This window comes from Corynebacterium sp. HMSC070E08 (assembly GCF_001808895.1).
GTDB classification, from domain to species: Bacteria; Actinomycetota; Actinomycetes; order Mycobacteriales; family Mycobacteriaceae; genus Corynebacterium; species Corynebacterium hiratae.
Window position 1 is genome coordinate 1 of sequence record NZ_KV794739.1, and the last position, 56,496, is coordinate 56,496.

Below are 56,496 nucleotides of genomic sequence, written 5' to 3' on the forward strand. Positions count from 1 at the left end.
TATCAGGTGTCTACCAAACAGGGGTCAGGTCCAAACTAGTTCCCAAGGAAAGACAGCACGGAGGCAGCCCCAGCGCGGGTAGCTGAGCGCATGGTGGGCTCATAGTCCGGGAGGAACGTGGACTGATGGTTGACCGGCGGGTTGCCTAGGAGGTCCTCCGGCGTGGAACCGATGAACCAGAAGTAGTACGGCACGCCCCAGGCCTGCGGGAGGTAGCAGAAATCCTCGGACACGGTGGAGGGCGTGGCAGTGACGGAGAGATCACCGAAGACCGCGTCGAAGGCCGAGCGAACGGTTTCGTGTGCGGCGGCGTCGTTGTCGGTGACTTCGCCGTGGGCGAAATACTCGAAGGTAGGTTCAGCGGGGCATCCGCTTGCTTCACATTCAGCGCGCACCATGCGCTCGAGGGAGGCGTAGACTCGCTTGGCCAACTCCGGCTTGTAGTAACGGGTGTTGAGCACCAGCTCGGCGCTGCCCGGAATGATGTTGTTCTTATCGCCCGAGTGCAGCTCGCCTACCGAGATGACGAAGAAGTCATGGGGAGGTACTTCGCGGCCGACGATGGCTTGCAGGCGGGTTACCACCATGGCGGCCACGTAGGACGGATCGATGGCCTCATGCGGCATGGAGGCGTGCGCGGAGCGCCCCGTGATGCGGATGCGGAGGGAGTCGCAACCGGCCAGGATGGGGCCGGCGGTGGACTGCACTTGGCCGGCGGGGCCGGGCATGACGTGTTGTCCTAGGCAGACATCCGGGGTGGGGACTCGGTCGGTGAGTCCGTCAGCAATCATGTACTTGGCGCCCATGGATGATTCCTCCGCCGGCTGGAATAGTGCTAGGAAGGTGCCGCGCCAGGCCGCACGGTGGGCGTCGAGAATCGCGCACGCACCGAGCAGTGCGGTGGCGTGTACGTCGTGCCCGCACGCGTGCATTGCCCCGTTGGTGGCGGCGAAGGGCACGCCGGTTTCCTCGGCCACGGGGAGGGCATCAAAGTCTGCGCGCATCAGGGCGGTGGGGCCGTCGCCATTGCGGAAGATAGCGACGATGCCGTGGCCGCCGATTCCGGTGACGAGCTCGCAGTCGTAGTTCTCTAGTTGTTCGAGGATGCGCCCGGCGGTGCGTTCCTCTTCGTGGGACAGCTCCGGGTGGGCATGCAGATCTTCGTAAAAGGCGCGTTGCCAGCTGAGATCAACGGCGTCCTCCGAAAGGAGTCCAGTCAGCGTGGAAAGTGTGGGATCTGCCATAGTTACCGTCCTTGAAGTTTGGGTAGGGTTACCTACATGCCAATGATTCACTTTGATGTTCTGGTGCCGGATGCCCAAGCGGAGCGTGTGGCCGAAATCTTTAGCACTGCCACCCGTAAGTTGGTGGAAAACAACTCGCTGGCCTCTGCAGAGGTTACTCGTGTGCCTGAGCCTGTATTCCCAGAGGGGTTGGAAGAACAGCTGCGCCAGACTTACCGTGAGGAACACGAAGAGCGGGACCTGGAGGGGGCAAACGTGTATCGCTACGCCATCGCCGTCGATGGCGTGACGGGGTCCGTTAACCAGCTGACGATGGTCCTCGCGCGCCTGCTGACCCCGCATGCGGTGCTACCGAAGGATCATGTGTTGCTGGAAGATGAGCTCGCCCACGAGCGCCCGGCTATCTTCCCGTGGGCGGTGCAGGTAGCCCCTTAGTCCCACAGAAAGCTCTAATTCTGCAGGAAGTTCAGCACAAGACGCTCGGCCGCGGCGCTCAGTTGCTCGGCCACGCTAGCGTGCGCGTCGCCGTCGAGCTCTTCGAGTAGCGCGCCCTGCGGTGCCGGGGCGGTAGCGGAGCCGGCGATGATGCCGAGAGTGGGCGGTCCAGTGAGCTCGGCCAGCGTGCCTACCACCTTTCCGGTGAGTGATTGTTCGTCGAAGCGGCCTTCGCCGGTCAGGACGAGGTCCGCCTCGGCGATGCGGGCGGGAAGATCGAGGGCCTCAGCTACATAGCGGCCGCCCGGCACGATGCGGCAGTGCTCCGAGGTGCCCCAGAGTGTGCGCGAAAGCCAGCTCAGGGCGATGGGGATACCGCCGGCGGCACCAAAGAACTCGGCCTCCGGATCGGTGTCCGTGACCTCGCACAATCGCAGCATCGCGCCGGCCAGGAGCGCGACCTGGTCGCCCTTGGCCCCCTTCTGCGGCCCATACATTGTTGCGGCCTGGGTGGGCACGGCGCGGGTATCGGTGACCAAAGTGTAGTCCAACATGGCCGCCTTCATGTTTAGTTGCGCCGTGTCGATGTGGTCGAGGTTGACCAGCGGAGCACCCCCTTTGGGGAGGGCATAGCCGCGGGCATCGTGTGCGGCGGCGCCGAGTGCGGCGAGGATGCCGAGCCCGCCGTCGATGCTGGCGCTGCCGCCGAGGCCGAGAACGATGTGCTTGGCGCCGCGCGATTCGGCATCGGCCACCAACACGCCCGTGCCATAGGAATCCGCATGGAGTGGATCGAGGGCGTCGGAAACAGCAGGCAGCCCAGTTGCGGCGGCGACGTCGATGAAGGCTGTATCGCCGACGAGCTGATAGCTGGCCTCGGTGAGGCGTCCAACAGCATCGGTAGTTGGCAGCGTAATGGTCTGGCCCGCAGTGCCGTGGCGAGCCACGGCGGCACTAGCGAGAACCTCCGCGGTTCCCTCGCCACCATCGGCCGTGGGAAGGGCATGTACCTTCGCCGTGTCGGCATACGGGGAGGAGCTCAGCGCGCGGCGCGCGCCGAGTGCAATGGCAGCAGCGGCTTCGGCGGCGGTGGCGGTGCCTTTAAAGGAATCGGGGGCAACAAGAATGCGCATGTTCACGAGTATATGGCAGAGATGTGAGAAAAAATTTTCGCGCTCTGACCAGCCTTTAAGGCGCGCCGCAGTACGGACGTCTTGCAATTTAGGTCAATTGATAGAAAACTATCGTTTGTTCAATGGATGACGCACCGACCGCGAGGCACGGTGTCGAATGAAAGGATAGCCATGTCCATCGACCAGCAAATCTCCGACTATTACAGCAAGCTCCTCAAGCGTAATGCGGGCGAACCGGAATTCCACCAGGCGCTCGCTGAGGTGCTTGACTCCCTGAAGATCGTCCTCAACAAGGACCCGCACTATGCTGATTACGGCCTGGTCGAGCGTCTATGCGAACCCGAGCGCCAGCTCATCTTCCGCGTTCCATGGGTAGATGACAGCGGCCAGATTCAGGTTAACCGTGGCTTCCGCGTGCAGTTTAACTCCGCCCTCGGCCCCTACAAGGGCGGCCTGCGCTTCCACCCGAGTGTGAACTTGGGCATCATCAAGTTCCTCGGCTTCGAGCAGATTTTTAAGAACTCCCTGACCGGCCTGCCTATCGGTGGTGGCAAGGGCGGTTCCGACTTCGACCCGAAGGGTAAGTCCGATGCCGAGGTCATGCGCTTCTGCCAGTCCTTCATGACGGAGCTACACAACCACATCGGCGAATACCGCGATGTCCCGGCCGGCGATATCGGCGTGGGCGGCCGCGAAATCGGTTTCCTGTTCGGGCAGTACCGCCGGCTGGAAGGCAAGCATGAGTCTGGCGTTCTTACCGGCAAGGGTCTGTCCTGGGGTGGCTCCCTCGTGCGTACCGAGGCTACCGGTTACGGCCTGGTGTATCTGACCTCGGAAATGATGAAGACCCATGGTGAGTTCTTCGACGGTGCCAAGGTTATTGTCTCCGGCTCCGGCAACGTCGCCATCTACGCTGCTGAAAAGGTGCAACAGCTCGGCGGTACCGTCGTCGCGATGTCTGACTCCTCCGGCTACATCACCACCCCGAACGGTGTGGACCTGGAGCTGCTCAAGGAGATTAAAGAAGTCCGCCGCGAGCGTATTTCCACCTACGCCGGCGAAGCGGGTGCGGGCGTGGAGTACCACGAAGGCGGCAACGTATGGGAGGTGAGCGCCGACGTTGCCCTGCCGTGCGCTACCCAAAACGAACTTGACGGTGACGATGCCAAGCTTCTGGTGAAGAATCAGGTCCGCTATGTTGCCGAAGGCGCGAACATGCCCTGTACCCCGGAGGCAGCGCACTACTTTGTGGAAAGCGGCATCGCCTTCGCGCCGGGTAAGGCCGCGAATGCGGGCGGCGTGGCGACCTCCGCGCTAGAGATGCAGCAGAATGCGTCCCGTGACTCCTGGTCCTTCGAATACACCGACCAGCGCCTGCACGAGATCATGTCCAACATCTTCCGCAACATTGACAAGACCTCCAAGGAATATGGCTTGGAGGGCGACTACGTTGCCGGCGCCAACATCGCAGGCTTCAAGAAGGTGGCCGACGCCATGCTGGCACAGGGCGTTATCTAGCCCCGCTCCTGTCCTCTATTGCCAGGTTGAGCCTCCCCGCCTAGCGGGGAGGTTTTCGCCGTTTTGCCCGCGTGGGATACGTGGTGGTGCGCTCTTGCTTGGATAGTCTGGTGCCATGTACCGCGTATTTGAGTCCCTCGATGAACTTGTTCGCAACCTGGAACAGGCCTATGCCGTTCCCATGACCTCCAATTGCATGGTTCCGCGCCACGAGATGCTGGCGCTTCTCGACGATCTCCGCAACGCCCTCCCCGTTGAAATGGATGATGCCCAAGATGTTCTGGACAAGCAGGATGAGATCCTGCAGGGTGCCGAGGAACGCGCGAACCAAATCATTTCCGATGCCAACGCAGAAGCCGATGACACGGTTACCCGTGCGCGCGAGGACTCCGACGCCATGCTGGCCGACGCCCAGCACCGCGCCACCACCATGGTGGCCCAGGCAGAAGATGAGGCCACCAACCTCGTAGAAAACGCGCGCTCTGATGCCGAGCGCACCCGCGCCCAGGCAGATGAGGAGTACCAGCGCACCGTTGCTGCGGGCCAAGCTGAGCAGGACCGTTTGGTCTCTGAATCCGAAGTTGTGCGCCGCGCCGACGACGAAGCGCACCGCATCGTGGAATCCGCCCACTCCGAATCCAACCGACTGCGCACCGAGTGCGATGAATTCGTCGACGCCAAGCTGGCGGAATTCGAAACCACCTTGTCGGATCTCCTACGCACCGTCAACAACGATCGCTCTGCCCTGCGGCGAGGCGCCGGTGTGCGCTCCCGCGGGGAGTCCCGCGGCGAGGGGCGCACTAGTGCGCGCGAACACCGCGAGCCGGGGCGCCGTGCCCCTCGCGCGCCCCGCGACTACTAACGTGAACTAACGCGCGTGCCTCCTCCGCGCGGCGGATACGGGCGGCTTCCTTAGCTGACATGGTGCTCAGTGCCGCGGCAAGTCCGGCGGAGATGAGGCCTGGGAGTGCATAGAGCAGCCACATGATGCCGAAATTCGTGTCTACGGCGTGGGGTTCTGAGAGAGGGCCCCAGGCGGCGTCGGCAAGCATCAGCAACACATCCACCGCCTCGACGGTGAGCATCATCAATCCAATCCCCATGCTGGCGGCCGAAAAGGACTCCCGCGCGCCCCACGCGATGAGCGCAGCAAAAAGCGAGAACAGCGCTGAAGAAATAATGACAATTGGCCCAAAGTGCAGGGGGAGAAGAGACACGGCGCCGACGATCACACCTGCGAGGGCACTGGCGAGAGCCACGCGGTGCAAGGAAAGGCCGGCATCGCCAAAGATGCTGGGGCGGTGTCGAGTGATGACGTGGCGGCACGCCACCCCGGCAACGGCCAGTGCTACGGCGGGGACAAGGCACTGCAGCGGAAAGCTGAGTGCGAGGTCGCGTGCCGTGGCGGCCAGAGGCGCCGTGCCCGTAGCGGTGTAGCTCATGGGCCTTTAGGCTAAAAGCCTGAAGCGGAAGAATCGAGGCTTTTGTGCAAGTGCTTAAGTGGCTATGACCCTGCGTTCAGGTCCTTGCCAGTCTAGGGCGCAGGGGGCAGCACAGGGTAAGCTGGTGGGCGCTATGAAATCACCATTGAAGTTCGACGTGACGGAATTGCTCCGCAGCCAAGGAACCGAGGCGCTGCCTGAGCACCGCGTGCAGACCGGACCCGCGCCAGAGCGCATCGGCGTGGAAATGATCGGCATCCCGGAAGGCGCTGAAGTCACGGTGGAAGCCACCTTGACCCCGTTGGGCTCCGGCGTGTTGGTGGACGCTGATGTCACCGGCACCCTCAGCGGCGAATGCGCACGCTGCTTGGCTGAGCTACACCCAGAGATGGATCTCCACGTGTCCCAGGTGTTTTCCGCAGACGAATCCTTCGTCGGCGGGGATGAGATCGAGGAAGAGGATCGCGGTTCGGGCGATGAGGTACCCGAGATTCAGGACGGGATTCTTGACCTCCTGCAGACCGTGATCGATGAGGCAGGGTTGTCCCTTCCGTTTGCCCCAACGTGCGAAGGCGGCTGCGAGGTGGACGTGCCCGAAGGTGTGACCACGGGGGTATCCGGGGAAGAAGAACGCGTTGATCCGCGGTGGTCCGGGCTGGAGAAATTCCTATGAGCAAGAAGAAGAAACTGACCGGTGAGCAGGCCCTTGCCGCAGCATTCGCGGAGGTAGACCACGCCCCGTTGCTGAAAGCACTCGGCGTGGAGCTCAGCGATGAGCTGCTGTGTTTGGCGCTGACACACCGCTCCTTTGCTAATGAGAACGGGCACCTTCCCAACAATGAGCGCTTGGAGTTCCTGGGGGACGCGGTCTTGGGCTTGTCCGTCGCGGCCAAGCTCTACGACAAGTACCCCTCGCGCCCCGAGTCGGATATTTCCAAGATGCGCGCGTCCATCGTGTCGCGCTACGGGTTGTCTGACGTGGCCCGTGAGATTGGCGTGGGCGACCACATCTTGTTGGGCAAAGGCGAGCAAGCCACTGGAGGACGCGACAAGGATTCCATCTTGGCCGATACCACCGAGGCCATCCTGGGCGCTATTTACCGTCAACATGGCTTCGAGGTCGCCCGCGGGGTGGTGCTGAAGCTGTTCGCCGCCAAGATCGACAACGCCGTGGTGTCCGGTCGGCACATGGACTGGAAGACGACCTTGCAGGAGCTGTGCGCTGAGTTGAAGGCCGCGATGCCGGTCTATTCAGCCACGTCGACGGGTCCTGAGCACGATCAAACCTTCAACGCCGTGGCCACCGTGGCCGGTTTGACCGTCGGCCGGGGGACGGGCCACAACAAGAAGCTCGCTGAGCAGCAGGCGGCGGAGGAAGCGTGCCAAACCTTGCGTGAGACGCCGTTGCTGGTGCAGGGCACCGCCGGCAAAGAAAGCTAAAACACGAGGACTCGATGCCAGAACTTCCCGAAGTTGAGTCCGTCCGCCGCGGGCTCGAGCCCTATGTTGTGGGGCGCTCCTTCGCAGCAGTAGAGGTTCACCACCCGCGCGCTAACCGGGGCCAGGAAGTGCCGCTGTCCGCGCTGCTGGTGGGCAGGAAGATTGCCGCGGTGGCGCGCCGCGGCAAGTTCATGTGGCTGGAGTTCGCCGACGAGGACCACACTGACCCGGCACGCGATGTGCTCTTCATCCACCTCGGTATGTCGGGGCAGGTGCGGATCGGTGAGGTAGATTCGCCGCATGTGCGTATCGCCGCCGTGCTTGACGACGCCACCCGCCTCAGCTTCGTGGACCAGCGCACCTTCGGCTATTGGCGTCTCGGGCCGTGGCTGACCATGGCGCATATCGCTCCCGATCCTCTCGAAACAGACTTCGATCTCACAGCGGCAGGGCGGCGCCTGCGCGCGAAACGCACCGCGGTCAAGGTAGCTCTGCTCGACCAAACGGTGCTCAGCGGGGTGGGCAATATCTATGCCGATGAGGCGTTGTGGGCGGCCCAGATTTCTCCGCTCAAGAAGGCTAGCGCCCTGCGGCAGCGCGATGCCGTCGCGGTGATATCCGCGGCCGGTGATGTCATGCGCGCGGCGCTTGCCGTTGGCGGAACTAGCTTTGACGCGTTGTACGTCAACGTCAACGGTGAATCCGGATATTTTGACCGTTCCTTACATGCCTATGGCAGGGGTGGCCAGCCCTGCGATCGCTGCGGTGAGGAAATCGTGAAAACCGTGCTTGGTGGGCGTGGGACCCACTACTGCCCGTCCTGTCAGCGCCGCGGAGAGGGGAGGCTGCCCGCGGCCAACTAGGACGATTCTGGTGTGAGTTATTAATGTGTAACGCATGCAAGAAATCTTCAGCACCGTGATCGGTGTCATTAACGACAGTCTGTGGTCTTATGTCCTGCCATGGCTGCTCATTGCCGCGGGCCTCTTCTTCGGCATCCGCACCGTCTTGGTGCAGATCCGTATGGTGCCGGACATGTTCAAGGCGGTCGTCGAAAAGCCCAAGGGCGTCGGCGCCGATGAGGATGCCGACTATGGCGGAATCTCCGCCTTCAAGGCATTCACCATTTCGGCAGCCTCCCGCGTGGGCACCGGCAACGTCGCGGGCGTGGCCGTGGCCATCTCCGTGGGCGGACCCGGTGCGGTGTTCTGGATGTGGCTCATCGCCATCCTTGGTGGTGCGACTGCATTCGTCGAGTCCACTTTGGCGCAGCTATGGAAGATGCGTGAAGGGGATACCTACCGTGGTGGCCCCGCCTACTACATGTCCCGCGGCTTGGGCTGGAAGCCTCTGGCGACCATCTTCTCCGTCGCCATCGCCATTACTTTTGGCTGGTTCTACAACGCTTTCCAGACCAACGCTATCTCCGATTCCTTGGCGGCCTCCTTCGGGCAGGATTCCAGTGCTTTCAAGGCAGGCGTGGGCATCGCCGTCGTTGCAGTGTCCGGTCTCATCATCATCGGTGGCGTGCAGCGCATCGCCTCGATGACTCAGTTCATCGTGCCCTTCATGGCCGGTGCTTACCTCATCATGGGCATCATCGTAGTGGTCCTGAACTTTGACAAGGTGCCGGACATGCTTGCCTACATCATTGGCTCTGCGTTCGGCTTCCGCGAGGCCGCCGGTGCGACCGTGGGCATGGCGATGCTCAAGGGTATCCAGCGTGGTTTGTTCTCCAACGAAGCGGGTGAAGGTTCTGCACCGAACGCAGCAGCTACCGCGACGGTGTCCCACCCAGTCAAGCAGGGCCTCGTACAGACCCTCGGCGTGTACTTCGACACCCTGGTGGTGTGTACGATTACCGCCTTCATCATCCTGCTGGGTACTGATTTCGAGCGTTTCGGTTCCGATGCGATTGAGGGTGTAACCCTGACCCAGAATGCGCTCTCCGGCGTGGTGGGTGAGTGGGGCATCCACTTCGTCACCTTCATCCTCTTCTTCCTCGCCTTCTCCTCGATTCTGGGCAACTACTACCTTGCCGAGTCCAACGTGGAGTACCTCTCTGAGAAGAAGTCGGTGCTGTGGATCTTCCGTCTCATCGTGTTGGCCTTCGTCTTCTACGGTGCAGTGGCCCCGCTGGGCACCGTGTTCGACCTGGCCGATACCGGCGCTGCCATCATGGTTCTGCTCAACGTGTGCGCCATCGTGCCGCTGTCGGGCGTGGCCATCAAGCTGTTGAAGAACTACAACGAACAGCGCCGCAAGGGCCTGGATCCCGTCTTCCACCGTGATATGCTGCCGGAACTGCAGAACGTCGAGTGCTGGGATGGCACGGATCCGGTAACCCGCCGCAGCGCGGAGGACCGCCGCCGTCTCAAGCACGAGCATGACTTGGGTGACCGCACGAACTTGAGGGAGTACTAGATGACGCAGCGGGCAGCGGCCACAGGGAATGAGCGGCTCACGGCTTTCGTCCATGGCCACGTCCAAGGCGTGGGCTTTCGCTGGTGGACGCGTTCCCGGGCACTCGAACTAGGGCTGGCAGGACACGCGACGAACCTGCAGGATGGCCGCGTCCAGGTGGTTGCTGAAGGGCCGCGTGCTGATTGCGAGAAGCTGCTGGCCTTGCTGCGTGAAGAACCGTCGACCACCCACCGCCCAGGCGTAGTGAACGCCGTGGTGGAGCAGTGGGCCGCACCGCGCGGTGAGTCGGGCTTCATCGAGCGCTAAACTAAACCGAATGCACCTCAAATCGCTCACGCTCAAAGGATTCAAGTCCTTCGCGTCCGCGACGAACCTGAAATTCGAGCCCGGCATCTGCGCCGTGGTGGGCCCAAATGGCTCGGGTAAATCGAACGTCGTCGATGCGCTCGCGTGGGTCATGGGTGAAGGCAGCGCCAAGACGCTGCGCGGCGGCAAGATGCAGGACGTCATCTTTGCCGGCGCCGGGGACCGCAAGGCCCTCGGCCGCGCCGAGGTTACGCTGACGATTGACAATTCCGATGGCGCCTTGCCCATCGAGTATTCGGAGGTCTCCGTCACCCGCCGCATGTTCCGGGATGGCGCGAGCGAATATGAGATCAATGGGGCGAAGGCGCGCCTCATGGATATTCAAGAGCTGCTGTCTGATTCCGGCATTGGCCGCGAGATGCACATCATCGTGGGCCAGGGAAAGCTGGCGGAGATTCTGGAATCCCGCCCGGAGGATCGCCGCGCCTATATCGAAGAAGCCGCGGGCGTGCTGAAACACCGCCGCCGCAAGGAAAAAGCGCAGCGCAAGCTGACCGGCATGCAGGCCAACCTGGATCGCCTGCAGGACTTGACCGATGAGCTGGGCAAACAACTCAAGCCCTTGGCGCGCCAAGCGGAGGCCGCCCAGCGCGCAGCAACCGTGCAGGCGGATTTGCGGGATGCCCGCCTGCGTCTTGCCGGCGACCGCGTGGTGCGGTTGCGCGCGACATTCGACGACGCTGAAAAGCGCGCGGCGGTGCTCGCCGAGCAGGTTGAGGAAGTGACAGCACAGCTGGAAGAGGCGACCGAGATCCAGCTTGAGGTAGAAGCCGAGTTGGGGGATGTCACGCCACGCGCGGAGGCCGCGCAGAAGCTGTGGTTCGAGCTATCGACCCTCAGCGAGCGAATCTCTGCCACGCAGCGCATCGCGGCCGAACGCGCCAACAACGTTGGTTCACAGGTCGCCTACGCGGGCCAGGATCCGGAGGAGCTCGAGGCACGCGCCCAGCGAGCCGATGAGGAGCACGAAGAGTTGCTGGCCGCGGCCGAAGAGGCTGCAGAGTGCTTGGAATCTATCCGGGAGGAAGTAGCCGAGCGCCGGGAAGCCTTCGAGGCTGCTGATAAAGAACACATGGCGCAACTGCGCGCCATTGCGGATCGCCGTGAAGGCGTGGTTCGCCTCATCGCCGCCGAGGAGAACTTGGCGGGTCAGGTCAGCTCCGCGGAGTCCGAGTTGGCGCGACAGGAAGAGACCTTAGCGAATACGAAGGCGCGCACTAGGGGAGCGCAGGCGGAAGCCGATGAGGTGGCGGACAAGCTGGAGCACTTGGCTGCTGAGCGTGAGCCGCTGGAGGAAGCACATGTGCGCGCGGCCAGCGAATCTGCTGCGGCCGATAAACGCTTGGAGCAGCTGCGTGATGCCCAGCGGGAGCACGAGCGAAGCGTGTACAGCTTGCGCGCTCGGATCGACACTCTGGGCCAGACCGTTCCGGAAGCGCTGGATCTCGGTGAGGGCTTTAAACCTCTCGCGGAGTTCATCTCCACGCGTTATGAGACGGCCGTTGCCGCTGCGCTGGGTTCTTTCGCCGAAGCACAAGCCGGCGCGGTGAGCGGGGACATCGTGCGCGACTTGGCGCAGGCGAGCCGCACGCCGCTGATCGACGTCGCCGCGGAACCCACCGGTTCAGCTTGGCGCCTTGACGCGGACTTACCTTCCGGTGCTCGCTGGTTGTTGGACCAGATGGTTTTGGTCCCAGAAGTCTCAGCGGCGGTAACGCGCTTGCTCTCCGACGTCGTTCTCGTAGAAGACTATGCTGCTGCCCGCGAACTCATCGCTGAAGATCCGCGCCTGCGAGCTGTGACCCCTGAGGGCCTGCTCGTAGGCGAAGGTTGGGTAGAGGCCGGAACTGGAGCTGCCTCAACGGTGGAGGTAAGCGGCCAGATCGCGGAAGCCGAGCAACATCTGGAGACCGCCACCCACGAGCTGGAGGAGCTATCGGGCACCCTAGAAGGCGCGAAGCTCGCGGCGGACGATGCGCGCGTGGGTGCGGCGAGCGCCAAGGCCGCACTGCGGGAGCACGATCACGAACTCGAAGCGTGGAAGCGCGATCACCAGCGATTGCTCAAGCAGTACGAGGCAAACAAGGCTGAGCACGAAAAGGCGGCCGCACGCGCTACGGATATCGAAGTGCAATTGGCCCGCCTGCGCGAAGAATTGGCGGAGGCTCGTGACCGCTTGTCTCGCGTGGACGCCGAAGAGCAGGCTGATGAACCCTCCTCGGTGGAACGCGATGCAGCCTCGACGGCCCTCGAACAGGTCAAAGCCATGGAGGTGGAGGCCCAGCTGGCGGCCCGCAGCGCCGAAGAGAAGGTCGGCCAGGCAGCGGGCAGGGGAGAGGCCCTGCGGCGCCAAGCCCAGCACGAGCGCCAAGCCAAGGCCCGCCACGATCAGGCGATGGCCCGCCGGCAGGCACAGGCTCGGTTGGCGGGGGCCGTCGACAAGCATGCCCAAGATTTGGCTGCCCGGACCGCGCAGGCACTCGAGCGAGCGGCCGAGGAACGCGATGAGCTGGTCACCCAGCGCGGTGTGCTGCAGGGCCGCGCGCAGTCGGCGAAGCAAGCGGTCTCCTCGACCCGCCAGCAGCTGGATCTCCTGACCGACTCCGCGCATAACTCCGAGATTGCCCGCAGCCAGGCGCAGGTGCGCGTGGACGAGGCCGAGGAGAAAATCGTGGAGCAGCTCGGCATTGCGATCCCCGACCTGCTCAAGGACTACACCCCGGGTGAGGATTTTGATCGTTCCGCCGAAACCAAGCGGTTGAAGCAGGCGGAGAAGGACCTCAATTCCTTGGGCAAGGTCAACCCGTTGGCCTTGGAGGAGTACAAGGCTCTGGAGGAGCGCTATAGTTTCCTGTCCACGCAATTAGATGATGTCATCCAGGCCCGCAAGGATCTGACTGGCGTTATCGAAGATGTGGATGCGCAAATCTTGCAGCTGTTCACGGATGCCTGGCACGACGTGGAAGCGGAGTTTCCCAAGGTTTTCCAGACGCTGTTTCCGGGTGGCGAGGGGCGTCTCATCCTTACGGAGCCGGATGACATGCTGGCCACCGGCATCGAGGTAGAGGCGCGCCCGCCGGGCAAGAAGGTGAAGCGCTTGTCGCTGCTCTCGGGCGGCGAGAAGTCCTTGACGGCCCTGGCTATGCTCGTGGCGATTTTCCGCGCACGCCCCTCACCGTTCTACGTCATGGATGAGGTGGAAGCCGCGCTTGACGACGTCAACCTGCGCCGCCTCATCGCACTTTTCGAGGAGCTGCGTAAGGATTCTCAGCTCATCGTCATTACCCACCAGAAGCCGACGATGGACGTGGCCAACGTGCTCTATGGCGTGACGATGCGCGGCGATGGCGTGACGCGCGTGATTTCGCAGCGCATGTCCCGCGCCGGTGAGGCGCCGGGCACAGCACAGGCGGCGGAGGATGCGACGCGCCTCGGCGTGGATGCCCCGCGCTAACGGCGGGCACCAGTCCGAGGCTTTTTGGCCTCCTCACCGTGCCGGGCGTGAACAACCCTGGCACTATGGAGGGCATGAATACTACTTTTCTGTGGATTGCGATAGCAGTCATCGTCCTGATTCTGCTGGTGGTCTTGTTCGTTGTTCTGGGCAAGAAGCGCGGCGAATCAAAGAAGGTTTCTTTTGAAAAGCCCGTGGAGGAGCCGAAGGAGCTGACCCAGCAACAGAAGTCCGGCAACTACCAGGCCAAGTCTGGTTTTAATTTTGCCCCTGCTGGCGGCGGCGCTACCAAGGAACCTGTGCCTGCGGCTAAGACTGAGGAGCCCGCACCGGCCGAGCCCAAAGCTCAGCCGCACGCGGAGAAGAAGTCTGAGCAGCGTGATGCCACCGAGTTAGCGAACGCTCAGCTCAAGGATGAAGAGGAGACACCGAAGGCAGCGAAGCCTGCGGCGGAACCGACGCCTGAGGCGGAACCGAAGCCTCAGGCAGAGCCGAAGCCGGAACCCGTCGCAGACGCGAAGCCGGTGAGCACGCCGGAACCGGCTGCGCAGAAGGAACCGGCAAAGGAGGAAGAGGATAAGGCTTCTTCCGCCGGCGTAGCCGCTGCAGGAGCTGTGGGTGCTGCCGCCGCTGGTGCTGCTGTATCCGGTGCCGCTGCTGTTGATAAGGATGAAGCGGACACGGAGGAAGCTGTTCCGGCCAGCGAACCGGAGACTGCTGAACCGGAGCCGGTAGCCGAAGCCCCGAAGGTAGAGGAGGAGCCTTCCGTCCAGTCTGAGGCCGAAGAAGAGGCAGAGGTAGAAGCACGGCTTGAGTCAGAAGCACCGGCCGAGTCAGAGGAGGCAGAGCCAGAGGAAGCCGAAGCAGAGGAGGCCGCCGCGGCGGCGGGGGCACAGGCGGCGTCGGCAAGCGCGGCACTTGAAGCTGAGCCAGAGGAGCTAGAGGTATCCGACGACGCTGAGGTGGTTGAGGCCCCGGCAGCCCAGCCGCAGGAGGATATTGCGCCGGCTGCCGGCCGCTTGGGCAAGCTGCGCGGGCGCCTGTCGCGCTCGCAAAACGCCATCGGCCAAGGCCTCATGGGCATTCTCTCCGCTGGTGACCTGGATGATGATGCCTGGGAGGAAATCGAAGACACCCTCATCATGGCGGACTTGGGTACGAAGTCCACGATGCAGGTTACCGACTCCCTGCGTGAGAAGATTGCGGAGCGCGGAGTGAGCTCTGAGGCCGAAGCCCGCGCCATGCTGCGTGAAGCCCTCATCGAGGTAGGCCACCCGGAGATGGACCGATCCATCAAGGCCATGCCGAACGATGGCAAGCCAGCCGTCATCATGGTCGTCGGCGTCAACGGCACCGGCAAGACCACCACGACCGGCAAGCTGGCCCGCGTGCTCGTGTCCATGGGGCACAACGTCTTGCTCGGCGCGGCGGATACTTTCCGTGCAGCGGCTGCGGACCAGCTGGAGACCTGGGGCCGTCGCGTGGGCGCTACGACTGTCCGCGGCAAGGAAGGCGCGGACCCGGCCTCCGTGGCCTTTGATGCCGTGGCCGCTGGCGTTGACCAGGGCGTCGACGTTGTTCTCGTTGACACCGCTGGCCGTCTGCACACCTCCGTGGACCTTATGGACCAGCTGGGCAAGGTCAAGCGCGTGGTGGAGAAGAAGACCGAGGTTGATGAGGTCCTGCTTGTACTGGATGCGACGGTGGGGCAGAACGGCCTGACCCAGGCCCGTATCTTCCGTGATGTTGTTGATATCACCGGCGTTGTCCTCACGAAGCTGGATGGCACCGCCAAGGGCGGCATCGTCTTCCAGGTGCAGGAGGAACTGGGCGTGCCGGTCAAGCTCGTGGGCCTCGGCGAGGGTGCAGATGACCTCGCGCCGTTTGAGGTTGAAGGATTTGTTGATGCCTTGCTGGGGGAGAAGTAAGTCCTTATAGATCCCTGGGCTAGACCTAAGTTCTTTCGAGACGTAGCGCCTCCTTTGTGGGGCGCTTTCGTCGTCTTCATCCCATTAAAGATGTGCTTTGGGGGAGGTCACAATGATACTCTGGGAAAGTCCTGTCTATGTGAGGCTGATTAAACAGCCCTAACAACGGTTCGTGAGGCTACTCTTCCGTGACACTCCTGTATGTTGTCCTCCTCGCAGCTGTCGCAGTGGCGCTTGCACCAGTAGCCGTCAAGGTTGCTGATCGCGCAGCCGGCTACCCGCTAGCCGGCATTTTTATTGTCGCCGCGGCACTGTTGGCTAAAGAATTTCCGGCGCTTGCCCGTGGCGAAGAACTGACCTATTCCGTGACGTGGGTGCGCGATGTGATCGCGCCCGGTGTTGATGTCAACCTCGCCTTCCGCGGCGATGCACTCGGCATCTTCTTCGCCATGCTGGCTCTCGTCATCGGTGCGGTGGTGTTTACTTATTCTGCGGCTTACTTGCCTAAAGGAAAAGGAAACGTCAGTTTTTATGTCCTGATGACCGCGTTTACGCTGTCGATCCTCCTGCTCGTGCTCGCTAACGACGTCGTGGTGCTCTTCCTTGCCTGGGAGCTGGTATCGCTGGCGTCGTTCATGCTCATTGCGCGCAGCGGTAAGTCAGGTGAGGCGGGTTCGCAGCGCACGTTGATCCTTACCTTCGTTGGCGGCCTCACCTTGCTATCGGGCGTGGCGATTGCTGCAACCGCAGCGGGGACGACGAACCTTGAGGGCATCTTGGCCTCCGACGTGTGGGCGGAGCGCCCAGGCCTGACCGCCGGGGTTGCCGTGCTCATTGCGGTATCGGCATTTACCAAGTCTGCACAGTTCCCCTTCCACTTCTGGCTGCCGGAAGCCATGGCGGCCGCGACGCCGGTCTCGGCCTTCCTGCACGCGGCAGCAGTGGTTAAGGCCGGTGTCTACCTGTTGATTCGTTTCTCCACCATCTTCCACGATGTTGCCGTGTGGAACTGGCTGCTCATCGTCGCCGGTATGGGTACCGCCGTGATGTCGGCGGTCTTCGCCGTGCAGAAGACGGACTTGAAGAAGCTGACCGCGTACTCCACCGTGTCCCACCTGGGATGGATCGTGGCCACGATTGGTGTGGGCACGCCTTTCGCCATTGCGGCGGCGCTCGTGCACACGCTGGCGCACGCGCTGTTTAAGTCCTCCATCTTCATGCTCATTGGTGTCATCGACCACGAGGCCGGTTCCCGCGATATCCGCCGCCTCGGCGTGCTGTGGAACAAGATGCCGTGGACCTTCGGCTCCATGCTCATCGGCGCTGCCTCCATGGCGGCGGTCCCGCCGCTGTTTGGCTTCGTGTCGAAGGAAGGGATGCTTACCGCCTTCGAAGAGGCTCCCATCGGATCGACCGGCCAGGTGCTGTTGCTCATCGTCGCCGGCGTGGGTGCGTTCTTCACGTTTACTTACTCCGCCAAGATCGTCTTCGGTGCCTTTTTCGATGGCCCGCGCAACATGTCGCATGTCCATGAGGCACCGGTTCGGCTGTGGCTGCCCGCGGCTCTGCCGGGCGTGATGTCGGTTCCGATCATCTTCGTTATGGGAGCACTCGATAAGCCGCTCGATAACATCGTGGCGGCCATCGGTATGGAGGGCCATTCCCACCTTGCGCTGTGGCACGGCCTGAACGTCCCGCTGCTTATTTCTGTGATGGTGCTGATCGCTGGCATCATCGCGTTGTTCTTCCGCGGGCCGCTGTGGACCGCGATGGAGGAGCGCCAGCTCCTGCCGCGCACCGGTAACCAGATTCTGAAGTGGATCCAGGATGTGTGCGCAGCCTTCGGCCGTTTCGTTGGCCGCATGTCCGATACCCACAACCCGTCGAAGCTGATCCTGCCGATCATCCTCCTAGTCATCATCCTTGCGGGCTCCACTCTGGTGTCCACGGGTGTCGACGGTGTGGCTCTCAACCCGCGCGTGGACGGCCTTGACAACCCATGGGATCTGCTGCCGCTGGGTATCGTCGCGCTGTCGATGTTTGGCTTGGTGCGCACCCGCAACCGCCTCACCGGTGCGGTCATGATTGGTACCGCGGGAACCGGCGTGACCTTGCAGATGTTCTTGCTCGGCGCACCCGACGTGGCCCTGACGCAGTTCACGGTGGAGGCGCTGTCCGTCATCGTCATGATGATGGTCCTGCGCTATCTGCCGGAGAAATTCCACCCAGTACAAAACAACAACCGCAAGGTGGGTTCCATCGTGGTGGCCGTGCTCGCTGGGCTCACCGCATTCCTGGGCGTGTGGGCGCTGATGGGCCGTCACGAGCGCTCGGATCTGGCCATGTGGTACCTCAACAACGCTCCGGATATTACTGGTGGCGACAATGTGGTGGCCACCATCATCGTGGAGTTCCGTGCACTCGATACCCTGGGCGAGCTTTCGGTGTTGGGCATGGCCGCCGTGGTTATCGCAGCGGTCACCTCGACGCTGCCGCGCTTCCCGTTCACCTCCGGCACACGCCCGGCTCCGTTCGGTCAGTCGCAGCTCAACTCGGTGCCGCTGCGCAAGGGCATTGCCGTGGCCATCCCAATCCTGGTGGTCATGTCCTTCATTGTCTTCTACCGCGGCCACCAGGCTTCCGGCGGCGGCTTCCCAGCGGCGCTCATCATGGGTGCTGCCATCGGCCTGACCTATCTGTCCCGCGGTACCGATGAGATTGTCTTCGGGCGCATGACTCCGATTCACCTCACCGGCGTGGGCATTATCGTGGCGCTGGTGGCAGGCTTCATCGGCTACATCCCGACGTCGCATAGCTCCGGTGGTTTCCTCACCGCCATCCATGGCCACGCCCTGGGGCAGCACTGGACGACGTCGCTCATCTTCGACCTCGGCATTTACCTCGCGGTGTTGGGCATGCTCACCATGGCCATCAACGCCTTGGGTGGCTACCTGCGCCCGGGCACCGAGCGGGACTACTTGCCGTGGGTTCATGACGATGATTCCGCGCTGCCGAATACCCCGCGCGTGGTCATGGAGGATGTCGACGACCCGTATCCCGAGTCCATCAACCCGTCTTCGGACCCAACGGCGTTGCTCAATGACTCCGAGGCACGCCACCGTGCGTCCTCGTCCCACCGAATCTCGGCTCAAGAGGAGAAGAACTCATGATCCTCGCACTGACCATTGCTTTGCTCATCGGTAGCGCCGTCTACCTCATCCAGCAGCGCGGCCTTGTGCACATCGTGCTGGGCATGATGGCCTTCGGCCACGGTGCCAACCTCATGCTCCTGGCCACCGGCGTGTACTCCTACCGCGGGGAGTCCTTTCCATCGCAGGTGGGCATGGACCAGATGGCGGACCCGCTGCCGCAGGCCTTTGTGCTGACCGCCGTGGTGATTTCCATGGCTACCTCGACCATCCTGCTGACCATGGCAGCGATGGGCGCGAACGACGACACGGATGTTGTTGAGCCGGTGGATGACAACACCATTGACCACGCTTTCTCCACGCTGGGACGCGACACCCAGAACCGGGAGATTCTGGAGCGCTCGGCTAACAAGATGGATCGTTTGAAAGAACTCGAACAAGAGGAGGACAACTAGATGTATGACACCGTAAGCGCCCTCCTCCCGCTCTTCCCAGCGGTTCCCCTCGTATCGGCGGCGCTGGCGCTCCTCGCGCCATGGAGCCGCGTGCGCGATGCCATCATGCTCATCGTTCCGGGCGTGGGTATTTTCGCCTCCTTTGCGCTGTTGCTTTACACCATGAGCAACGGAGTGGTGGCGCACAGCGTGGGTAACTACCTGGGCAACGCGGGTATTGCCTTCGCCGCCGATACCTTCTCGGCACTCATGCTCATTACGACGATGATCGTGGCCTTCGGTGCCAACTGGTTTGCCATCGTGGGCGGTGAGACCAAGTCTCGCTACTACCCGTCGCTGACACTAATCCTTATCACTGGTGTGTGCGGCGCCCTGCTGACCGCTGACCTCTTTAACTTCTTCGTGTTCATCGAGGTCATGCTGCTGCCGTCCTATGGCCTCATCACGATGTCCGGTACCTGGTCGCGCTTGGCTGCCGGCCGCGCCTTCGTGCTGGTGAACTTGTTCGCATCTACGCTTTTGGTGGTCGGCGTGGGCTATATCTACTCGGTGACCGGCGTGGTCAACCTGGCGGCGCTCACGGGCGCTGCCGCCGGCAACGGCCCGGTGACGGTGGCCTCGGGCATCATCGTTATCGCCATCGCTGCGAAGGCCGGCGTGTTCCCCGTGCAGTCCTGGCTGCCACGGACCTACCCGGGAACATCGGCTGCGGTCATGGGCTTGTTCTCCGGCCTGCACACCAAGGTGGCGGTGTACATGCTCTACCGCCTGTGGGTGCAGCTCTTTGATATGGACCAGCGGTGGGGGACACTCATCATCGTCATCATGATCATCTCCATGCTGGTTGGCGCTTTCGGCGGCTTGGCTGAGAACTCCATCCGCCGCGTGCTGGGCTATCAGATGCTCAACGGTATGCCCTTCATCCTCGTGATGATGGCCTTCACGACCCACGATGCGCAGCGCGCGTTGGCTGCCGGCATTCTCTACACGATTCACCACATGCTCACGGTGGGCTCCCTCATCCTGGCCTCCGGTGCCATCGAGGAGACGTACGGTACGGGCAGGCTCAACAAGCTTTCTGGCTTGGCGCGCCGTGATCCGATTATCGCGTGGATCTTCGCCGCCGGTGCCTTCTCCGTCGTGGGCTTCCCGCCTTTCTCCGGTATGTGGGGCAAGGTCCTCATCGTCGCGGAAATCGCCCGTACCGGCGGGGGATGGGCCTGGACCGTTATCGCGGTGATTATCATCGCCTCCTTCGCGGCGTTCCTGGCCATGTTGCGCGTGTGGCGCCGAGTCTTCTGGGGCAAGGACCTGCCAAAGGAGAAGGTGCCCGATGAACTTGTGATTCGCAAGAAGCTGATGGCGCCCTCGGCGGCGTTGATCTTGGGCTCGCTGACCATGTTCATCCTGTCCGGGCCGGTCATTAGTGTCACCATGGAGGCATCGGAGGATTTGTTGGACACGGAGGCCTACGCACACGCAGTGCTTGGCGACGACCCCGTAGCCCTACCCGATATCGACTCCCTTCAGGAGGGCCGTTAAATGAAGAGTGCTGTGCATGCAGTTGTCTACGCTCTGTGGCTCATTAAGGAGATCTTCGTCGCGGGCTTTTCGCTCGCCATGGAATCCTTCAAGCCGCATAACAACTATCGCCCAGTGGTGCTTCGGTACCCCTTGCGTGTGACGAGCGCCTGGGAGATCTTCTGGTTCACCTCGTCCATTACCGCAACGCCGGGCACCCTGTCGTTGGGCTTGCGCGAGCCGGTTGCCGAAGGCCTTCCGCGCATCGTGCTGGTCCAAGCCGTGATGGGGGATGACCCGGCTAGTGTCATGGCGGACCTCGCGGACATGGAGGAGCGCCTCGCGCCACGAGTGAAGGGCATCGATTATGGCGTGCCTGGCCAGGGCCCGACGGAGGAGCTCGCCCCGACGTTCTACGAGTATCCGCTGGATACCCTGGGCCGCCATATGCGCGCCCCCGATATCGCGAAGGCGGACGATACCCCGCTGGCCGCGCACGATGTGGAGAAGTACTCCGTGTGGCCCTTGCGCCAGGTTGCACAGAACAAGGATGCCCGAAAGGATGATAAGAAATGATTGATTTTTCCTCGATGAGCGCCTTTCAATGGGTAGTTTTTGTCAGTATTTTCCTCATCGGCGCATCGGTGTGCGCGGCGTTGGTATTGGCGTTGCGCTCCCGTGATGAGCTCACCCGAACCGTGATGAGTGACATGGTCTTTTACGGCATGCTGTGCATGTATATTTCGTGGTCCATGACTAATCACGCGTCCATCGTCTATGACATCGCCATGCTCGCGGCTATTGCGGCCGGCGTGCTGCCGACGTTGTCGATGGCCCGCATCATCTCGAAGGGTAGGAGGTAAGACCATGACTATCGCGGAGATTATCGCCTCGATTCTGTTGGTCGTAGCCACGGTCTTGGTCATTGGGACCGCCATCGCCTTGTGGCGTGCGCCCGATGCCCTGACCCGCGTCAACCTGCTGGGGCCGACGGTCGGTTTGGCCGTTCCGCTGCTGCTTGTGGCGAAGTTGGTCGTGGATTTTGCTGAGAACGGGTTTTCCCTGTGGTCGCTGATCAAGGTCATGATCGCGTGTTTCGGCGTGTGGATCATCGCGTCGGTGGGCTCCTTCTACATGGGCCGTTCCATCTACGGCGTGACCGTCACCGACGTGAAGTATGCCAAGCGTATGCGCGAGCGTGAGCAAACGGTAAAGGCTTCCGAGGACGAGCTCTAGGGCGCGTGCTGGGACAAGCGGCGAGGAGAGTGCTTCCCTCGCCGCTTTTTCGATCTTAAGTGTGATCTGCAGCTCACTTTCCTTCCTAATTCTATAGTGCGATAGGTATATTAAGTCCCGTTACCTATCAAGCTATAGAAACGAGGTTAGTTGACGTATGACTCCTGAAGCATTTTCTTCCGGCGACGCAGCATGGATGCTCATCAGCGCATCCTTGGTGCTGCTCATGACCCCCGGATTGGCGTTGTTCTACGGCGGAATGGCGGGCAACCGTCACGTCCTCAACATGATGATGATGTCCTTCGGCGCACTAGCGCTCGTCCCAGTGCTCTACGTCTTGTGGGGATGGTCAATGTCTTATGCGGGCTCTTCGCTGGCGGGTATCGTGGGTAACCCGTTCGAAGCCTGGGGGCTACGCGGCCACATCACCGGGCCCTCCGCCGAGTACCTTGCCGGCAGTGCTGGTTACCCCAACATCATCGACATCGGTTTTCAAACAACCTTCGCCATTATTTCGACAGCCATCATCTCCGGAGCCCTCGCCGGCCGCGTGAAGTTCTCCGCGTGGCTCACCTTTGCGGGCGTGTGGATCACCTTCGCCTACTTTCCGCTCGCTCACATGGTGTGGGGCGGGGGAGTGCTCTCCCATGCCCCGCGTTCCCTCGCAGCGTGGCTCTTCGGTGTATCAAACGGTGAGGCTCTCATTGCTCCCATCGACTTCGCGGGCGGCACCGTCGTGCACATTTCCGCCGGCGCGGCTGCCCTGGTTCTGGCTATCGTCGTGGGCCCGCGCGCGGGCTTCCCGAAGCACATCGATAGGCCCCACAACCTTCCGATGGTGATGCTGGGCGCTGCGCTTCTGTGGTTCGGCTGGTTCGGCTTTAACGGCGGTTCCGCTTTCGCTGCGGACGGTCTTGCTGGCCTGGCATGGCTCAACACCACTGTTGCGGCGGCCGCAGCGATGCTCGGCTGGATGCTCGTGGAAAGAATCCGGGACCACGCCGCGACTTCTCTCGGCGCTGCATCCGGCGCGATTGCAGGTCTTGTCGCCATCACCCCGGCCGCAGGAGCACTCAGCCCGCTCGGTTCCATCGCCCTCGGGTTCCTCGGCGGCATTATCGCCTGCCTGTGTATCAGTCTGAAGTACCGCTGGGGCTTCGATGACTCCCTGGACGTCGTCGGCGTGCACCTGTGCGCTGGCCTGTGGGGAACCATCGGGTTGGCCTTCTTCGCCACGGATAACGGCATCCTCACCGGTCACCTCTCGGAAGGCTTCAAGCTGCTCGTCGTCCAGGCGGTCATCGCGCTCGTCGCCATGCTGTTCTCCGCTGCCGTTACGCTGGTTGTGGCGCTCCTCATCCGCGCCACCCTGGGGTGGAGGGCCGATGATGAAGACCAAGGCATCGACCTGAGCGAGCACCGCGAGTCCGCCTATGACTTCCGTGAGTCCGTGGCGTCTCACCGTCGCCACACCCACGACGCTAGGATTAACCCTGCACCTACCGTCCAGCCGCGGGTCGACACCGCCGGAGCTAAGGAGTAACAGATGAAGCTCATCACTGCCATCGTCAAACCGTTCACGCTGCCGGACATCCGTGAAGCCCTCGAACAGCACGACGTGCACGGCCTGACCGTGACCGAGACCCAGGGTTTTGGTCAGCAGCGCGGCCACAGCGAGGTCTACCGCGGCGCCGAGTACGCCACCGATTTCGTACCCAAGGTCAAGCTTGAGGTGGTGACGGCCGACGAGCAGGTGGAGGACATCCTCTCCGCTATCGTCGACGCCGCCTACACCGGCAAGATCGGTGACGGCAAGATTTGGATCACGCACGTCGAGGACGTCATCCGCGTACGCACCGGTGAACGCGGCGAGGCCGCTCTCTAAAAGGTGTCTACGGCCGCCCAACTGCGTGAGGACGCCTACGCTTCGGCGCTGCGCCTCACACAGTCCCTGCAGCTTCCGCCCGGCTGTGCGCTTGCCGCCACGGGTTCTTTTGCCCGGCGGGCGATGACCCCTTTTTCGGATCTCGACCTGATTCTCCTCCACCCGGATGACACCGAGCTTCCCGAGGACGTCGTCTCCGAAATCTGGTACCCCATCTGGGACGCCAAATACCGGCTTGACTACGCCGTGCGCACCCCGCGCGAGTTCGGTGCCATCGCCGGATCTGATCCCGCCGCCGGCTTCGCGCAGCTGGATCTGGCTTTCGTCGCCGGCGACAAGCAGCTCGTGGACTCCACCCGCGCCCAGGTCTATGCCTCGTGGCGCCGCCTGTTGCAGAGCAACTTCGATGCTTTCGTCGACCTAGCAATCACCCGCTGGCGCCGGTCCGGGACCCTGGCCACGATGACCCACCCGGATATCAAGAATGGGCGGGGCGGCCTGCGCGACATCCAATTCTTGCGGGCCCTCGCCCTGGGCAACCTCGCCGACGCCCCAGCGCTCGAGGAAGAGCAGGCCCTGCTTCTCGACGTCCGCACGCTCCTCCACGTCACCGCCCGCCGACACCGCGACGTCCTCGATCCCGAATTCGCTGAGGAGATAGCTCACGAGTTGGGTTTTGCCGACCGCTATGACTTGTCTGCGGCCGTCGTGACTGCCGCCGCAGCGGTGGACAAGGCCGTGGAGCGGGCATTGGCAACGGCGCGGGGCGTGGTGGCCAGGCGCAGCCACAACCGCACACGTAAGCCCCTCGATATCGGGGTGGTTGATGTCGGGGGCGAGATCCGCCTCGCTCGCACCGCCGATCTCGACGAGCCGTGGCTGCTCCTGCGCGTGGCCGCCGCTGCGGCGCGCTCGGGCAGAACAGTGCCCTCCCACGTCTGGGAGCAATTGCGCGAGTTGCCGGAACTGCCCGAACGCTGGCCCGCCGCCGCGACGGATGCCTTCTTCAGCCTGTTGTCCTCGCCGCTCAACACTCCGCGCCTCATCCAGGAGATGGACGCTCACGGATTGTGGGAGCGGCTCGTCCCAGAGTGGGAGCACATCCGGGGGCTGTTGCCGCGCGAGCGCACGCACGCTCACACCGTGGACTACCACTCCATCCTTACCGCCGCGCGCTGTGCGGAAGCGCGCACCTCCGTGGCCCGGCCGGACCTGCTGCTCCTGGTGGGGCTCTATCACGACATCGGCAAAGGCTATGGGCGCCCGCACGAGATGGTGGGGGCGGAGATGGTGGCGCGAGCCGCAGCCAAGCTTGGTCTCGACCTGGCGGATCGCTCCCGCGTACAAACCGTGGTCGCTGAGCACACCACGCTGGCGCGCATCGTCTCCCGCACGGACCCTTCATCCGATGAAGCCCGTGACGAGCTCCTCGAAGCCGTGCGCTATGACTACCTCACCTTGGCTCTCCTCGTCGTGCTCGCCCGCGCCGATGCCGAATCCACCGGGCCCGGTGTGTGGAACCGCAGGCTAAATCAGGGCATTGAAGCGGTCAGCGGGCGTGCTTTTGCGCAGTTGGAGGCACTGCGCCCAGTTCGTCCTCTGGTTGCCGCCGACCGCGACATCGGTCTGCGCCACAACCCGGAGGATGACAGCTTTACCGTCCTGTGGCGTGGCAACTACCAAAGGGAGGCCGTGCGCCCCCTGGCCCTGATTGCCGCGTTGGGCTGGAACATTCTTTCCTCGCGCCTCGTGCGCACCGAGGAGGGCTATGCCGGCGAGTTCGACATCCGCGCTCTCCACGGTGCTATCGATCTCGCCACGGTGGAGGAGCGCCTCGTTCAGTCCTATAAATCCGGCACCTATACCGTGCTGCCCGATTTTGTGCCGGGGCCCGCGACCGCGATGTGGAGCAGTGGAGTCTTCGAGGTTCGGATCGATGACTACCCGGGTACCCTCGGCCACGTGCTGGCGCTGCTTCCCGAGTGCGAGTGGGTATCCACCGCCGCGCCGGGCGCCACGATGGTGCTCCACGCCGTGCCGCTTGGCGACGTCCCCCGCGCCGCCCTCGTCCGGAATGTGACCCAAGCACTGGTCAACGGCTAAGCTGGGGAAGTTATAAATTTATCCACGATAGTTGAGGGAGCACTGCACCGTGTTTGAGTCTTTGTCTGACCGCTTGCAATCAGCCCTGTCCGGTCTGCGCGGCAAGGGCAAGCTGACCGAGGCGGACATCAACGCCACAGCGCGCGAAATCCGCCTTGCGTTGTTGGAGGCGGACGTCTCTCTCAACGTCGTGCGCGGCTTTATCAAGCGCATCAAGGAGCGTGCGGCCGGTGCCGAGGTCTCCGAGGCCCTCAACCCGGCGCAGCAGGTAGTCAAAATCGTCAACGAGGAGCTCATCGAGATTCTCGGCGGCGAGACCCGCCGCCTCAACCTAGCCAAGAATCCGCCGACGGTCATCATGCTCGCCGGCCTCCAAGGTGCTGGTAAGACCACTTTGGCGGGCAAGCTTTCCAAGCACCTTGCCTCCAAGGGACATACCCCGATGCTGGTGGCCTGTGACCTCCAGCGCCCGGGCGCGGTGCAGCAGCTCCAAATCGTTGGCGAGCGCGCCGGGGTCGACGTCTACGCGCCGGATCCTGGCACCTCCCTGGACTCCCACGAGCATGAGATGGGTACCTCGCATGGGGATCCGGTGGACGTCGCCAAGCGCGGCATCGAAGAGGCTAAGCGTACGCAGCACGACATCGTCATCATCGATACCGCTGGTCGCCTCGGCATCGATGAGACCCTGATGACGCAGGCGCGCAACATCCGCGATGCCGTCAACCCGGACGAAGTGCTCTTCGTCATTGACTCCATGATCGGCCAAGACGCCGTGCAGACCGCTGAAGCTTTCCGCGATGGCGTGGACTTTACCGGTGTCGTCCTGACCAAGCTGGATGGTGATGCCCGCGGTGGTGCAGCCCTGTCCATCCGTGAGGTCACGGGTAAGCCCATCATGTTCGCCTCCACAGGTGAGAAGCTCGAGGACTTCGACGTCTTCCACCCGGAGCGCATGTCCTCGCGCATCTTGGGTATGGGTGACCTGCTGACACTTATCGAGCAGGCGGAGTCCAAGCTGGATCAGTCCAAGGCGGAGGAAGCCGCCAAGAAGATGGGCTCCGGCGAGATGACGCTCAACGACTTCTTGGACATGATGCTCATGGTGCGCAACCTGGGCCCGATGGGCAACCTGCTCAAGATGATGCCGGGCGGCAACAAGATGAACCAGATCGCCGACATGGTCGATGAGAAACAGCTCGACCGCATCCAGGCCATCATCCGCGGTATGACCCCGGAGGAGCGCGAGAACCCGAAGATTCTCAACGCTTCGCGCCGCAAGCGTATTGCCCTTGGTTCCGGTGTGAGCGTTTCTGACGTCAACCAGCTCATCGAGCGCTTCACCGAAGCCAAGAAGATGATGTCGCAGATGGCCGGTCGTTTTGGTATGCCGGGCATGGGCGGTGGGCGTTCCGCTACCAAGAAGAAGCCGAAGGGCCGCAAGGGCAAGAACGGCAAGCGCAAGCCGCCGAAGCGTCGTGGTGGCGGCGGTATGCCGGGTGGCATGCCGTCGATGCAGGAGCTGCAAAAGATGCAGGAGCAAATGGGCGGCGGCATGCCCGGACTAGGCGATATCAAGATGCCGAAGGGCATGGAAAATATCGACCTCAGCAACCTGGACTTTGGTCAGGGCAAGAAGAAATAACCGAAGAACATAGCCTTCTTCGGTGAGAAAAGGGTCGGCGCTTTGTAGCGCCGACCCTTCTGCGTACTAGATGGCTTCTCCTGCGGGGTAGGCCGGATAGGGGATGGGCTCCGCGGGTGTGGCCGGAGGCGTCTCAGCGGACTGGGGGATCACGGGGCTATCGGCGGGAATCTGCGGGGGCTGCTGTTTGACCTGCTCGCCGTTGAGGATAGGCGCGATTGCTTCACGGATGAGCGGGATGGCGGAGTCGGCGAAGGCCTTGGTGAAGTGGTGCATATCGCGATAGACCATGATATTGCCGATGATGACCGGGCAATCGCCGTCGGCGTTGCAGAACCACTTCGAGGTGTCCACGGCGAGCATGTTGTCGTACTGCGAGAGGACTTCAGCGCCGGGGTCATAGGGCGCGTAGACCTCCTCGAAACGCATGCCACACCCGAGGGAATCCTTGGTGGCCACGTAGCACTCATCAAACTGGCGGCCATTGCCGTGTTCATCGAAGCCCCACGGGTTGTCGCGGAAGCCTACAAAGGGGATATCGTGCTTGGCCAGCTCGTCCCAGAAGGCTATGTAGCCTGGTGGGACAGCATCGGGGCCGTGGCCGAACGGCTGTCCTGGCCGCGTGGAATTGGACACAACCAACGCTGGGTCCGCGTCGATGATGCGCTTGACCACTTCCTTGCTCCATTCGGCGCAAGAGGGCTTCACACTCAGTTCATCGCCCAACTCGATGGGGCAACCCACGCGGGTAAGCGGGACGAGCTTAAAGCCCATCTCGCGGCCCAAGTAATCCAGCGCCGAGGAGAACTGCTCCGCATGCGAGCCACCAACCAAGTAGACCTCGACGTCGGAATCAACGTCACCAAAGATGCACGGCGTCACGCCGTCTTTCTGCGTCTCGATGAAGTAGTCCGTTGGTTCCTGCTCCGGAATGAAGCACCAATTATCAGCGACCGGCGGCTGGATGCCGCGCGCGAGAATCGGGTCAGGCTTGATCTCTACGTTCTCAGGCGGCGTGATGTTCTCAACGAAGGTCGTGGCTCCCGGGTAGAGCCTCGGATCTAGGATTTCGCGGTTGGCCTCCTGCAGGCTACGCAGCCACAGCGGCTGAACGGCCACGAGAGCAATGGTGCAGGCAGCAACGACGACGCCACCGACCCCGCGGAGAGCGCCGGTGCGGGTGCGGAGGTCGGCGAGGCCGCGGTGGACGGGGAGGTCGTCGGCAAGCGGGCGTTTGCGGTGTTGGCGCAGGGGCTTCTCGACGAAACGATGCGTCACGTCCGCCAAGCCCAGCGACACCACGATAATGATGGCACCGAGCCACCACGGAGGGGTTTCCAGGCCGAGGGCGGCGATGGAAATGATGAGCAGAGGCCAGTGCCACAGATAGAGCGGGTAGGCGATATCACCGAGCCAACGAGAAACCCGGGTGGTGAGCACCCGCGAGAAAGACCCGCCGGAACCGATAATGATGAGCACCGCGCCGCCGATCGGCAACAGGGACAGCGGCCCAGGGAATGCCAAGGTATCGGAGATAACCAGACCGGTGCAGGCGAGCGCGGCCAGACCGACGGCGGTGGCGAGGTTGGACAAGTGTTGCGGCATGCGCAGGTGCGAGCCATAGATAACGAGCACCGCGCCCAAAGTCAGCTCCCACGCGCGCGACCATGTGGAGTAGTAGTTCTCCGGGGTGCCAAAGAGCCCGTCGCGGGATGCATAGGCAAAAGAAGCGACGGTAACTACGAGGAGAATCGGGCCAGCGATGGAATTAATGGAAGAGAAGCGCTGTTCTCGCAGGCCCGTGTTCTTGGGGCGCAGGCGCATGAAAGCGGCCAGGCCGAGAGCGAAGAAGATGCCCAGCAGGTAGAACTGGCCCTGGACCGCCATGGACCACATGTGTTGCAGTGGTGATGTGCTTGCGGAGGCAGCGGCGTAGTCAGCGTTCTGCCGCGCTAATTCCCAGTTCTGGTAGTAGAAGACCGTCGCAGTGATCTGCTTGGTGAGCTCCGTGTTCATGAGCTTCGGAGCGAAAAGCCGGACGAGTAGATAGCTCACGCCGATGACGAGCACGAGGGAAGGAACAAGCCGGCGGAGCGTGCGCCAGATGGGCCACCACGGGTTCAGGGAGGCGTTGGGCCGCGCGGCATAGCGCAGCTGCGAGCCCAAGAAGAAGTACCCGGAAAGCAGGAGGAAGACATCGACGCCACCTGAGACACGACCAACGAAGACGTGGTACAGAACAACCAAGGCGATCGCGATGCCGCGGAGGCCGTCGAGGTCGTAACGGTAGCGGAATGTGGAGGGTGCTTGTTTATTCATAAAAGGAGGATTGTGTGGCGGCGAAATAACCGCATTACAGACTACCCCTTTCACGGGGTAAGGCCTAACTATGCAAGAGCTAAAGGGAATTTCCTATCTCGTGTGGGTTCCGCTAAAGTTGTTGAGGTTGTTCACGCACCGCGTGGAGGACACGTAAAACTTCATCTCTGCGTAACGCCGGTACCGCCTACGGACGGCCGGCACGTCACGCGCAGGATAAATCCAAGGGTTGAACCGGCGCGCCAGAAAGCGGCGCGTGTCTGAACTGCCCGGTGACTAGAAAAGGAGCCAATCATGGCCGTTAAGATCAAGCTGCAGCGTATGGGTAAGATCCGCAACGCTGAGTACCGCGTCATCGTCGCTGATGCACGCACCCGCCGCTCCGGCAAGGCTATCGAGAACATCGGTATCTACCAGCCGAAGCAGGAGCCGTCCCTGATCCAGATCGATTCCGAGCGCGCTCAGTACTGGCTGGGTGTCGGTGCGCAGCCGACCGAGCCGGTTCTCGCACTGCTCAAGGTGACCGGTGACTGGCAGAAGTTCAAGGGTCTGCCGGGCGCAGAGGGCACCTTGAAGGTTGCTGAGCCGAAGCCGTCCAAGCTGGATCTCTTCAACGCTGCTCTGGCTGAGGCCAACAACGGCCCGACCATCGAGGCCATCACCGAGAAGAAGCGCAAGGCCAAGGAAGAGGCTGAGGCTAAGGCTGCCGCCGAGAAGGCTGCTGAGGAAGCCGCTGCTGCTGAGGCTGCCAAGGCCGAGGAAGAGGCCGCTAAGGCTGAAGAGGCCGACTCCGCTGAGGCTGAGGAGACCGCAGAGTAATTTCTGCACTCCAAACGTAATATCCCCGCTGACCAGTAGGTCGCGGGGATTATCTAGTTTTTCGGCCGTGGGAGGCGGACCTCCAGAGGGTTTTCGAAGTCCAAGCCGCGGACAGCGGAGGCAATAACTGACTGCGCCATAGCTTCCACCTTTTCCTCCGGTAGCGACCCCAAATGACCGCTGAGGCACAAGACTGTGAAACCGTGCACCGTGGACCATCCGGCTAGGCAATTCTGCATCATGTGCTGCCTCTTGGGTTGCTGGCCGATGGATCGCGCGTACTGCTCCATGTAGCCGTAGAAATTGAACATGGCTTGCACACGTAGGTCTTCGCCGGGCCCCTCAGCCGCGGCTACGAGCCCGGCCGGAATACCAAAGCTGCTCGCGGCCATCATGCACATAAAGAAGTGCGGCTCTTCCAAGGCGTGGTGGAAGTAGGTGAAACCGGCCTCCATCATCTTGTCAATGATGGTGCCCTCCGTCGTTTCGAAGGTATCGCTGAGCTTGTTGATGAGTTCGTAGGTGGCGACGGCCCCGACGGCGTCGAGAAGCGCGGCTTGGTCCTTGAAGTGACGGTAGGCGGCGGTGGGGGAGACGCCCACCGCGCGCGTTGCGGCGCGAATCGTCACCGCCTCCGGTCCACCTTCCCGGCCGAGTTTGATGGCCTCCCGGAGGATCTCTTCATGCAAATTTCCATGGTGATACGGCTTCGAACTACTCACGATCTTAGAATCGTACTAAAAGTCTAGACATTCGCGCCAGTGTTCGGCGTTAACATGGTGAGCAGCATGAGTGCAGGTTCCTCGCTACATGTCACCGCATGCGGCACGTACGCCGGAAGGTGCACTATGCGTCCGGGAGCGAGCACCTCATCTTGTTCCCCGCAACTAAAAATCACCGATCCCTGGAGCACCTGGACGGTGATGGGGTGCGCGGCCTTGTGATCAGGTAGGTCTTGTCCAGGCAGGAAGGAGAAGAGGATGAGGTTTGCGCCGTCGGCACTGAGGACCCTCTTAACGGCTGGTCTGGGGCGTGTGGGGTGTGGCTCGGGGGCCTCATCGAGCAGATTCAGTGTTGTGAGGGCGGCACTGTTGTGGGAGGCGTCGCCAAAGGTGGTTGCGTCATTGATGGGAAGCTCAGTCATGCCGCCCCAGCGTAGCCCGTTAAGCTAGCAGGCATGGAACTACTCATTGGTTGCGTGGTGAAATCCCACGGCATTAAAGGCGAGGTCTCCGTCGAGGTGACCACCGATTCCCCCGAGACCCGATTCGCCGTCGGCGAGGTTCTCCACGGCACACAAGGCACGAAGGAACACGAACTCACCATCGCGGCGGTGCGCGCCCACAAGGGGCGCCTGCTCATCACGTTTAAAGAAATCCCGGATCGCACGGCCGCGGATTCTCTGCGCGGCACCCAGTTCTTCGCTGAGCCTCTCGAAGACCCAGAGGATGACGGCTTCTATGACCACGAGTTGGAAGGCTTGCGCGTCCTCCTCGACGGTGTAGAGGTTGGCGAGGTGACCGGCGTGACCCACGGCCCCACGCAGTCCCTCCTGGAAATCACGCTCACCGATGGCAAAGAGGCGTTGGTCCCCTTTGTTGAGCAGATCGTTCCAGAGATCGATCTGGAGGCGGGGACCTGCACCATCACCCCGCCGGAAGGGTTGCTCGACCTATGAGGATTGACGTTCTCACCATTTTTCCGGAGTATCTCGACCCGCTGCGTCACGCACTGCTGGGCAAGGCCATCGAGCAGGGCAAGCTCGCGGTGGGCGTGCATGACCTGCGCCAGTGGGCCACCGACGTGCACAAATCCGTTGACGATTCCCCCTACGGCGGTGGTCCCGGGATGGTCATGAAGCCGGAGGTGTGGGGGCCGGCGCTTGACGACGTCTCCTCCGGCACCGCCTCGACCCAGGATCTGCAGAGCGCTCTGCCGCACCTGAGCAAGCCGCGCCACGACGATATTCATGGCGTCGAGGCGCGCTCCTATGGCGAAAGCGAGAATTCGGACAAACCGCTCCTTATCGTGCCGACGCCCGCGGGAGAGCCTTTTACTCAGGCCGATGCGCAAGCGTGGTCCGCGGAGGAGCATATTGTGTTTGCGTGCGGGCGCTACGAGGGCATCGACCAGCGCGTCGTCGACGATGCGCAGCACCGCTACCGCGTACGTGAGGTCTCCATCGGTGACTACGTGCTCATCGGAGGTGAGGTGGCCGTGCTGGTCATCGCCGAAGCCGTCGTGCGCCTCATCCCTGGTGTGCTGGGGAACCGGCGCTCGCACGAAGAAGATTCCTTCTCCGATGGCCTGCTGGAGGGGCCCAGCTACACCAAGCCGCGCGAGTGGCGTGGCCTGGCGGTGCCGGACGTGCTGACCTCCGGTGACCACGCCCGTGTGGACCGGTGGCGCCGCGAGCAGTCGCTGGCGCGAACATGGCAGCGCCGCCCAGAGCTGCTCGATGCAGCGGAGTTAAGTGAGGCCGATCGCGCCTACCTGGAAACCTTAAAGGAGGATTGAGATGGACGTCAGCACTGACTTGTCAATACTTATGACTGAGGCTGAATGGAACAAGGTCCTCAAGGCCATGCCGCAGCGCCTGCGCGAAGGAGGCGTCGAACCGCTCGACATCAACGCAGAGATCATCTCCTTTACCTGCGAGCCCGACAATATCTTGGTCAATGAGTACATGGATAAACACGGCCAGCCGCCGGTGAGTGAGCACGTGTGGAGGGTCATCGTCAACGGCACCTCTGACCTGCCGCTGACCAAGGTCACCGCCGCCGTCGCGGAGTGCTTGCCGCCCCACACACTCTGGTACGGAACCTCAGAGATTGGTCACACCGAGTTTGGCCTGGGCACTTCCTGCGCGTGGCAGGGCGGGGTATAGGGTGAGAAGGTCTTAAGTCCCCGACCCAAAAAGAGGTTTTGTGAATATCGCAGCCACCATCGCTGGAGAGCTGGGCGTCAAAGAGCAGTTTGTCGAAGCCGCCCTCAAGCTCATGGCGGAGGGTAACACCGTTCCGTTCATCGCCCGATACCGCAAGGAAGCCACCGGCGGGCTGGATGACTCGCAGCTGCGTATCATCGAGGAACGCTCGACCTACCTTCGGGAACTGGAGGAGCGCAAGGAAACGGTGCTCGCCGCGATTGAGGAGCAGGGCAAGCTGACCGATGAGCTGCGCGCGCTCATCCAGGGCTGCGAGACCAAGGCGCGCTTAGAGGATCTGTACCTGCCGTATAAGAAGCGTCGCAAAACCAAGGCGGATATCGCGCGTGAGGCAGGCTTGGAGCCGCTGACCGATAAGCTTATCGAGAACCCTTCGGCGGACCCGGCCGAGCTGGCCGGGGAGTACCTCACCGAAGGTTTCGAGGAAACGAAGAAGGCCCTCGACGGTGCTCGAGCCATCTTGGTGGACCGTTTTGCGCTGGATGCGGACCTCGTCGGTGAGGTGCGCGAGCGTATGTACACCAGCGGTTCCATGAACGCCGGTGTGGTGGAAGGCAAGGAAGCCGAAGGCGCAAAGTTCAAAGATTACTTCGAGTTCTCCGAGCCTTTCGACAAGCTTCCCTCGCACCGCATCTTGGCGCTGCTGCGCGGTGAGAACGAGGGCGTGCTGCAGCTCAACCTCGATGCCGGCGATGACGCCATCTACGAGGGCATGATCGCAGATCGCTTCGACCTAGACGTTGACACCTCCCGCTGGCTTGCCGACGTCGTCCACTGGGGCTGGCGCACCAAACTCTCCATCTCCTCGGGCCTCGACGTGCGCATGCGCCTGAAAGAGAAGGCGGAGGAAGGCGCGCTCAAGGTTTTCGCGACCAACCTGCGCGATGTTCTGCTGGCGGCCCCGGCGGGCCAGCGCGCGACGCTGGGCTTGGACCCGGGCTACCGCAACGGCGTCAAGTGTGCGGTCGTCGACCCGACGGGCAAGGTCCTTGCCACCACCATCGTCTACCCGCACCAGCCGCAGCAGAAGTGGGCTGAGGCGGTGAGAGAGTTGGCGTCGTTAAGCGCGGCTCATTCGGTGGACCTCATGGCAATTGGTAATGGCACCGCGTCGCGGGAGACGGAGAAGCTTGCCGGTGAAGTCGCGGACCTCATCGCGCAGGCGGGTGGGAAGCGGCCGAGCCCGGTCGTGGTGTCGGAGGCGGGCGCGTCGGTGTATTCGGCTTCGCAGCTGGCGGCCGATGAGTTCCCCGACATGGATGTCTCACTGCGCGGCGCGGTGTCCATCGCGCGCCGCCTGCAGGACCCGCTGGCGGAGCTGGTGAAGATTGACCCGAAGGCCATTGGTGTGGGGCAGTACCAACATGACGTCAACCAGGTCGCACTCGCGCGCACGCTCGATGGCGTGGTGGAAGACGCGGTGAATGGCGTCGGCGTGGACCTGAACACGGCGTCGGCCCCGCTGCTGGAGCGCGTGGCTGGTGTGAACTCCACGATTGCGGCCAACATCGTGGCCTACCGCGATGAGAATGGCACGTTTGCCTCGCGCAAGGAGCTGAAGAAGGTGCCGCGCTTGGGGCCGAAGGCTTTCGAGCAGGCGGCGGGCTTCCTGCGCATCAATGGCGGTAAGGATCCGCTCGATGCCTCGGCCGTGCACCCGGAGGCCTACCCTGTGGTGGCGCGCATTGCGGAGAAGACCGGGCTGGGGGTTTCGGAGCTCATCGGCAATTCGCGCGTGTTGTCGAAGCTGTCGCCGGCAGACTTCGCCGATGACACCTTTGGCGTTCCGACGGTGACGGATATCATCGCGGAGCTGGATAAGCCGGGCCGCGACCCGCGCCCGGAGTTTAAGACCGCGACGTTCAAGGAGGGCGTGGATAAGGTCTCGGACTTGAAACCGGGCATGATTCTGGAGGGCACCGTGACCAACGTTGCGGCCTTCGGTGCGTTCATCGACGTTGGCGTGCACCAAGACGGGCTTGTGCATGTGTCCGCGATGAGCCACAAGTTCGTCTCCGACCCGCACGATGTGGTCCGCTCGGGCCAGGTAGTGAAGGTGAAGGTCATGGAGGTAGACGTGGAGCGCCAGCGCATTGGTTTGTCGCTGCGGCTTGACGACGAACCCGGCCAGCCCGCGCCTAAGCGCCGCAACGACGGTGGGCGTTCCGAGGGGCGCGGCGGCCGCTCCGACCGGCGCAACTCCCGCCGCGACGGTGGGCGTGGCCGCGTGGACCGCGGCGGCGGTGGCTCAATGGCCGACGCTCTCAAGAAGGCCGGCTTCTAACCGTTCAAACGGTCGGAGCTTTGTGTGTTCTCGCCCCAGCGGCGGCTTTAGAGTCCGTCTCCTGAGAATCCGAGATCGTTCAGTGCAGACGGCGGGATGAGACTTAGCTGAGGGATCGCCGAAGGCGCGGAAAGCCTCGCGGTTTTGCGGGGCCTCCGCGTGGAGTAGGCACCATGCTGGGGATGAGCTGCTTTGGCGGCACGGTGCTGGGGTGCGAGCTATCCGGGCGGTGGGCTACCGTTTGGTGGATCCGGCGGTCGGGCGTGGGTTTTGTCGGCGGCGAGCCGTTTGACCGCTTCTTGGTAGGCGGGCTGCCCGGTAATCGGCGTTCCCCAGGGCGGGATGTAGTCAACGGGCCCTTTTAGACGAAAGACATAGCCTCTGCCGGTCGGGCTGGTGGGGTCATCGTCGTTGATGCCGTTGTGGTAGGCGCACAGCATGGTCAGGTTGGGCGGGTTGGTCTCCCCGCCTGCCTGCCAGGGAATGATGTGGTGGACTTGGCAGTAGTCCGCCGGTTTATTGCAGTTCTCGATAGCGCAGGTGGGGTGTTCGGCGCTGGCCATGATGCGCTGCTCGAGGCTGGCAAAGCGCGAAAGTCGGTGCAACCACACCGGCCCGATGGTGGGGTGGACCAATGTGGCGTAGCCAGTTTCGGCGAATTTGTAGGTGAGAAACTCTGCGCCACTCATGCGCCCGCCGTTGGTGAGCTCGAGTTCGATGTCGTCGCCGTCATGGCGGACGACTTTGTCGAGCTCGTCGAGCGTTATCACGACGTTGGTTCCCACCGCCGGCCGCGAGCCCACGCCTTCTTTGAAGAAAACCTGGTGGGTGGCGTCCAGGAGGTCGGCGGGGTTGATGGACTCGAGTGTGCTGCGAATGGTGGATATGTTCAGAGCGGTATCGGTAACCGTGAGCGAGTGCGGGCCATTCTTGCGGTAGGTCAGCCGCACCCCTGGTGAAGGCACGCGTTTGGGCCTGAGCTCCTTCAAGCGCTCCACCGCCACTGAAGCAACCCGTTCTGAAGGCGTGGATGCCAGCGCGACGCGCAAATTCCAGACATCGAGCTGTTTCTTCAACTTGGCGGTGTAGGACTCAATCAGGTTCAACGTGGCCAGGTCGTGGCCCTGGCGTTGGGCCGCCTGACGCGCTGCGCGCTGCTTTCCGGTGAAGCGGGTATCGCCGAAATAAATGGCATGAAGCGACGCCAGCTCCGCGGCATCACCGGCCGAGGCGCCGAGCGCACGTAAGCCTTCGGGTGTGCTGGTTGCTGCTTCCACCAACGCAATCCCCGAATTGCGAAGGCGGATGTAGGTTTCGATATCCCCCATGGGCACAGAGACTAAAACAGGCCTTAATGCCTCGCAACCGGAGGAGAAAACGCCCTGTTCATGTGCCTCATAACTTGGATCTCACGCGGGAATGGCCAGCACCCACACGGCCAAACGCAGCCCCGAGCTCGTAATCCACGCGAAAAACTGGACGGGGCGCAATGGCACGAATGATAATAAGTTTATGTCGTCAACTCCTCCAGTGGTATGTTTGGTGAAACAAACGATCTAGCGGTCTCGCTCATGCTCGCTCTTTCGTCGAATATGCCTGGACAGAGGGTTAGAAGCGGACCTGAGCTATCACTATAAGGAAGCGGGAATGAGCCGTGAGACTGAAGAAGACCGGAAGAATGGTTCTTCGCCTGGTCGGGCGAATGAGGGGAGTGCTGCGACCCGCGACAGCGAAGCCATGGGCTGGCACCGCGTCCTGGATTGGCGCCCCACGAGTACCGTGTCGCGCGTGCTCATCGTTTTTCTTCTCGTTGCACCGCTGATCGTCGCCGGCACCATGATGTGGGCCATGTGGGACCCGTCAAAGTACATGCGCAACATTGACCTGGCGGTGGTGAATGAGGATGCGGGCGTCGAGAAGCAGGGCAAATACACCAATTACGGTGATCAGGTCGTCGAAGGCCTGTTGGAGACGGGGTACCTGAACTTCGCCGAGGTCAGCAAAGACGATGGGGACGAGGGGTTGCTCAAGGGCAAGTACCTCATGGTGGTGACCATCCCGGAGAACTTTTCCGAGCAGGCCGTCACCATCATCAGCGATAAACCAGTCAAACCGGAGATTCATTTCGCCACCAATGATTATTACGGCACGAATGGCTCGGTGATTTCCTCCAGCCTCATCCCGCAGGTCCAGACCAGCGTGGAAAATGCGATTTCCAAGAAATACGCCGACCAGGTCATCGAAGGTCTCAACAAACTCAGCGACGGCCTAGGCACCGCGGCGGAGGGCGCCGGCCGTCTCGATGAGGGTGCGGGCAAATTGCAGGAAGGCGGCGGGCGCGCGGTCGAGGGAATCGCCAAGCTGGACGCCGGCGCGGGCGATCTCAACAACGGTACGGGCCAGCTGCTGGACGGCACGAACCGCCTGAATGACGGAGTAGGACGCCTCAGCGATGGCGCCGCGCAGCTCGATGATGGCGCCGCCCAGCTTGCCGACGGCTCCGACAAACTCCTTGCCGGCACCGGCCGCCTAGCGGATGGCGCGGGTCAGATCGACGGCGGTGTTAACCAGCTCACGGGCATGCTCATCCCGGTGCTCAAGCAGGCGCAGGCCGTGGCCCCGGCACTCCTGCAGCTTGTCGACGTCCTCCGCGGCCTCGGCATGCACCAACAAGCTGAGCAGCTTTATTCACTGGTCTCCAAGCTGGACCCGGCCGCCAGCGGCAACATGGTGGCGCAGTTGGAGAAGCTTTCTGCCGGCACCGGCCAGCTCTACTACAACCTGGCCGATCCCAATTCGGAGTACCTGGGCGGCATGATGGCTCTTAATGACGGTGCGCACCGCTTGTCCGATGGTTCCCAGCAGCTGCGCGCGGGTGTTGGCGAACTGAGCGACGGTGCCGCCCAGCTGCAGGACGGTGCTTCCCGCTTGCACGAGGGCACCGGCACGTTGAAGGATGGCACGAGCCAGCTCGCCGCCGGTGGCACGGAGTTGAAGGATGGCATGGACCAGCTCAAGGCGGGATCCAACGAATTGGCCACCAAGCTTGCCGACGGCGCCGCCAAGGCCCCCTCCATTACCCAGCCGGATACGTCTGCGCAGAACATGGCCGTGCCCATCAACTTCACCTCCTCCAACCTTCACCCAGTGCAGACGGTGGTCGACCCGGTCGATCCGACCCAGAAGAACATCACCGGTGGTGTATCGATGCTCTTCGTGCTCGTCTTCGGCTTCCTCGTCATGCTGCTGGTTGCCATGACACTGCCTTATTATCTGGGGCGCCGGGGCGAGTCGGCCACAAGCCCGGTGCGCGGTATCCTCGCAGCCTTTGGAGTCGTGGCGGGCTTGAATTTCCTCGTCCTAGCCTTCATGGCCTTCATGTCCTCCATGATGGGATGGTCACCGGCGAGCTGGCCGATGATGCTGCTAGTTATCGCCGCCATCGCCGCCGTGGGGGCGGCGACCTACCAGTTCTTCCTGGTCACCTTTGGACGCAAGATCGGCGCCATCTTCGCCGTAGGTGCGTTCGCTCTGGGCATCATGGTCTTCGGCGGTGTATGGCCGGTGGCGGCGATTCCGCGCCCGTTGAGCATGTTGCATCCTTTCCATCCGATGTCCTATGCGAAGAATGCCTTTACCCGCGCCACCGACGGCATCCACGACGGAACTTTCTGGGCCGGTATCGCGGTGTTGTTTATTGTGACAGCCCTCGCACTGGTGGCTTCCTGCGTGGTCTTCCGGGCTCGCCACCATGGCACCGCCCGAATTGTGGACGAGCACCTCTTCCGCGCTCCGGCGTTGGTCGACGCCTAGTAATCGCGAGACGCGAGCCCACCCGGAAGGTTACGCAGCTCGATGCCCATATCCGCCGCCAGATCGGCGTAGCGTAGGACGAAGCCCGCGCTGCGCCCACCGGAGGGGCAGGCCACGTAGACCAGTTCGGAGGAGCACGAAGCGAGCGCTCGGCGCACGGAATCATCATCGGTGACGGTATGCCAGGGCAGTGACACCGTGGCATGCGGAAAATTCGATTCCTCGGAGATATCGAGGAGGGCGGCGTGGCCGTCGCGAAGCTCCGGCGGAAAGCTGCGCTCTCCGGGCAAGGTGCTGACCAGCGGGCGCGCAGGATCCGGGCCGACTGTGAGCGTGCGGAAACTACCGGGCAGCGCCTCATAGGACGTAACACGGCCACGCAGCTCCTCATGGTGCGGAAGCTTCCCCAACCAGCCCAGCGTCGCGGTGGCCATGAGCCCCGCGATGACGGACGTCGTAGCACCCAGGACCCCAGCCGTGGAGCACTCGAGCGCCTCGCCATCTGGCGGAGCGGGGAAGAGATCGCGCAAGCCCACCCCGCGCCCGTCAGCACATGCATTCCCGGAGCGCCACAGTGCGGCCTGCCCGCCGTAGCGCAGCACGGTTCCCCAAGCCAGTGGGGTAGAGGTGAGCTCGCAGGCATCAGCGACGAGGTACTTCGTGTCGAAGGTATCTGAGCCATCGAGGACGAGGTCGGCCTCTGCGCAGAGGTCAAGAACAGAAGAGGAAGTCAGCCGCGCATGGAGCGCGGTGATCTGCAACTCGGGGGCCAGCTCGCGGGCGCGCGCGGCGGCTACCTCGGCCTTGGGCTTGCCGACGTCCCCCGCACCAAACAGCACCTGCCTGTGCAGGTTGCTGATATCGACGGTATCGGAATCAATGAGCGTGATGCGCCCGATGCCTGCCGCCGCGAGCTGCTGGAGGGCCGGGCAGCCCAGTCCGCCGGCGCCGACGACAAGCACGTGTGCGGCATGAAGCCGCTCTTGGGCCGCATCGCCGAAGCCGGGCAGGAGGCGTTGGCGCGCGGTCCGGGCTCGTTCGGTTTTGCTGAGCATGATGTCTGTCCTTTTAAGCAGTGGGCTATAGGACCTGGTCCGCCCAGGAGGCTAGGCCCTCGAAGGTGGAGGATGCCTGGGCATGTTCGCGCTGCGGGATACGACCGGCGCTGCGCGCGAGTCGTCCCGCTTCGACGGCGTGGCGCATGGCGGTGGCCATGGCTTCCGGATCTTGGCAGCGGTTGACTGCGCTGGCGAGCAGCACGCCGGAGCAGCCGAGCTCCATGGCGAGGGTGGCATCGGAGGCGGTGCCGATGCCGGCGTCGACAAGCACAGGCACCGAGGCCCGCGAGCAGATGAGCTCGAGGTTGTGCGGGTTGAGGATGCCCAGCCCGGTGCCGATGGGAGCGCCCAGCGGCATGACGGCTGCTGCTCCGGCATCCTCGAGGCGCTGGGCGGCGACGGGATCGTCGCTGGTGTAGGCCAGCACGGTGAAACCTTCGGCGCTCAGCAGCTCAGTGGCGTCGAGGGTTTCCACGACATCGGGCAGGAGCGTGTGCGCGTCGGCGATGACCTCTACCTTGACCCACGTGGTGCCCAGCGCCTCACGGGCCATGCGGGCGGTGAGCACAGCCTCGCGGGCCGTGCGGCACCCGGCGGTGTTGGGCAACGGAGCGATGCCCAACCGGCGCAACAGGTCGAAGATGCTCTCACCGTCACGGGTGCCAGCGTGGCGGCGCATGGCCACGGTGGTCAGCTCGGTTCCGGAGGCGACGAGCGCGCGCTCCAAGGCCTCATGGCTCGTGGCCCCACCGGTGCCCATGATGAGGTGGGAAGAAAAGGTGGTATCGGCGATGGTGAGCATGTAGTTTCTAGCCTCCCTGAACAGCGGTGAGGACTTCCACGGTCGCGCCTTCGGTGAGTGGGGTGGACTCCCACTGCGAGCGTGGAACGACCTGCTCGGACAGTGCCACGGCGGTGCCGTCGGCGTCGATGCCTTTTTCTTCCAGCAGTTGGGCGACGGTGTCTGCTGCCGTGTCATAGGGCTGACCGTTAAAGATCAGAATCATTGTTGCTCCTTGAGGTGTCGTAGGGGATCACATGCGGTGAGATCGATGCTGGGTTCGGTGCCTTCGATGAGCTCGCGGGTACAGCGCGCGGCCAGAGCCGTCAGCAGAATGCCGTGGCGGAAATAGCCGGTGGAGATGACGAGCTTGTCGCTGACGCGGCCGAGATACGGCAAGTCATCCGGAGTGCCAGGGCGGGCACCCGCGCTGGCCTCGAGGAATTCGCATTCTTCGATGGCGGGGAGGATGCGGATGGCGTCGCGAAGCAGCGCGTAGACACCGCCGGCCTGGGCCGTGGCAAGCGTGTCCTCGCGGGTTGTAGCGCCGACCGCGAGGGTGCCATCGCCGCGGGGGATGAGGTAGATGGGGCGGTCCTCCACGAAACCGCGGACCACGCGGGTGAGCAGCGGCTGGAGCTCGTCCGGTACGCGCAGTCGCAGGATATCTCCGTATACTGGGCGCAGGTGGAGCGGGGAGCGATGGAGCCCAGCCGAGGCTGCCCAGTCGATGTCGCGTGCTCCCAGGCCTGCTGCGAGCACCACATCGTCGGCGTGGAATTGGCCTGCGGGAGTGCTCACGACGCCAGTGGCGGCGTCAATAGACTGCGCTGCCGTACGGAAGAAACGCACACCGAGTGCTTGGGCAGCGCTGATGAGGGCAGCTGTCCACTGGCGGGGGAAGACCTGCGTGTCACCCGGGATGCTGACGGCCCCGGCCAAGCGTGGTGACAGCAACGGTTCGGCGCGCCGGGCTTCGCGCATGGTGATGCGCTCGACCTCCATGCCGTGGAGGGACTGATAATCCGCCAGCTCGGTGAGGTGCTGAGCATCCGCGCGGTCGGCGGCGATGACAAGGGTGCCCTCGGCGCGGTAGCCAGTGGGGACCTCCGTGTGGGCGGCAACCAGATCGATAAGCTCTGGGTACCACGCGCCGGAGGCACGCATCAGCGGGAAGAGAGGATCCTGCTGGTAGACCACCTCGGCGGCAGGGGCGAGCATGCCGCCGGCGAAGTGGGTAGCTCCGGAGGCTGGCGCCGGATCCAGCACCGTGACCTTAAAGCCCCGCGCGGCCAGTTCCACGGCGGTGGCCAGACCGATGACGCCCGCGCCGACGACGATGACTGAGGATTCAGAGCTAGTAGTCATCGCGCACCTTCATCAAAACCGGCAAGCAGCTCGCGGCAGTAGGCTTCCGGGTCCTCGGCGTGCATGATGCCGCGCACGACGGCTAGGCCGGCCACGCCGGTTGCCGCCAGATCGGCGGCATCGTCAGCAGTGACATCACCGATAGCCACGAGCGGTACGCGGGAGAGCTTCACCAACTCCGGGTAGGCGTGAAGTCCCAGCGGCGAGCGGCCGGAGCCCTTCGTTGGGGTCGCGCGGAACGGGCCGCAGCCGATGTAGTCAATGACATCTGCGACGTCATTGGCAGCCTCGACCAACTCGCGGGTGCCGGTGGTCAGACCGATAATCGCATCCGGCCCCAACAACGCGCGGGCGGCGGCCACGGGCAGATCGTCCTGGCCAACATGCACGCCGTGCACCGGCTCGCCGGCGTGGCGTAGGGCGGCGGCGACGTCCACGCGGTCGTCGATAAGCACGCGCGTTTCTGGGTTGGCCTGTGCCACCGCGCGGGCTACCTCTCGACCCAGATGGTAGAGGTCGCGGGCGGAAATCGGCTTGGAGCGCACCTGTACCACCCCGGCACCGCCCCGGGCCGCTGCGGCAGCGATGCGCACGATCTCCGCAGACGTGCCTGCACCTGTGACGAAGTAGCAGCGAAGATCAGGCATGCGTGGTTTCTTCCTCCTGATAGAGCTGAGATCCCTGAGCCTTAAACTCTTCCGACATCTGCTTCTCACCGGCACGGGCAGCGGCCACAACCTCGGGATCGATGGCGTCCTTACCCGGGAAACTTGGCATACCAAGGGAATCGGAGAAGGTATCTCGGATGTCCTGGCTGATGCGCATAGAGCAGAACTTCGGGCCGCACATGGAACAGAAGTGTGCGGTCTTGGCCGGTTCGGCGGGCAGAGTCTCATCGTGATAAGCCTGCGCGGTGTCTGGGTCGAGGGAGAGCGCGAACTGGTCGTGCCAGCGGAACTCAAAGCGAGCCTTGCTCATCGCGTCATCCCAGGCGCGCGCACCTGGGTGGCCCTTGGCCACGTCGGCGGCATGGGCGGCAAGCTTATAGGTGATGACGCCGGTCTTGACGTCATCGCGGTTGGGCAGCCCCAAGTGCTCCTTCGGGGTGACGTAGCACAGCATGGCCGTACCACCCATGGCGATGTGCGCCGCGCCAATGGCGGAGGTGATGTGGTCATAGCCCGGGGCGATATCCGTAACCAGCGGGCCCAGCGTGTAGAAGGGAGCGTCCGAAGCCCAGTCCTGCTCGAGCTCGTTATTTTCCTGAATCATGTTGAGCGGGACGTGGCCCGGGCCTTCCACCATGACCTGGACGTCATACTCCCAGGCGCGCCGGGTGAGCTCACCGATGGTCTTGAGCTCGGCGAACTGGGCGGTGTCGTTGGCATCCGCTAGGGAGCCGGGGCGCAGGCCATCGCCGAGCGAGAATGCGACGTCGTAGCGCGCAAAAATCTCACAGAGTTCGTCGAAGTTTTCATAGAGGAAGGACTCCTTATGGTGCGCCAGGCACCAGCCCGCCATGATGGAGCCGCCGCGGGACACAATGCCGGTAACACGGTTCGTGGTCAACGGCACATAGGGCAGCAGCACGCCGGCGTGCACGGTCATGTAATCCACGCCCTGCTCGCACTGTTCGATGACGGTATCGCGGAAAATCTCCCACGTCAGGTCCTCTGCGACGCCATTAACCTTCTCCAGCGCCTGGTAGATGGGCACGGTGCCGATGGGGACCGGTGAGTTGCGCAGGATCCACTCGCGCGTGGTGTGGATGTCATCACCGGTGGAGAGGTCCATCACGGTATCCGCGCCCCAGCGGGTGGCCCAGCGCAGTTTGGATACTTCCTCCTCAATGGAGGAGGTCACCGCGGAGTTGCCGATGTTGGCGTTGATTTTGGTGAGGAACTTCCGTCCGATGATCATCGGCTCTGATTCCGGGTGGTTCACGTTATTGGGCAGAATGGCGCGGCCACGAGCGATCTCGGAACGCACGAACTCTGGGTCGCAGTGCTCGCGCAGGGCCACGAACTCCATCTCCTTGGTGATGATCCCCTGGCGTGCGTAGTGCATCTGGGTAACGCGCTTGCCTTCCTTCGCACGCAGCGGCTGGCGACGCTCCCCCTTCCACTCCAAGGAAGCCGCACCGCGGCGCTCGGCCGAGCGGCCATCGTCAGCAAGGTTGCGTGCGCGGCCCTCATACTCTTCAACGTCTCCGCGCTCCGCAATCCATTCGGCGCGCAGGGCCGGCAGGCCTACTTCAGGCTCACACTCCGGGCCGCGCGTGCGGTAGATGCGGAAGGGTTCGTTGGGCCCTGTGGGGGAATCATCCAGCTGGATTTCCGTCTCAGGCACCTCGAGGCCCTTCTCCCGGATGGGGGAGTAGGAGTGCTTGGGGTGGATCTCTCCGGAGTCGGAGGACTGGATGGGGTTATGGGTAGCCGTCATGGCTGCTCCTCTCTTCCTTCGCTGGTGCTAACCAGACAGGTTCGAACGGTGCAGGCGCGGTATCAGCGCCACTCTCAGCCCACTTCCCGTGGGCACCCGTGGGGTATCAGTGCGTCACCCACCTTAGAGCCCCCGGTGGGCAGGTGTCAGGCGTTTGGGGCAATTTGTTCTGCGGGGGTGGGGTGTGGAAAGATAGCGATGTTCTGTGTAATAGGCACGAACCGGTCAGCCGCCTCGCGGTGGCGCCAGGGTCCTCTGTCTTAAACTGAAAAGGAAAACACCAATGGCAAACCTCATTGATAAGGTTGATGCAGCTTCGCTGCGCGACGATATCCCGTCCTTCCGCCCGGGCGATACCCTTGACGTCAACGTCAAGGTCATCGAGGGCAGCACCGAGCGTACCCAGCTCTTCAAGGGTGTCTGCATCCGCCGTCAGGGCGACGGCATCCGCGAGACCTTCACCGTGCGTAAGGTTTCCTTCGGCATCGGCGTTGAGCGTACCTTCCCGGTTCACTCCCCGAACATTGCCTCCATCGAGGTAGTTCGCCGCGGCCGCGTGCGCCGCGCGAAGCTGTACTACCTGCGCGACCTGCGTGGCAAGAAGGCCCGCATCAAGGAGCGCCGCTAATTTACAGCGCGTCACAGCCCTTCGCCTTATCCTCATCGCGAGGAAAGGTGAAGGGCTTTCTTTTTTGGCTTCATCCTTCTAGCGCGCGCCGCGCGGGGCCCACAAGGCCCGTGAGGATAAGACACATTGCTAGGATTTAGTCCGTGGAAAAAGAAAACGACTTTACTGAAGGTTCCCAGGGCGCTGGGGGAGAGGCGTCGGAAAGCGCGGCATCCCCAACTAAGGACAAGAAGCAGATGCCTTGGTTGCTGGAGACTGTCATCGTGGTGGTCTGTGTGCTCGCGGTCGTTGGAGTTTTCCAGAACTTCGTGGGCCGGCAGTATGTCATCCCGTCCGGCTCCATGGAGCCGACACTGCACGGCTGCGAAGGGTGTAACAACGACCGTATCTTCACCGAGAAGGTTTCCTATTACGGCGACAAGAGCCCGGAGCCTGGTGATGTCGTGGTCTTTAAGGGGACCCCGGACTGGGACAGCAATTGGGTGTCGCCACGCTCCGATAACCCGGTGATCCACCGTATCCAGGATGCCCTGAGCTACGTGTCGCTCACCCCGCCCGACGAGAACACCTTGGTAAAGCGCGTCATTGCCACCGGTGGCCAGACGGTGTCCTGCCAGGAGGGGGATCCGGCAGTCATGGTGGATGGCAAGCCTATTGAGCAGGATTATGTGCAGGATCCGCCAACCTATCGCGTTGATGAGACCACCGGTTCCTACGCCTGCGGCGGCGCGTATTTTGGCCCCGTGACCGTGCCTGAGGGAAATATCTGGGTAATGGGAGATAACCGCACGGCCTCCGCGGACTCGCGTTATCACATGCAGGATGAGTACCAAGGAACTATCCCGCTGGAAAACGTTCGCGGCAAGGTGATGTTCATCTTCTTCCCCTTCAACCGCATCGGTGGAGTCGATGACCCGGACATCCAGTCCTAGAGTTCGCGATGTCCTGTGGGCGCTGGCAGTTACCTTCGTGGCGCTGGCGCTGATTCAGGCCTTCGTGGGCAGGATGTACCTCATCCCGTCCTCCTCCATGGAACCCACACTGCATGGCTGCCCGGGATGTACGAATGACCGCATCGCCGTGCAGAAGGTGAGCTATTACTTCAACGACCCGCGTCCTGGGGAGGTCGTGGTCTTTTCCGGGCCAGACTCGTGGAACACGTCTTTTGAGGTGAAGCGTTCCCGCAACGTGCTCCTGCGCGGCATACAAAACCTTGGTGCCGCCGTGGGGCTCGTGCCGAACGGCGACAATATCTTGGTCAAGCGGGTCATCGCCACCGGTGGGCAGACCGTGTCGTGCCAGGAGGGGGATCCAGCCGTGATGGTGGATGGCAAGCCCACCAACCAGGACTTCGTTCTGAATCCGCCGGAGATACCTGTTGATGAACGCGTGGGCTCGCAGGCCTGCGGTGGCGCCTACTTTGGTCCCGTCACGGTCCCGGAGGGTCACCTGTGGGTCATGGGAGACAATCGTACAAACTCGCTGGATTCGCGCGCTCACCTCGGAGACAAACTGCAGGGCACCGTACCCGTGGAGAACGTGCGCGGGAAGGTTTCCGCCGTGGTGATGCCGTTCAGCCGCGCCCAGACTATCGATGCTCAACCGGTGTAAACGCTATGCGCCGTCTCAAACAGAAGAGAACCTATGAGGTTGCGCTCTCCAAGGCGGGGCTGGGGCCTGTCGCGGGGGTGGATGAAGCCGGGCGTGGGGCCTGCTGCGGGCCGGTGACGATTGCCGCGTGCATTTTGCCCGATCGCATCATTCCCGGTTTGGAGCGGCTCGATGACTCGAAGAAGCTCACGCCGGCGGCCAGGGAGAAGCTGGAGCCGCTGATCAAACGTCGCGCGCTGGCGTGGTCGGTGGTGCACGTGGGAGCAAAGGACATCGATGCCTTTGGCATCCAGCACGCCAACCTGTCGGGGATGCGCCGCGCGGTGGCACAGCTTAAGGTCCGACCGGGCTATGTGCTGAGCGACGCCCTCTTTGTCCCCGGCCTGCCTACCCCGCAACTGCCGATCATCGGCGGCGATACTGCCGCACGCTGCATCGCTGCGGCAAGCGTTGTGGCCAAGGTGTCTCGTGATCGCTTGATGGATGAGCTCGCGCAGCGCTACCCGGGCTATGCCTTGGAATCGCATAAGGGGTATGGCACCGCCGCACACCAAGAGGCCATCGTGCAGTTGGGAGCGACGCCGGAGCACCGCATGAGTTATCGCAACGTTGCTGGGGCTCATGCGCAATTTCTCGCGCGCGCCTGAAGCCTGAGGCGGGGTGCGGGAACTAAGCTGGTGCTCAATCTGTGACACCGTGATCCCGGTTGATTGTGAGCGAAGGAGAAGCACACCGTGAGCGCTGAGGAACTCGATAACTACGAGGCTGAAGTCGAGCTGTCGCTGTACCGCGAATACCGCGATGTAGTCAGCCAATTCTCCTATGTGGTGGAAACCGAACGCAGGTTTTACCTGGCCAATGCGGTCGAGCTCATTCCGCATACATCGGGGCCGGACGTCTACTACGAGGTCCGCATGTCCGATGCATGGGTATGGGATATGTACCGCTCGGCGCGCTTTGTGCGCTACGTCCGTGTGATCACTTACAAGGACGTCAACATTGAAGAGCTGGACAAGCCGGACTTTGTCCTCCCAGAGTAAAGCTCGTGTGCGGGGTGCGGGTGCCAATGAAGTGGTGAGTCCGGACTAGTTATCCACAGATTTGGTGTGGCGAGACTCAAAGCTCTCGCCAGGGGGATGCCGAGTGAGGTGTTCTGGAAGTGCCGTAAGGGGGTGTGCGGCACAGGAATTGTCTTGTGTCGTGCTTGCGGCGTGTTGTGTACACGTTCAATTCCAAGGAGCACCATAATGACAAAAAATCTAGCGACTTCCGTGCATTCACCGAGCGTGGGGCAGACCATCCGCCCTGCGGATGCACTGGGGAAAGCGGGGGAGAAGTTCGCCGCTGACTTTTACCGAGCGCGCGGGGCTCAGGTGATAGCCGCGAACGTCCACTACCGTGTGGGCGAGCTCGACCTCGTTGTGCGCGAGCCTGATGGAACCATCGTCTTCTGTGAAGTTAAAACCCGGGCAACCCGCAACTTTGGCGTCGCTGAAGCGGTAACACCGCGCAAGCTGAAGCGCCTTCGCAAGGCTGCCGCGCAGTGGCTGAGCGCAAGGCGGAGTACTACCCAGCCCTTAAGCAAGGTTCGCTTTGATGTACTCGGGCTCGTGTCCACAGGGGCTGAGAAGGGGGAGGCCTTCGACGTGGAGTATTTCCAGGGGGTTGACCATGGCTCTCGGTAGGTGCGACACGATTGCGCTGGATGGCGTGCTGGCCAGGGTGGTCACCGTGGAAGCCAACGTGGGTCCCGGGCTTCCCGGTGTCCATGTGGTGGGACTGGGTGATGCCGCGATTTCGGAGTCGCGGGATCGCATCCGGACCGCGGTGAGCAACTCGCACCTACCGTGGCCGAAAACAAAGGTCGTGGTGTCCATGTCACCAGCATCGTTGCCCAAGGCCGGCGCACATTTCGATCTCCCCATGGCGCTGGCTATCTTAGCGGCAGGCCAGAGCGAGAAAAGTCGGCTCAGCGGGGCGCTCGTGCTCGGCGAGTTGGGACTGGACGGGCAGGTTCGCCCGGTCTCCGGCATCATCCCGGCGATTCTGGCGGCACGTTCGCAAGGCTATGACACGTTGGTCATTCCGGTTGGTAATGCGGCGGAAGCAGCATTGGTTCCCGGCATGCGAGTGCTGGTGGCCGAGACCCTCTGGGATGCTTTCACTTGGGTATGCGGGAGTGATTGCCTGCCGGACGCGCAGCTGATCACGCACGCTGCGGCGCCCGCGCGTGAACAGGTTGCAGACTTCAGCGAAGTAGCCGGACAGCGGGAAGCCAAGTGGGCAGCAGAGGTTGCCGCGGCTGGCGGCCATCACGTGATGATGGTGGGGCCACCTGGTTCCGGCAAATCAATGATTGCTTCGCGTTTGCCGGGCATCCTTCCGCGCTTGACCACGGAAGAAGCGGTGGAGGCTACCGCGATCCACTCGGTGGCGGGAGCCGTTGGCACGGCGATTTCCCGGGCGCCTTTCATCGCGCCGCACGCTTCGGTCACGAGGGCCGCGCTGATCGGCGGTGGATCGGGGCGCCCGCGGCCAGGTGCGGTGAGTCTGGCGCACCATGGAGTGCTCTTTCTCGACGAGGTCAGCGAGGTTCCGGCGCAAGTACTGGATAGCTTGCGCGCACCGCTGGAAGAAGGACAGGTGCGCCTGACTCGGGCTAGCCGCGAGGTAATCTTTCCCGCCCGCTTTCAACTGGTGTTGGCTGCGAACCCGTGCCGCTGTGGCGCTGAGGAACCGTCACGCTGCGAATGCCGGGCAGCAGACAGGATGAACTACCTATCCAACCTTTCGGGCCCATTGCGCGACCGCCTCGACATCATTGTGTCTTTGTCGGGGCAATCCGCGGTACTGCACCCAGAAGGGGAGGAAACCTCCGCAGACATTGCTCAACGCGTGGCCGCCGCCAGGGAACGAATGAAGGCGCGCTGGGAGGCCGATGGGCTGGGAAGCGTAGTCAATGGCGCCGTGTCTGCTTCCTATTTGCGGCGTCATCGCCCAGCAGCGGAGTCGGCGATGATTATGCTTGCTGCCTACTTGGCTGAAGGGGAGCTCAGCCAGCGTGGGGTGGATCGTGTGCTGCGCTTGGCGTGGACGTTGGCAGACCTCGATGGAACCGCCCGTCCCGAGCTCGACCACGTCAGCCGCGCACTCGATCTCCGTGGCGCTGACACGATCGAAAGGCTGGCCGCATGAGCGAACTCAACGTGTCGACCAGCCGTCACACCTGGGCCTACCTCAACCGCGTGGTGGAAGGACCCTCACCAACCCTCCACGGTCTGCTGACCCAATACCCGGCTGAGGAGATAGCGCGAGGAATCTATAAGGGAGAGGACTGGATCGGGCCCCTGCAGCAGGCCACGGCATCGCGGCGGGACTGGCTACGACAAGACGAAGACCTCGCTGCCGCAGAGGCGGTCGGAGCCCGGCTCATCACACCCGATGACGCGGAGTGGCCCGGGGAGGAATTTGCCCGTGCCTTTGGGTTCTACCAGCAGGGGCTCGTCGATGCCCCGGCGACGTTTGATGACCAAGCAGTCCCGCCCCACAGCCTCTGGGTTCGCGGCGGGAACCTGCGCGAAGCGGTAGCCCAATCCGTTGCCCTGGTGGGCACGCGCGCCGTGAGCCGGTACGGCTGGGAGGCGGGCTCACTTCTGGCTGGTGGCCTCGCAGCGCACCAATGGACCGTGGTGTCCGGTGGGGCAGTGGGGGTTGATACAGCGGTGCACGAGGCAGCTCTCGACGCAGGTGGGCAGACCGTCGCGGTGGCGGCCTGCGGTATTGACATTTCCTACCCGGCGCGCAATGCACGTCTCTTTGACAGGATTGCCGGGAATGGGTGCATCGTGTCCGAGTTCGCGCCGGGCACACGGCCACAGCGTTTCCGCTTCTTGTCCCGCAACCGCCTCGTGGCGGCGATGACCAGCGGCACCGTGGTGGTGGAAGCCGGGTTTCGTTCTGGCGCGTTGAACACGCTGAACTGGGCGGAGGCTCTGGGCCGGGTTGCGATGGCGGTGCCGGGCCCAGTCACGACGTCTGGGTCCTTGGGGTGCCACCAACGCATCCAGGATGGGCGAGCGCAACTGGTGGCCTCAGTCGACGAAATACGTGGACTCGTGGGCAAAGTCGGGGAAGTGGACGCTGCGGGTCAGTATGAACTTGAGTTCCAGCCAACCCCGGTGCAGCGCTTGTCCCGCAACGAGCTCAAAGTGTATGACTCCACTCCGCCGGAAAGTGCGGAGGAGGGAGCGAGTGCGGAGGATATCGCGGCTGCTGCGGGAATGCGGGTGGCGCTGACCATCCACCTGCTCGTGGCGATGCAAAAGATGGGGGTGATAACGCGCTCGGGCGCGATGTGGCAGCGCACCTGAGTACACTCATGTGACATGAGTGGAGCAAGTGGTAACGCCGAACGGCGCGTGGGCGGCCAGCTGGAGGAAGCGATCGAGGACTTTGCGGATTACCAGCGCATCGTTCGCGGCCGCTCCGAGGCGACTGTCCGTGGTTACTGCTCAGACCTGCGCCTGCTGGCTGCCGACGTCCCGAGTTTCTCGTCATTTACTCTGAACGCCCTTCGCGCATGGCTGGCGGGTGCCGTCGATGAGGGAAAATCTCGCTCCACGCTGGCGCGGCGTACCGCGGCGGTGCGCGCCTTTTCCACGTGGGCTGCGCGCGAGGGGCACCTCGAGACTGATGTCGCCCAGCGCCTGGCTACGCCCAAGGTGGGCAAGCATCTGCCCACTGTGATGTCGCCCGCTGCCGCCGGGGAACTGATGGGCAATGCGGTCTCCGCCGATGAGATCCATTTCCTGCGTGATAGCGCCATGCTCGAGTTTCTCTATGCCACCGGCGCGCGCGTAGCCGAATTGGTGAGCTTGGACATCGGGGATGTGGATCTTTCCCGCCGCACCGCGCGCGTGACTGGTAAGGGCAATAAGCAGCGCGTCGTTCCCTTCGGGGACGCGGCCCACGACGCGCTGCGCGCCTGGCTGAAGACGGGGCGCCCCGAGCTCGCCGGTGAAACGGAAGCGGTCTTCGTGGGCACGCGCGGACGCCGAATCGATGCGCGCCAGGTCCGCCGCGTCGTCGAACGCGCCGCACAAGTCACGGGCGCGCCGGGGCTCACCCCGCACGGCCTACGCCACTCCGCGGCTACGCATCTGCTCGAGGGCGGGGCCGATTTACGCATCGTGCAAGAGTTGCTCGGCCATTCTTCTCTGCAGACCACGCAGGTCTATACGCACGTTTCTGCCCAGCGCCTTAAGGACGTCTACGCTCGCTCCCACCCGCGGGCTTGAGTCGAATGACGGGCTCGCCGAGGAGATCCAGCGGGTTGATGTAGTCCTCGCGACCTTTAATTGCGCCCCAATGGAGTCCCGGATAGCCATCCACGGACGGCGCGAGCGTGCCGATCACGTCTCCTTCCTGCACTCGGTCACCTTTCTTAACCCGCGCGAACACTGGTTGATAAGTGGTGCGTAGGCCGTTGCCATGAGCAATCGAAAGGGCTGGCTTACCCGCTATGGAGCCTGCGAAGTACACAACGCCGTCGCCAGCGGCACGCACCTTACCGCCGACAGGTAGATCCAGATCGACACCGCGGTGCCCGGCCATCCACCGCTTCTCAGGAGGTTCGAAGCCACGCAAGACACGCGAAGCAACCGGCTCCCCAGTGGTGGGGTCGACGAAGGCGGCGGCGAGGGGGACGTCGGCAAGCGCGGCCCAAACGCATAGCAGGGCAGATAAACAAAGTAGACGGTGACGCATGACCTCAAGCCTGCGCGTGAGCGCGGCTCGAGGGAAGAGCGTGCGGTCGACCTGTGGATAACTCGTTACAGAAGTAACCCATGGTGCGCTAGGGAAAAGTTCGTTAAGCCTGTCAACAATCCAGCGGAGGTGATTCGGTCGCGCCGTTTGGAATCACCGTGTGTGCAGTACTAAGCTAGCCCACAGCAGTCTGTGCTCGGCACCGAATGGTTACCACATGGACTGACTACGCGCGGCGAAGTAGTCGCTTCCTGGGTTAAGGAAGAGACAGTCTGTGGTTGACGCGGTCCCCACAATGATGGGGTGTTGACCAAGGCCTTCGTTGCTAGGGTGCGGAATAAAACACCGCACAATTTTTGCAAAACCGAAACAACGTATAGAAAGCGAGCGAATCATGGCAGTTGTAACCATGCGCGAGCTCCTCGACGCTGGTGTCCACTTCGGTCACCAGACCCGTCGCTGGAACCCGAAGATGAAGCGTTTCATCTTCACCGACCGTAACGGCATCTACATCATCGACCTGCAGCAGACGCTGACCTACATCGATGAGGCCTTCGAGTTCGTTAAGGAAACCGTCGCACACGGCGGCACCATCCTCTTCGTTGGTACCAAGAAGCAGGCTCAGGAAGCTGTTGCTGAAGAGGCTTCCCGCGTTGGTATGCCGTACGTGAACCACCGCTGGCTCGGCGGCATGCTCACCAACTTCCAGACCGTCTCCAAGCGCCTGAAGCGCATGAAGGAGCTGCAGGCTATGGATGCAGCTGAGGACGGCTACAAGGGCCGCACCAAGAAGGAAGTTCTGATGCTGACCCGCGAGCGCACCAAGCTGGAGCGCGTCCTGGGCGGTATCTCCGATATGACCAAGGCTCCGTCCGCACTGTGGATCGTTGACACCAACAAGGAGCACATCGCGGTCAAGGAAGCTCAGAAGCTTAACATCCCGGTTGTTGCCATCCTGGACACCAACTGCGACCCGGATGAGGTCGACTTCCCGATTCCGGGTAACGACGACGCTATCCGCGCCACCAAGCTGCTCTCCGGCATCATCGCCACCGCTGTGGATGAGGGCAAGAAGGCTCGCGAGGAGCGCCAGCTTGCACAGGCCAAGGAGGCCGCCGGCGACACCGCTGAGAAGGACGCCCGCGACGCCGCTGAGGCTGCCGCTGCGTCTGACCCGGCTTCCGCTGAGAAGTCCGAGGACGCCGAGAAGTCCGCAGAGTAATCTGCATACCTGAAGCCCCCGTACCGCGCGGCGCCTACTGTCCGCGGAGATGGGGGCTTTTTCTCACGTGTTTTCCGAAGCTTGCGAAGGCGCGTGACACACCACAGGGGTGAAACACCACGCAGAGGGTTTCCTCCGTTGGGGGAGTGGGAGAAAGCTAACACCCCCTCAACGCGACGTGGTGGTAGCGATTCAGCTACGCTGTTTCAACGAATACCGTTTAAATCCAAGGAGGATCGCTCCAACTATGGCGAACTACACTGCTGCAGACGTAAAGGCATTGCGTGAGGCCACCGGCGCCGGCATGCTCGATTGCAAGAAGGCTCTCGACGAGTCCCAGGGTGACTACGACAAGGCCGTTGAGTACCTGCGCATCAAGGGCGCAAAGAACGTGTCCAAGCGCGCTGAGCGTGAGGCAACTGAGGGTCTGATTGCTGTCTCCGGCAACACGATGGTGGAGATCAACTGCGAGACCGACTTCGTGGCCAAGAACGAGGCTTTCAAGTCCTTCGCTGCCAAGATCGCTGAGGCTGCTGGTGAGGCCAAGGTCAACTCCGGTGAGGAACTCAACAACCTGGAGATTGACGGCAAGAAGGTTTCCGAGGTCGTCGACGAAGAGTCCGCAAAGACCGGCGAGAAGCTGCAGGCCCGCCGTGCCGTCACCATTGAGGGTGACAACGTAGCTGTGTACCTGCACCAGCGTTCCGCTGACCTGCCGCCGGCAGTGGGTGTCCTGGTGTCCTACGAGGGCAACGCAGAAGGCGCTCACGCAGTCGCTCTCCAGATCGCAGCTATGAACGCTGAGTACCTCACCCGCGAGGACGTTCCGGCTGAGATCGTTGAGAAGGAGCGCGAGATCGCTGAGGCCACCACCCGTGAGGAGGGCAAGCCGGAGGCTGCCCTGCCGAAGATTGTGGAAGGCCGCCTGAACGGCTTCTACAAGTCCGTGGTCCTGCTGGAGCAGGCAGCACTGTCTGACTCCAAGAAGACCGTTAAGCAGGTCGCAGACGAGGTTGGCACCACCATTACCGGTTTCGTCCGTTACGAGGTCGGCGTCTAAGCGCTTCTGAAGCTTTCGCAGTCATGGCCGCATGTCGTGCGGCGGCTGCCTTCCGTTCCCTCCTCCACTCCTTTTCCCTACGCCGTGTGGCCAAAGGAAAGAAGTGGGGGAGGGAGTTCGCTGTTTTAGCCTGCCCCTGAGGGTGGGGCTCGCACGCAGCTGAGTATTAGCAAGCGGCTTCCTATGGTTAAGATGGAACAGAATTATTCAAGCGCTTAACTGAAGCGTCGCCATGCGTGAAGGAGACGATGAAGACCGTGACCAACCCTGAACCGAAGCGAACCGGATACAAGCGAGTCATGCTCAAGCTGGGCGGTGAGATGTTCGGCGGTGGCAAGGTCGGCATCGACCCTGATGTGGTAGAAAACGTCGCCCGCCAAATTGCCGAGGTGGCGCAGCAGGGTACCGAAATCGCCGTCGTTATCGGCGGCGGTAACTTCTTCCGCGGCGCCGAACTTTCCCAGCGCGGCATGGACCGCGCGCGCTCCGACTACATGGGCATGCTCGGCACCGTCATGAACTCCCTGGCGCTGCAGGACTTCCTCAAGCAGCAGGGCATCGACTGCCGCGTGCAGACCTCCATCAACATGGCCCAGATCGCTGAGCCCTACCTCCCGCTGCGTGCCGACCGCCACTTGGAAAAGGGCCGCGTCGTCATCTTCGGCGCCGGAATGGGCATGCCGTACTTCTCCACCGATACCACTGCGGCGCAGCGAGCCCTAGAGATCGGCGCGGAAGTCCTCTTCTTGGCCAAGGCAGTCGACGGCGTCTATTCGGCCGACCCCCGGACCAACCCGGATGCCGAACTGTATTCCGAAATCACCCCGCGTGAGGTTATTGAGAAGGGTCTGAAGGTGGCCGATGCCACCGCGTTCAGCCTCTGCATGGACAACAATATGCCGATTTTGGTCTTCAACCTCCTCACCGAGGGCAACATCAAGCGTGCCGTCAACGGCGAGAAGATCGGCACGCTGGTTCAGTCCTAGTACAAATGGGCTGC

At 62.7% G+C, this 56,496-nt stretch carries 52 protein-coding genes and 1 riboswitch; of the genes, 38 read left to right on the top strand and 14 right to left on the bottom strand.

Translation table 11 applies throughout. The annotated features are described in order from the left end of the window. Positions 1–35 precede the first annotated feature (35 nt). Complete coding sequence (locus HMPREF2526_RS02770) at positions 36–1,244, bottom strand: amidohydrolase (RefSeq protein WP_070545706.1); 1,209 nt, start codon at positions 1,242–1,244, stop codon at positions 36–38. A gap of 36 nt (positions 1,245–1,280) precedes the next feature. Between HMPREF2526_RS02770 and HMPREF2526_RS02775 the strand changes: the two genes are divergently transcribed. Beyond that, positions 1,281–1,679, top strand: coding sequence for a hypothetical protein (locus HMPREF2526_RS02775; RefSeq protein WP_046648013.1), 399 nt, complete (start codon positions 1,281–1,283; stop codon positions 1,677–1,679). Positions 1,680–1,693: 14 nt separating this feature from the next. On the opposite strand, the gene HMPREF2526_RS02780 is transcribed toward HMPREF2526_RS02775, so the two are convergent. After that, a complete protein-coding gene (locus HMPREF2526_RS02780) occupies positions 1,694–2,812 on the bottom strand; it encodes a glycerate kinase (RefSeq protein ID WP_070545710.1) in 1,119 nt (372 codons plus the stop codon). A 171-nt stretch (positions 2,813–2,983) separates the two neighbouring features. Here HMPREF2526_RS02780 and gdhA point away from each other — a divergent pair, with 171 nt between their 5' ends. Further along, positions 2,984–4,330 carry an NADP-specific glutamate dehydrogenase gene (gene gdhA, locus HMPREF2526_RS02785; RefSeq protein ID WP_070545713.1) on the top strand — a complete coding sequence of 449 codons (1,347 nt, stop codon included), beginning with the start codon at positions 2,984–2,986 and terminating at the stop codon, positions 4,328–4,330. 115 nt (positions 4,331–4,445) lie between these two features. After that, positions 4,446–5,192: a DivIVA domain-containing protein gene (locus tag HMPREF2526_RS02790; RefSeq protein ID WP_046648014.1), complete on the top strand. Its 747-nt coding sequence runs from the start codon at positions 4,446–4,448 to the stop codon at positions 5,190–5,192. Here the strand turns inward: HMPREF2526_RS02790 and HMPREF2526_RS02795 are convergent. Further along, positions 5,131–5,772 carry a hypothetical protein gene (locus HMPREF2526_RS02795; protein WP_246819850.1) on the bottom strand — a complete coding sequence of 214 codons (642 nt, stop codon included), beginning with the start codon at positions 5,770–5,772 and terminating at the stop codon, positions 5,131–5,133. The genes HMPREF2526_RS02790 and HMPREF2526_RS02795 overlap by 62 nt on opposite strands. A 133-nt stretch (positions 5,773–5,905) precedes the next feature. Here HMPREF2526_RS02795 and HMPREF2526_RS02800 point away from each other — a divergent pair, with 133 nt between their 5' ends. The 17 genes from HMPREF2526_RS02800 (at position 5,906) to ffh (ending at position 27,378) form a co-directional block, all read left to right on the top strand. Then, entirely contained in the window at positions 5,906–6,445 is a 540-nt protein-coding gene (locus tag HMPREF2526_RS02800; protein WP_070545716.1) for a YceD family protein, read from the top strand. Next, on the top strand, positions 6,442–7,212 hold the full coding sequence (rnc, locus tag HMPREF2526_RS02805; protein ID WP_070545719.1) for a ribonuclease III: 771 nt from the start codon (positions 6,442–6,444) through the stop codon (positions 7,210–7,212). Before HMPREF2526_RS02800 ends, rnc begins: the two co-directional genes overlap by 4 nt. A 14-nt stretch (positions 7,213–7,226) precedes the next feature. After that, positions 7,227–8,075, top strand: coding sequence for a bifunctional DNA-formamidopyrimidine glycosylase/DNA-(apurinic or apyrimidinic site) lyase (gene mutM, locus HMPREF2526_RS02810; protein WP_070545725.1), 849 nt, complete (start codon positions 7,227–7,229; stop codon positions 8,073–8,075). Between the two features lie 34 nt (positions 8,076–8,109). Next, positions 8,110–9,636 carry an alanine/glycine:cation symporter family protein gene (locus tag HMPREF2526_RS02815; protein WP_070545728.1) on the top strand — a complete coding sequence of 509 codons (1,527 nt, stop codon included), beginning with the start codon at positions 8,110–8,112 and terminating at the stop codon, positions 9,634–9,636. Continuing rightward, the gene (locus HMPREF2526_RS02820) at positions 9,637–9,942 is read left to right on the top strand and encodes an acylphosphatase (protein WP_070545731.1); all 306 of its coding nucleotides are present in this window, start codon (positions 9,637–9,639) and stop codon (positions 9,940–9,942) included. It begins immediately after the preceding gene. A gap of 10 nt (positions 9,943–9,952) precedes the next feature. After that, positions 9,953–13,456 carry a chromosome segregation protein SMC gene (gene smc, locus HMPREF2526_RS02825; RefSeq protein ID WP_070545734.1) on the top strand — a complete coding sequence of 1,168 codons (3,504 nt, stop codon included), beginning with the start codon at positions 9,953–9,955 and terminating at the stop codon, positions 13,454–13,456. A gap of 74 nt (positions 13,457–13,530) precedes the next feature. Further along, positions 13,531–15,384, top strand: a complete 1,854-nt coding sequence (gene ftsY / locus HMPREF2526_RS02830) for a signal recognition particle-docking protein FtsY (protein WP_070545737.1) — start codon at positions 13,531–13,533, stop codon at positions 15,382–15,384. Positions 15,385–15,572: 188 nt separating this feature from the next. Next, positions 15,573–18,554 (top strand): DUF4040 family protein, encoded by a 2,982-nt coding sequence (locus HMPREF2526_RS02835; protein WP_070545739.1) that lies wholly within the window; start codon positions 15,573–15,575, stop codon positions 18,552–18,554. Further along, positions 18,551–18,988 (top strand): cation:proton antiporter subunit C, encoded by a 438-nt coding sequence (locus HMPREF2526_RS02840; protein WP_010190439.1) that lies wholly within the window; start codon positions 18,551–18,553, stop codon positions 18,986–18,988. Before HMPREF2526_RS02835 ends, HMPREF2526_RS02840 begins: the two co-directional genes overlap by 4 nt. Further along, positions 18,989–20,530 (top strand): monovalent cation/H+ antiporter subunit D family protein, encoded by a 1,542-nt coding sequence (locus tag HMPREF2526_RS02845; RefSeq protein ID WP_070545742.1) that lies wholly within the window; start codon positions 18,989–18,991, stop codon positions 20,528–20,530. Next, entirely contained in the window at positions 20,531–21,085 is a 555-nt protein-coding gene (locus HMPREF2526_RS02850) for a monovalent cation/H+ antiporter subunit E (RefSeq protein ID WP_070545745.1), read from the top strand. Beyond that, positions 21,082–21,372, top strand: coding sequence for a cation:proton antiporter (locus tag HMPREF2526_RS02855; protein WP_046648024.1), 291 nt, complete (start codon positions 21,082–21,084; stop codon positions 21,370–21,372). The genes HMPREF2526_RS02850 and HMPREF2526_RS02855 overlap by 4 nt, the downstream gene beginning before the upstream one ends. 4 nt (positions 21,373–21,376) lie before the next feature. Then, entirely contained in the window at positions 21,377–21,745 is a 369-nt protein-coding gene (locus HMPREF2526_RS02860) for a Na+/H+ antiporter subunit G (protein WP_046648025.1), read from the top strand. A 157-nt stretch (positions 21,746–21,902) separates the two neighbouring features. Then, positions 21,903–23,288 carry an ammonium transporter gene (locus HMPREF2526_RS02865; protein WP_070545748.1) on the top strand — a complete coding sequence of 462 codons (1,386 nt, stop codon included), beginning with the start codon at positions 21,903–21,905 and terminating at the stop codon, positions 23,286–23,288. Positions 23,289–23,291: 3 nt separating this feature from the next. Beyond that, positions 23,292–23,630: a P-II family nitrogen regulator gene (locus HMPREF2526_RS02870; RefSeq protein ID WP_046648027.1), complete on the top strand. Its 339-nt coding sequence runs from the start codon at positions 23,292–23,294 to the stop codon at positions 23,628–23,630. Between the two features lie 3 nt (positions 23,631–23,633). Then, on the top strand, positions 23,634–25,733 hold the full coding sequence (locus HMPREF2526_RS02875; RefSeq protein ID WP_070545751.1) for a [protein-PII] uridylyltransferase: 2,100 nt from the start codon (positions 23,634–23,636) through the stop codon (positions 25,731–25,733). A 49-nt stretch (positions 25,734–25,782) separates the two neighbouring features. After that, entirely contained in the window at positions 25,783–27,378 is a 1,596-nt protein-coding gene (gene ffh, locus HMPREF2526_RS02880; protein ID WP_049155367.1) for a signal recognition particle protein, read from the top strand. A gap of 66 nt (positions 27,379–27,444) precedes the next feature. On the opposite strand, the gene HMPREF2526_RS02885 is transcribed toward ffh, so the two are convergent. Next, the gene (locus HMPREF2526_RS02885; protein ID WP_070545754.1) at positions 27,445–29,697 is read right to left on the bottom strand and encodes an acyltransferase family protein; all 2,253 of its coding nucleotides are present in this window, start codon (positions 29,695–29,697) and stop codon (positions 27,445–27,447) included. A 294-nt stretch (positions 29,698–29,991) separates the two neighbouring features. Between HMPREF2526_RS02885 and rpsP the strand changes: the two genes are divergently transcribed. Continuing rightward, on the top strand, positions 29,992–30,516 hold the full coding sequence (gene rpsP, locus HMPREF2526_RS02890; RefSeq protein WP_070545756.1) for a 30S ribosomal protein S16: 525 nt from the start codon (positions 29,992–29,994) through the stop codon (positions 30,514–30,516). 53 nt (positions 30,517–30,569) lie between these two features. Here rpsP and HMPREF2526_RS02895 read toward each other — a convergent pair whose 3' ends face one another. Then, positions 30,570–31,238 (bottom strand): TetR/AcrR family transcriptional regulator, encoded by a 669-nt coding sequence (locus HMPREF2526_RS02895; protein ID WP_070545759.1) that lies wholly within the window; start codon positions 31,236–31,238, stop codon positions 30,570–30,572. Between the two features lie 23 nt (positions 31,239–31,261). Further along, a complete protein-coding gene (locus tag HMPREF2526_RS02900) occupies positions 31,262–31,660 on the bottom strand; it encodes a cupin domain-containing protein (protein ID WP_070545762.1) in 399 nt (132 codons plus the stop codon). Positions 31,661–31,693: 33 nt separating this feature from the next. Between HMPREF2526_RS02900 and rimM the strand changes: the two genes are divergently transcribed. The 4 genes from rimM to HMPREF2526_RS02920 are packed head-to-tail and all read left to right on the top strand — an operon-like array spanning position 31,694 to position 35,747. Next, positions 31,694–32,194, top strand: a complete 501-nt coding sequence (rimM, locus tag HMPREF2526_RS02905) for a ribosome maturation factor RimM (protein WP_070545765.1) — start codon at positions 31,694–31,696, stop codon at positions 32,192–32,194. After that, the gene (gene trmD / locus HMPREF2526_RS02910; RefSeq protein ID WP_070545767.1) at positions 32,191–33,033 is read left to right on the top strand and encodes a tRNA (guanosine(37)-N1)-methyltransferase TrmD; all 843 of its coding nucleotides are present in this window, start codon (positions 32,191–32,193) and stop codon (positions 33,031–33,033) included. Before rimM ends, trmD begins: the two co-directional genes overlap by 4 nt. A 31-nt stretch (positions 33,034–33,064) precedes the next feature. Next, positions 33,065–33,403: a hypothetical protein gene (locus HMPREF2526_RS02915; RefSeq protein ID WP_232751664.1), complete on the top strand. Its 339-nt coding sequence runs from the start codon at positions 33,065–33,067 to the stop codon at positions 33,401–33,403. 40 nt (positions 33,404–33,443) lie between these two features. After that, positions 33,444–35,747: a Tex family protein gene (locus HMPREF2526_RS02920; RefSeq protein WP_070545769.1), complete on the top strand. Its 2,304-nt coding sequence runs from the start codon at positions 33,444–33,446 to the stop codon at positions 35,745–35,747. 218 nt (positions 35,748–35,965) lie between these two features. Here the strand turns inward: HMPREF2526_RS02920 and HMPREF2526_RS02925 are convergent, their stop codons facing one another. After that, entirely contained in the window at positions 35,966–37,075 is a 1,110-nt protein-coding gene (locus tag HMPREF2526_RS02925) for an HNH endonuclease signature motif containing protein (RefSeq protein WP_070545771.1), read from the bottom strand. Between the two features lie 319 nt (positions 37,076–37,394). Between HMPREF2526_RS02925 and HMPREF2526_RS02930 the strand changes: the two genes are divergently transcribed. Continuing rightward, entirely contained in the window at positions 37,395–39,560 is a 2,166-nt protein-coding gene (locus HMPREF2526_RS02930) for a YhgE/Pip domain-containing protein (RefSeq protein WP_070545774.1), read from the top strand. Here the strand turns inward: HMPREF2526_RS02930 and HMPREF2526_RS02935 are convergent. The 6 genes from HMPREF2526_RS02935 to thiC all read right to left on the bottom strand — a co-directional run bounded on the left by HMPREF2526_RS02935 (position 39,557) and on the right by thiC (position 45,209). Further along, the gene (locus HMPREF2526_RS02935) at positions 39,557–40,615 is read right to left on the bottom strand and encodes a ThiF family adenylyltransferase (protein ID WP_070545777.1); all 1,059 of its coding nucleotides are present in this window, start codon (positions 40,613–40,615) and stop codon (positions 39,557–39,559) included. The two genes, HMPREF2526_RS02930 and HMPREF2526_RS02935, sit on opposite strands and share 4 nt — an antisense overlap. A gap of 25 nt (positions 40,616–40,640) precedes the next feature. Next, the gene (locus tag HMPREF2526_RS02940) at positions 40,641–41,420 is read right to left on the bottom strand and encodes a thiazole synthase (protein WP_070545783.1); all 780 of its coding nucleotides are present in this window, start codon (positions 41,418–41,420) and stop codon (positions 40,641–40,643) included. A 7-nt stretch (positions 41,421–41,427) separates the two neighbouring features. Beyond that, the gene (gene thiS / locus HMPREF2526_RS02945) at positions 41,428–41,625 is read right to left on the bottom strand and encodes a sulfur carrier protein ThiS (protein ID WP_046648041.1); all 198 of its coding nucleotides are present in this window, start codon (positions 41,623–41,625) and stop codon (positions 41,428–41,430) included. Next, positions 41,622–42,767, bottom strand: coding sequence for a glycine oxidase ThiO (gene thiO / locus HMPREF2526_RS02950; RefSeq protein ID WP_070545785.1), 1,146 nt, complete (start codon positions 42,765–42,767; stop codon positions 41,622–41,624). Before thiO ends, thiS begins: the two co-directional genes overlap by 4 nt. Then, the gene (locus HMPREF2526_RS02955) at positions 42,764–43,414 is read right to left on the bottom strand and encodes a thiamine phosphate synthase (protein WP_070545788.1); all 651 of its coding nucleotides are present in this window, start codon (positions 43,412–43,414) and stop codon (positions 42,764–42,766) included. Before HMPREF2526_RS02955 ends, thiO begins: the two co-directional genes overlap by 4 nt. After that, the gene (gene thiC, locus HMPREF2526_RS02960) at positions 43,407–45,209 is read right to left on the bottom strand and encodes a phosphomethylpyrimidine synthase ThiC (RefSeq protein WP_070515662.1); all 1,803 of its coding nucleotides are present in this window, start codon (positions 45,207–45,209) and stop codon (positions 43,407–43,409) included. The genes HMPREF2526_RS02955 and thiC overlap by 8 nt, the downstream gene beginning before the upstream one ends. Beyond that, positions 45,205–45,319: riboswitch (TPP riboswitch) on the bottom strand. Its footprint overlaps the gene before it by 5 nt. A gap of 173 nt (positions 45,320–45,492) precedes the next feature. Here thiC and rplS point away from each other — a divergent pair. From rplS to HMPREF2526_RS03005, 9 genes are all read left to right on the top strand, one after another. Further along, entirely contained in the window at positions 45,493–45,837 is a 345-nt protein-coding gene (gene rplS, locus HMPREF2526_RS02965) for a 50S ribosomal protein L19 (RefSeq protein WP_046648044.1), read from the top strand. 236 nt (positions 45,838–46,073) lie between these two features. Beyond that, positions 46,074–46,769: a signal peptidase I gene (gene lepB / locus HMPREF2526_RS02970; RefSeq protein WP_158396197.1), complete on the top strand. Its 696-nt coding sequence runs from the start codon at positions 46,074–46,076 to the stop codon at positions 46,767–46,769. Continuing rightward, positions 46,747–47,448, top strand: a complete 702-nt coding sequence (lepB, locus tag HMPREF2526_RS02975; protein ID WP_070545791.1) for a signal peptidase I — start codon at positions 46,747–46,749, stop codon at positions 47,446–47,448. Before lepB (HMPREF2526_RS02970) ends, lepB (HMPREF2526_RS02975) begins: the two co-directional genes overlap by 23 nt. Positions 47,449–47,453: 5 nt before the next feature. Further along, positions 47,454–48,095: a ribonuclease HII gene (locus HMPREF2526_RS02980; RefSeq protein WP_046648047.1), complete on the top strand. Its 642-nt coding sequence runs from the start codon at positions 47,454–47,456 to the stop codon at positions 48,093–48,095. An 87-nt stretch (positions 48,096–48,182) separates the two neighbouring features. Next, complete coding sequence (locus tag HMPREF2526_RS02985; protein WP_005528899.1) at positions 48,183–48,488, top strand: DUF2469 domain-containing protein; 306 nt, start codon at positions 48,183–48,185, stop codon at positions 48,486–48,488. A 207-nt stretch (positions 48,489–48,695) separates the two neighbouring features. Continuing rightward, on the top strand, positions 48,696–49,133 hold the full coding sequence (locus HMPREF2526_RS02990; protein WP_070545794.1) for a YraN family protein: 438 nt from the start codon (positions 48,696–48,698) through the stop codon (positions 49,131–49,133). Further along, complete coding sequence (locus HMPREF2526_RS02995; RefSeq protein WP_070545796.1) at positions 49,120–50,643, top strand: YifB family Mg chelatase-like AAA ATPase; 1,524 nt, start codon at positions 49,120–49,122, stop codon at positions 50,641–50,643. Before HMPREF2526_RS02990 ends, HMPREF2526_RS02995 begins: the two co-directional genes overlap by 14 nt. Continuing rightward, complete coding sequence (dprA, locus tag HMPREF2526_RS03000) at positions 50,640–51,818, top strand: DNA-processing protein DprA (RefSeq protein WP_070512629.1); 1,179 nt, start codon at positions 50,640–50,642, stop codon at positions 51,816–51,818. The genes HMPREF2526_RS02995 and dprA overlap by 4 nt, the downstream gene beginning before the upstream one ends. Before the next feature lie 15 nt (positions 51,819–51,833). Further along, positions 51,834–52,745 (top strand): tyrosine recombinase XerC, encoded by a 912-nt coding sequence (locus HMPREF2526_RS03005; RefSeq protein ID WP_070545798.1) that lies wholly within the window; start codon positions 51,834–51,836, stop codon positions 52,743–52,745. Here HMPREF2526_RS03005 and HMPREF2526_RS03010 read toward each other — a convergent pair. After that, complete coding sequence (locus HMPREF2526_RS03010) at positions 52,708–53,214, bottom strand: M23 family metallopeptidase (protein ID WP_070515659.1); 507 nt, start codon at positions 53,212–53,214, stop codon at positions 52,708–52,710. The genes HMPREF2526_RS03005 and HMPREF2526_RS03010 overlap by 38 nt on opposite strands. A 394-nt stretch (positions 53,215–53,608) precedes the next feature. Here HMPREF2526_RS03010 and rpsB point away from each other — a divergent pair, with 394 nt between their 5' ends. From rpsB to pyrH, 3 genes are all read left to right on the top strand, one after another. Continuing rightward, positions 53,609–54,436, top strand: coding sequence for a 30S ribosomal protein S2 (gene rpsB / locus HMPREF2526_RS03015; protein ID WP_010190382.1), 828 nt, complete (start codon positions 53,609–53,611; stop codon positions 54,434–54,436). Positions 54,437–54,683: 247 nt separating this feature from the next. Beyond that, a complete protein-coding gene (gene tsf, locus HMPREF2526_RS03020) occupies positions 54,684–55,496 on the top strand; it encodes a translation elongation factor Ts (protein ID WP_070515657.1) in 813 nt (270 codons plus the stop codon). Positions 55,497–55,744: 248 nt separating this feature from the next. Then, positions 55,745–56,482: a UMP kinase gene (gene pyrH / locus HMPREF2526_RS03025; RefSeq protein ID WP_046648054.1), complete on the top strand. Its 738-nt coding sequence runs from the start codon at positions 55,745–55,747 to the stop codon at positions 56,480–56,482. Positions 56,483–56,496 lie beyond the last annotated feature (14 nt).

Bases quoted from the DNA above. Each gene is read 5' to 3' on its own strand.
- HMPREF2526_RS02770 (WP_070545706.1), bottom strand. From the start codon at position 1,244: ATGGCAGATCCCACACTTTCCACGCTGACTGGACTCCTTTCGGAGGAC.
- HMPREF2526_RS02775 (WP_046648013.1), top strand. From the start codon at position 1,281: ATGCCAATGATTCACTTTGATGTTCTGGTGCCGGATGCCCAAGCGGAG.
- HMPREF2526_RS02780 (WP_070545710.1), bottom strand. From the start codon at position 2,812: ATGCGCATTCTTGTTGCCCCCGATTCCTTTAAAGGCACCGCCACCGCC.
- gdhA (WP_070545713.1), top strand. From the start codon at position 2,984: ATGTCCATCGACCAGCAAATCTCCGACTATTACAGCAAGCTCCTCAAG.
- HMPREF2526_RS02790 (WP_046648014.1), top strand. From the start codon at position 4,446: ATGTACCGCGTATTTGAGTCCCTCGATGAACTTGTTCGCAACCTGGAA.
- HMPREF2526_RS02795 (WP_246819850.1), bottom strand. From the start codon at position 5,772: ATGAGCTACACCGCTACGGGCACGGCGCCTCTGGCCGCCACGGCACGC.
- HMPREF2526_RS02800 (WP_070545716.1), top strand. From the start codon at position 5,906: ATGAAATCACCATTGAAGTTCGACGTGACGGAATTGCTCCGCAGCCAA.
- rnc (WP_070545719.1), top strand. From the start codon at position 6,442: ATGAGCAAGAAGAAGAAACTGACCGGTGAGCAGGCCCTTGCCGCAGCA.
- mutM (WP_070545725.1), top strand. From the start codon at position 7,227: ATGCCAGAACTTCCCGAAGTTGAGTCCGTCCGCCGCGGGCTCGAGCCC.
- HMPREF2526_RS02815 (WP_070545728.1), top strand. From the start codon at position 8,110: ATGCAAGAAATCTTCAGCACCGTGATCGGTGTCATTAACGACAGTCTG.
- HMPREF2526_RS02820 (WP_070545731.1), top strand. From the start codon at position 9,637: ATGACGCAGCGGGCAGCGGCCACAGGGAATGAGCGGCTCACGGCTTTC.
- smc (WP_070545734.1), top strand. From the start codon at position 9,953: ATGCACCTCAAATCGCTCACGCTCAAAGGATTCAAGTCCTTCGCGTCC.
- ftsY (WP_070545737.1), top strand. From the start codon at position 13,531: ATGAATACTACTTTTCTGTGGATTGCGATAGCAGTCATCGTCCTGATT.
- HMPREF2526_RS02840 (WP_010190439.1), top strand. From the start codon at position 18,551: ATGATCCTCGCACTGACCATTGCTTTGCTCATCGGTAGCGCCGTCTAC.
- HMPREF2526_RS02845 (WP_070545742.1), top strand. From the start codon at position 18,989: ATGTATGACACCGTAAGCGCCCTCCTCCCGCTCTTCCCAGCGGTTCCC.
- HMPREF2526_RS02850 (WP_070545745.1), top strand. From the start codon at position 20,531: ATGAAGAGTGCTGTGCATGCAGTTGTCTACGCTCTGTGGCTCATTAAG.
- HMPREF2526_RS02855 (WP_046648024.1), top strand. From the start codon at position 21,082: ATGATTGATTTTTCCTCGATGAGCGCCTTTCAATGGGTAGTTTTTGTC.
- HMPREF2526_RS02860 (WP_046648025.1), top strand. From the start codon at position 21,377: ATGACTATCGCGGAGATTATCGCCTCGATTCTGTTGGTCGTAGCCACG.
- HMPREF2526_RS02865 (WP_070545748.1), top strand. From the start codon at position 21,903: ATGACTCCTGAAGCATTTTCTTCCGGCGACGCAGCATGGATGCTCATC.
- HMPREF2526_RS02870 (WP_046648027.1), top strand. From the start codon at position 23,292: ATGAAGCTCATCACTGCCATCGTCAAACCGTTCACGCTGCCGGACATC.
- HMPREF2526_RS02885 (WP_070545754.1), bottom strand. From the start codon at position 29,697: ATGAATAAACAAGCACCCTCCACATTCCGCTACCGTTACGACCTCGAC.
- rpsP (WP_070545756.1), top strand. From the start codon at position 29,992: ATGGCCGTTAAGATCAAGCTGCAGCGTATGGGTAAGATCCGCAACGCT.
- HMPREF2526_RS02900 (WP_070545762.1), bottom strand. From the start codon at position 31,660: ATGACTGAGCTTCCCATCAATGACGCAACCACCTTTGGCGACGCCTCC.
- rimM (WP_070545765.1), top strand. From the start codon at position 31,694: ATGGAACTACTCATTGGTTGCGTGGTGAAATCCCACGGCATTAAAGGC.
- trmD (WP_070545767.1), top strand. From the start codon at position 32,191: ATGAGGATTGACGTTCTCACCATTTTTCCGGAGTATCTCGACCCGCTG.
- HMPREF2526_RS02915 (WP_232751664.1), top strand. From the start codon at position 33,065: ATGACTGAGGCTGAATGGAACAAGGTCCTCAAGGCCATGCCGCAGCGC.
- HMPREF2526_RS02925 (WP_070545771.1), bottom strand. From the start codon at position 37,075: ATGGGGGATATCGAAACCTACATCCGCCTTCGCAATTCGGGGATTGCG.
- HMPREF2526_RS02930 (WP_070545774.1), top strand. From the start codon at position 37,395: ATGAGCCGTGAGACTGAAGAAGACCGGAAGAATGGTTCTTCGCCTGGT.
- HMPREF2526_RS02935 (WP_070545777.1), bottom strand. From the start codon at position 40,615: ATGCTCAGCAAAACCGAACGAGCCCGGACCGCGCGCCAACGCCTCCTG.
- HMPREF2526_RS02940 (WP_070545783.1), bottom strand. From the start codon at position 41,420: ATGCTCACCATCGCCGATACCACCTTTTCTTCCCACCTCATCATGGGC.
- thiS (WP_046648041.1), bottom strand. From the start codon at position 41,625: ATGATTCTGATCTTTAACGGTCAGCCCTATGACACGGCAGCAGACACC.
- thiO (WP_070545785.1), bottom strand. From the start codon at position 42,767: ATGACTACTAGCTCTGAATCCTCAGTCATCGTCGTCGGCGCGGGCGTC.
- HMPREF2526_RS02955 (WP_070545788.1), bottom strand. From the start codon at position 43,414: ATGCCTGATCTTCGCTGCTACTTCGTCACAGGTGCAGGCACGTCTGCG.
- thiC (WP_070515662.1), bottom strand. From the start codon at position 45,209: ATGACGGCTACCCATAACCCCATCCAGTCCTCCGACTCCGGAGAGATC.
- rplS (WP_046648044.1), top strand. From the start codon at position 45,493: ATGGCAAACCTCATTGATAAGGTTGATGCAGCTTCGCTGCGCGACGAT.
- lepB (WP_158396197.1), top strand. From the start codon at position 46,074: ATGCCTTGGTTGCTGGAGACTGTCATCGTGGTGGTCTGTGTGCTCGCG.
- lepB (WP_070545791.1), top strand. From the start codon at position 46,747: ATGACCCGGACATCCAGTCCTAGAGTTCGCGATGTCCTGTGGGCGCTG.
- HMPREF2526_RS02980 (WP_046648047.1), top strand. From the start codon at position 47,454: ATGCGCCGTCTCAAACAGAAGAGAACCTATGAGGTTGCGCTCTCCAAG.
- HMPREF2526_RS02990 (WP_070545794.1), top strand. From the start codon at position 48,696: ATGACAAAAAATCTAGCGACTTCCGTGCATTCACCGAGCGTGGGGCAG.
- HMPREF2526_RS02995 (WP_070545796.1), top strand. From the start codon at position 49,120: ATGGCTCTCGGTAGGTGCGACACGATTGCGCTGGATGGCGTGCTGGCC.
- dprA (WP_070512629.1), top strand. From the start codon at position 50,640: ATGAGCGAACTCAACGTGTCGACCAGCCGTCACACCTGGGCCTACCTC.
- HMPREF2526_RS03005 (WP_070545798.1), top strand. From the start codon at position 51,834: ATGAGTGGAGCAAGTGGTAACGCCGAACGGCGCGTGGGCGGCCAGCTG.
- HMPREF2526_RS03010 (WP_070515659.1), bottom strand. From the start codon at position 53,214: ATGCGTCACCGTCTACTTTGTTTATCTGCCCTGCTATGCGTTTGGGCC.
- rpsB (WP_010190382.1), top strand. From the start codon at position 53,609: ATGGCAGTTGTAACCATGCGCGAGCTCCTCGACGCTGGTGTCCACTTC.
- tsf (WP_070515657.1), top strand. From the start codon at position 54,684: ATGGCGAACTACACTGCTGCAGACGTAAAGGCATTGCGTGAGGCCACC.
- pyrH (WP_046648054.1), top strand. From the start codon at position 55,745: ATGAAGACCGTGACCAACCCTGAACCGAAGCGAACCGGATACAAGCGA.